This window comes from Scytonema hofmannii PCC 7110, assembly GCF_000346485.2.
GTDB classification, from domain to species: domain Bacteria; phylum Cyanobacteriota; class Cyanobacteriia; order Cyanobacteriales; family Nostocaceae; genus Scytonema; species Scytonema hofmannii.
Genome location: NZ_KQ976354.1, coordinates 6,164,150 through 6,221,820 on the forward strand (window position 1 = coordinate 6,164,150; position 57,671 = coordinate 6,221,820).

A 57,671-nucleotide genomic window follows, 5' to 3' on the forward strand; every position below is an offset into this window, starting at 1 on the left:
GTTGTTAGCTCGGTTTCCAGCTGGTTCTCAATCTCAGCCTGCAATTGAGGCTCGCTCTCCAGAGAATCCCTTGTATTGCTTAGAACTTCTCTCCAAAAGCCAGAGGCTGTGAAGGGATCGATACTCAGGCAACTAAAAAGAACAATGACAGCCTGAGAGATATCTTGTTCATTTTCTTTCCAAACTTGAGGTGAAGCTATTTTTGCCAAAAAGGAGGACTGAACATACAAGAGGGTGTAGCAAATTTGCTAGCTCACTTCCATTCCTGCCATATGTCTGGTAAAAAAACATAAATATTCCTGTTTCTAATGTAGCTTAGTTTTATACGTGATAGGCAGTAATAACAATACTTCTATCAGAACTGTAGATAGATTCAACCCTTGGATAAGTGTCGTGTGACCACCATACTTTTACCCTGCTAGCTTGGGCGGGCGCGCTTCCTACTTCGTAGTATCCAGCGTTAATCATCCTTTTTTCAAATTCACCAGATGGTAATATTTTAGTAGTAAACGCTGATAATCCTTGTATCCTGTGCTTATCAAGCGTCATAGCTACCTTGATACGTCGTAAATATTCGATATCCAAGTAGCACTAGTGCAATGCCTGTAGAATCATGAATTTTACCAGGATATTTGTAAGGGTTATCATCAGGTATTGCACCACCAATTCTTATGCTGAAGTATGGACACCAAAAATAAAATCCTGGTAGCAACAAATCCATACTGTAGGCGATCGCTCTTAGTTTTTCTTGTTTTTTGGTGAGTTTTGTTTCTGTAGAAAGGTTAATCATTTTTAAATCTCCAAATTTCGGGTTGTCAGCCATTTTTCTTATAAAGAGCAAGAAAGTCAGTAAGTTCGTCAGGACAAACCATTGAACGTCTCCGAAAATTAATTATGCGTTACCTGAAACCCGTAGAGACGCGATTAATCGCGTCTCTACGTCATTTCTTTTAACAGCAATCTCCTCGTCTTCCCTCTTTCATTCTGCACCGATTCCTAATTTGTTTCCTGAATTTGCAAGCGGATAGTCCGTTCAGCTGGTCCCCCAAGGTGTAATTCCATCACTTCACTCCCAAGAGGTTCCAAACACTCAAGCAGCGATCGCAAATGGGGTGTACTAGCACCCGTATCTACGTAAAGGCGGTCTGCTAAGCTACCAATTCGCTTCCAACTCATATATAACTTACCAATCATTTGTTCGAGTTGAGAAGCTTGATTAACCAAATCCGCCGCGACATTCAAACAACCAACTCTTTGAGCTTCTATAAGTGCTGTTTCAATGTCAATTTCTTCAGAAGTCAGCGCTTGGACTTGGGCAGCTGCTTTTAAATATTTTGCCAGGTTACGGGCTTCTGTCGTAGCTTGCTTGATAGTATCTAAATCGGGATTTTGTGCTATTTCCCTCTGTATCGCTGCTTGGTGGGATTCTGGTAGTTTCTCCATTTCCTTAACCAAAGGCGCAATATAACGGGGAGGAAGAGCATTTTCTGCTGCTTTGGTTTTCACAGGTTCGGGTAACAAATCGGAAGACATGGCTGTCCATTCATCAGTTAGTTGACGAACCTCCCGCCTCGTGATTTTATCCCCATTTTGTGCTGCTTCCGTCACCATCTGTTGAACTTCTGGGGCTGCTTTAGCAGTTTCTACAAACGCCCGTTTGCTAAAGTTATTGATCGCCCCTGGGTCTAGTTTTCCTTCTTCTAAAAGGGTATCAGCACTATTGGCTAGTTGGATTAAAGCATAAGCTTGGCTTTTGCTGATATCTCGTTCTTTCAACCATTTTAAAAAACCAGAACCCCTTCCTTCACCGTCTTTCTTCTCGCGATCGCGGACAGCCCGTAAAATTCGCCCCCGCCAAATGTCCGTTTGCAGGTCAAAACGGTTACACACTTGCAAAGCCACTTCCACCTGCTGAAGAAATTCCATTTCGGGAATTTCCTCATCGTCTGGATTTGGCAATTGAAAGTCAAAATCAGCTGGCTGCTGCAGAAGCGCAGCCAAGTCATTTATGGAGTCGTTATATTGCACGATACATAAGTCATTATTCTATGCGCGGTTTATTATACACATTCTGTGGAGACAGATCGTCTACCGTATTCATATATTATTTTTTATACTGAATATTTCAGTAATATCTTGTGGAACTATTTCAGCAAAGTCTTGTGAGACGGGCAAGGATGCCCTATAGAATTTCCTCATCTATTTCATCTTCCTCAGTCGTATCACCTTCAACGATATTTATAGCTTGCATAACCTGTCGAACCACCTTTGGATGTAGAACTTTTCCGGAATGAAAAGGAATCACAACTCTTATTTCTTCTCGGCGATAAACTCTATGACAACATTACTTCTAATCTGGGTAAAGCCAACATCCAATAGAAGTTTTTCAGCTTCCTTAGCTGTCAGTCAAGGGAAGTCTAGGCAACTTGTACCTCCAAAGTCATTGTTAATATTTGCTTGCTAAGAAGCGCCTGTTTCTCTGAATTTGATAAAGTTTCTATGTATAGTTCAACTGCTTCTTTGATATTTGCTTGTACTTCTTCTAAAGAATCTCCTTGAGATTGACAACCAGGAAGTTCAGGACAATAAGCATAATATCCATATTCATCTTTTTCGATAATAACGCTGACTTGATACGGCATATTAATTATCTCCTTATTTCAAAAGAAAATTCTTATTGATTAGATCGTAAGTCTTACCGGACTTCCATTTTAAACCCCCTTGCTAGTTCTCGCAATGCGGCTTTTTGAACATTTGAATCATCAGAACCAGCGCAATCTTTCAGGATATTCAAGATATCGGGGTCATTTTTAAATCCCCGTGCTAATTCTCGTAATGCGACTTTTTGAACGTTTGAATCATTAGTTTTAGCGCAATCTTTGAGGATAGTTAAGGTATCGGGGTCATTTTTAAACCCTCGTGCTAATTCTTGCAATGCGACTGCTCGCACATCTGAGTCATCATTTTTAGCACTCGCTTTGAGGATGGTTAAAGTATCGGGGTCATCTTTGAATCCCCGTGCTAATTCTCGCAATGCGACTACTCGTATCTTCCAATCATCAGCAGTAGCATTAGTTTTGAGGATAATTAAAGTATCGGGGTCATCTTTATACACCCGTGCTAATTCTTGCACCGCCTCTGCTCGCATATCCAAACTACCATTACTAGTAGCACAAGCTTTAAGCCAGGATAAAGTTTGGGGATCGTCTTTGTAGGTATGCGCTAGTTTTTGGAATGCGATCGCTCGCACGTCGAGATCGCGATCGGTGGTGGCGCGAGTTTTCAGCCAGGATAAAGTTTGGGGATCGTCTTTAAACGTATGGGCTAATTCTCGTAATGCGACTGCTCGTATTCTCCAAGTATCATTAATAGCGACATTCTTGAGAATGCTTAAAGTATCGGGGTCATCTTTGAAGCTCCGTGCTAATTCTTGCACCGCCTCTGCTCGCACATCCAACTCTTTATCATCAGTAGCAGCAGTTTTGAGGATAGTTAAAGTATCGGGATCGTGTTTGAATTCACGTGCTAATTCTCGCAATGCTGTTGCTCGTACCTTCCAATTATCAGCACTGACATTAGCTTTGAGGATAGTTAATGTATTGAGGTCATCTTTGAATCCACGTGCTAATTCTTGTAATGCTACTGTTCGTACCCTCCAATCATCAGCATTAACAGCAATTTTCAGGATAATTAATGTTTCGGAATCGTGTTTGAACCCTCGTGCTAATTCTCGCAATGCTGCAGCTTGCACTTCCAAATCATTAGCCCTAGCGCAATCTTTAAGCCAGGGTAAGGTTTGGGGATCGTCTTTATAACTATGTGCGATCGCTTGAATTGCTGTTGCTCGGACATCCGAATCATCATTATTAATAGCACTTGCTTTGAACCAAGGTAAGGTCTCTGGATCGTCCTTGAAACCCTGTGCGATCGCTTGTACTGCGGCGGCGCGTACCCGCCAGTCAGCAGTTGTGGCGCAAGTTTTGAGCCAAAGTAAAGTATTGCGATCGCTCCAAGTGGTAGCAACAGCTGCAACTGCTTTGGTACGAATTTGATAAACTAGCTCAGCTTCATCGTCTGCTGACTCGTAATAGTACCAGAGGTCATATTGAGTTAAACGTTTTACCTCATTCAATAATTGATTAGCCGTAGATGCAATAGCCGAACGGTTTCTGACTTCCCCAAGACAATCCGCTGCTAAAAAAATGTTAGTATATTTTTCTTCTTCACCATCTTTATGCATCAGGTAATCAATAATCTCGCCAGCAAACTGTGGCTCAATCATTCCTACAATCAGCCAAGGAAAATGCTTAATTTTAATGGATGGGCTAGATGAAGTCTTTGACCAACAAAACCGTAGAGGTATTGTAGAACGCATTAACCAGTTTGTTGAGCTGTTTCCTACTAACAAATTTGTCGTCACCAGTCGTATTGCTGGTTATCACGGCGTACAGCTTAGCGATCGCTTCACTGAGTTTACTATAGAAGACATGGACAGCGAACAGGTAGAGAGTTTTCTGTATCGCTGGTGTCCCACGATTGAAAAAGTCCAGCAACCAGAAGCAGGTGAGGAACAATGGCAAAGAAAAGGAATAGAGCAAGCGCAGGATATTTTGAAGGCGATTGAAGACAATGAAGGAGTGAAGCGGTTAACAGCAAACCCCTTACTATTAACAATATTGGCACTGATTCACCGTAACGGCGAACATTTGCCAGAGCGTCGGGTGAAGTTGTACGAGTTAGCAGTACAAACCTTGATAGAAGATTGGCAACTTAGTAAAAAATTACCTGATGCTCCAAAGGTGATGCTCAAGGAAACCGAAGTTGTACAACTTTTAGCACCTTTAGCATACTGGATGCATGAAGAGAAACCTTCGGGTTTAGTGACACAAGCAGAAGTCGAGGAAAAGCTCGCAATTGAGCTAGCCAATCTCAATGATACTAACCCCAAATCGAATTCTGTTCGTCAAGAAGTCACACAGTTTTTGCGAAAAGTGAGAGAAACAACAGGTTTATTTGTGGAACGTACACCTGGAGTTTATGGTTTTATGCACTTAACATTTGAAGAATATTTTGCTGCTCGTTATATAGCAGACAAAGATCGAAGCGATATTCTACAACTTATTGAAAAACACCGCTATGAATCTCGTTGGGATGAGCCTCTTTTATTAACTTTAGGGTATTACGGAAATTTTTCCCCTACTCAGTTATCTAAGCTACTGGAAATGCTATTTTCTTATTTGAAAAAGTATGAACCCGTACTGCAAAATGGGGAAATCAAAATTAAAAAGTCGTCATCTAATCATGCCAAAATTATTTGGCTAAAGGCTGACTCTACAGGTAACTTGCAGCAAGCAGAACTTAAGTTGAAAGATTTATTATTTGCAGGACAGGCGATCGCGGAAGTGGATGCAAAAGCGAGTTTTCGTAAAGATATCATTCATAAGTTAGTTCTTACCTATGTTGGTATAGATGCTGATTTTGAAGATGAGGTGATTCAGCAACTTCTCAAACTGCTTTGTAAAATAGAACTATTTCATCAAAAAACTGAAGTCATAAATATTTTAAAACAAATAGCTGATGATGTAACACTTTCATCAGAAATTCAAATCAAGGCAAAAACTGCCATTTTTTATATTGCTTGTTGTGACTTAACACGATTAATAGACTATGCTGTGGAAATTGTAAATCAATTAGATCCTGAACTATTTTGCTATATTATGTATCTTATGAGAGAGTTGGGTGAAGATGTAACATCTGCTCTTGAAATTAGCAAAAAGCGGCATAATTTTGATGTAAAGTATCAAAAAATGGTAATATTCTTAATAGGAATATCTTATGTTCGGAAAGAAAAATATGAAAAGGCTACCGAAATACTTGAAAACTTAGAAGAATTGGATAATAGCTTCAGACCGTATGTGTACTGGGCATTAACTACATTTTATGAAGAGAAAGAAGAGTATGGAAAGGCAAATAACTACTACTATCAGTCTAACTTAGCGAATTACCTTCAAAAAAACTCTTTGTTAAATTTTTGGACAGATTGGGGTTGGTGTCAGAGATTAGACAAAAAATATGACCAGTCACTACTTTATTACCAACAGGCATTGGCGATTGCAGAGGAACATCCAGATTATAAACATAAGGCAACTATTTTTTACAATATAGGAAGAGTTTATCAAGATTGGGGCAAATACGAACAGTCAATAAATTACCATCAACAAAGTCAAGAACTTTACCAGCAACTGGGACGAGAGAAGGATGTAGCTACGCAATGGTCTTGGATGGCTGATTGCAACAGAGAATGGGGTAAGTATGAGCAAGCAATTGAATGTGCCAACCAATGCTTAGTCCTGCGTCAGCAGTTAGATGACCAAATGGGTGTTGCTAATGCTTACTATCAGTTAGGTCGAATTTATCAAGCGTGGGGCAAATACGAACAGGCAATCAATTACCATCAACAAAGCCAAGAAGCATACCAGCAATTGGGACGAGAAAAGAATGTTGCCAACCAATGGGACTGGATGGCTGATTGTAACAGAGAATGGGGCAAGTATGAGCAAGCCATTGAATGCACCAACCAAAACTCATCCCTGCGTCAGCAGTTAGATGACCAAATGGGTATTGCTAGCGCTTATCATCAGTTAGGTCGAATTTATCAAGCTTGGGGCAAATACGCACAGGCCATCAATTACTATCAACAAAGTCAGGAAGTTTACCAGCAATTGGAAAGAGAAAAGAATGTAGCCGGTCTATGGAGCTGGATGGCTGATTGCAATAGAGAATCGGGGAAGTATGAGCAAGCAATTGAATGTGCTAATAACCAATGCTTCGTTCTACGTCAGCAGCTAGATGACCAAATAGGTATAGCTAATGCTGACTATCAGTTAGGTCGCATTTATCAAGCTTGGGGCAAATACCAACAGGCAATCAATTATTATCAACAAAGCCAGGAGCTTTACCAGCAATTGGAACAAGAAAAGGATGTAGCTAACTTATGGTACTGGCAGGCTAATTGCAACAGAGAATGGGGTAAGTATGAGCCAGCCGTTGAATATGCTAACCAAGACTTAGCCCTGCGCCAGCAGTTAGATGACCAAATAGGTATTGCTAGTGCTTACCATCAGTTAGGGCGAATTTATCAAGCTTGGGACAAATCCGAACAGGCAATCAATTACTATCAACAAAGTCAGGAAGTTTACCAGCAATTAGGTCAAGAAAAGAATGTAGCTAACCAATGGTACTGGATGGCTGATTGCAACAGAGAATGGGGCAAGTACGAGCAAGCAATTGAATGTGCCAACCAAGATTTAGCCCTGCGTCAGCAGTTAGATGACCAAATGGGTATTTCTGATACTTACTATCAGTTAGGCCGAATTTATCAAGCTTTGGGAAAATACGAACAAGCAATCAGTTACCATCAACAAAGCCAAAAACTTGACCAGCAATTAGGACGAGAAAAGGATGTAGCCAACCTATGGTACTGGATGGCTGATTGTAACGGAGAATGGGGCAAGTATGAGCAAGCCATTGAATGTGCTAACCAAAACTTAGCCCTGCGTCAGCAGTTAGATAACCAAATAGGTATTGCTAATGCTTACCATCAGTTAGGACGAATTTATCAAGCTTGGGGCAAATACGAACAGGCCATCAATCACTATCAACAAAGTCAGGAACTTTACCAACAATTGGGACGAGAAAAAAGTGTAGCTAACCAATGGTACTGCATGGCTGATTGCAATAGAGAATGGGGTAAGTATGAGCAAGCAATTGAATGTGCCAACCAAGATTTAGCCCTGCGTCAGCAGTTAGATGACCAAATGGGTATTGCTGATGCCGACTATCAGTTAGGGCGAATTTATCAAGCATGGGGCAAATACGAGCAAGCAATCAATTACCATCAACAAAGCCAAAAACTTGACCAGCAATTGGGACGAGAAAAGAGTGTAGCCAACCTATGGTACTGGATGGCTGATTGCAACAGAGAATGGGGTAAGTATGAGCAAGCCGTTGAATGTGCTAACCAAGACTTAGCTTTACGTCAGCAGTTAGATAACCAAATAGGTATTGCTGCTGCTGACTGTCAGTTAGGTCGAATTTATCAAGCATGGGGCAAATACGAACAGGCCATCAATCACTATCAACAAAGCCGAGAACTTTACCAGCAATTGGGACGAGAAAAGAATGTAGCCAACCAATGGTACTGGATGGCTGATTGCAACAGACAATGGGGCAAGTATGAGCCAGCTATTGAATGTGCCAACCAAAACTTAGCCCTGCGTCAGCAGTTAGATGACCAAATGGGCGTTGCTAATGCTTACCATCAGTTAGGTCACATTTATCAAGGATGGGGCAAATACGAACAGGCAATAAATTACCATCAACAAAGCCGAGAAATTTACCAGCAACTAGGACGAGAAAAGATTGTAGCTGACCAATGGTACTGGATGGCTATTTGCAACAGACAATGGGGCAAGTATGAGCAAGCTGTTGAATATGCCAACCAAGACTTAGCCCTGCGTCAGCAGTTAGATGATCGAGTGAATATTGCTGATGCTTACAATCAGCTTGGCTATATTTATCGAGAATGGGGTAAATATGAACAGGCAATCAAGTATTTTCAGGATAGCTGTAAACTTTACCAACATTTAAATATAAGCGAAAGTGAAGCAAGGATTCTCAGGAAACTTACTTATGCTCAAATCCTCCTTGCTAAAACTTATCAAGACGAAGCCTTCGCTCTCAACTTATTAACACAAGCCGAACAGAATCTTCTTCAAGCAATTCAACTCAATATAACAGGCGATTATAAGGAAAATCTAGCTTATGACTACACAACCCTCGGTTTCCTCTACTCGGAACGCCTGCGCTTCTTACCTAGTAATGACTCATCAAGACAGGAACAAATAACCCAGTTCGAGCAACACTACCTTACTGGCTTAACTTATCTTAACGAACTAGGACAATCAGTTGATAGAGCCGATGAAGCTCTCGATATGGCTCGTGCTTACTTAGAAGTGGAAGCCTTAGAAAATCTCGATCGCGCCCAAGAAATCGCCCAAGAATGCCTGCAAATTTTTGATGAATACAACCGTTACAAACAAAAAGCCGCAGCACTGAAGCTATTAGGCGAAATTTACCTAAAACGAACCCAACAAAACTACCCAAATACACAAGCGATCGCTATCCAATTTTTCTCTGAAAGTCTGCAAATCTACCAAGAGTTAGATTTACACGAAAAAGCAGTAGAAATAGAGCAGTTAATATCTTCATAAACCCGCGTAGGCGGGTTTTGCCTGTATAGACGCGAATTCCATTCGCCCTCGTCATTCACCCTCGTCATTCGCCCTGTCATTCGCCCTGTCATTCGCCCTCGTCATTCGCCCTCACCCATATCCCGGAAACAAGGTTGACCGCGATTCGCAAATATGTTCAGCACGCGCTAGCCTAAAAGAAACTCAATAAATTTATACAGTAAGCAAATATTTATAGCTTGACAAAAAAAATGAACCAGGTAGACTATCTCCGCATTAGTTTAATAGATCGCTGTAATTTTCGCTGCCAGTACTGTATGCCAGAGGGGTCAGAACTTGACTATATCCTCAAACAGCAGTTACTGACAGATAAGGAACTCCTGACTCTGATCGAAGAAGTCTTTATCCCCGTAGGATTTAATCGGTTTCGCTTAACTGGAGGGGAACCATTGCTCCGTCCTCGCGTTGTGGACTTGGTTGGTGCGATCGCCTCCCTCCCCCAAACCCAAGACCTTTCGATGACCACAAATGGCTTTTTGCTCGCTCCCATAGCACAAAGTCTTTACAATGCTGGGTTGCGGCGAATTAACATCAGCTTGGATTCCCTCGACCAAGCCACCTTTGACTCTATTATCGGGAATCGCGGAAGGGGAAAATGGCAGCAGGTTTGGGATGGTATTCAAGCTGCTTATCATGTGGGATTCGATCCCCTGAAATTAAACGTTGTAGCGATCCCCGGCGTGAACGATCGCGAAATTTTAGATCTTGCTGCACTCACCATCGACAAAAATTGGCACGTCAGATTTATTGAATTTATGCCTATTGGAAATTCAGAATTATTTGGGGATCGCGGCTGGATACCTTCTGAAGAGATACGGCAACGCATTCGTGACCGATGGGGCTTGATAAATTCTCAAATTCGTGGTAATGGACCGGCTGATGTCTTTCAAATTCCAGGTGCAAAAGGGACGCTGGGATTTATCAGCCAAATGTCAGAATGTTTTTGCGATCACTGTAATCGAATGCGCCTTTCCGCCGATGGTTGGTTGCGTCCTTGCTTATTAAATGAAATCGGTCAACTTGACTTAAAAACGTCTCTCCGTGAAGGAGTCAGTACAGCCGAGTTACAAAATCGAGTTAGAGACTTACTTGCCTTAAAGCCAGAAATCAACTTCAAACAGCGTTATGCAGGAACTCAAACTGGCAACTACACACGCACTATGTCACAAATTGGCGGATAGTCACTGGTCACTGGTCACTGGTCACTGGTCACTGGTCACTGGTCACCGGTCACCGGTCACCACTCACTGGTCACCGGTCACTGGTCACTGGTCACTGGTCAATTAAGCTTGACGTGAGTAGTATTCCACCACAAGTAGTTCGTTAACTTGTAGCGCCACCCATTCACGCTCGATGACACTGTTGACTTTACCAACCAACTTATTTTTGTCAAATTCCAAATGGCTGGGAAGGTTTGCTAAACCAGGGTATTGCAGGTTAGTAGTAACCAACTCTTTAGATTTTTCCCGGTCTCTGACTGCAACAACTTCTCCCGGACGGCACTGGTAACTGGCAATATTAACCACACGACCATTGATTGTCACATGACCGTGGTTAACCAGCTGACGCGCTGCGGGAATAGTAGGAGCCATTCCCAAGCGGAAAACGGTGTTATCCAACCGCATCTCCAGCAATTGCAGCAAAACTTGTCCGGTAGAACCGGTCACGCGTCTTGCTTTACGCACGTAACGCAGCAATTGCTTTTCCGTCAAACCATAGTTCATGCGGAGCTTTTGCTTTTCTTCCAACCGCACAGCATATTCAGAACGCTTTTTGCGGTTTTGACCGTGCTGTCCTGGTGGATAAGCACGTCTAGCACTTTTACGAGTTAATCCTGGCAAATCGCCTAAACGGCGTACAACTCTAAGACGAGGTCCTCTATATCGGGACATGAGTATCCTTGTTTCAATCCTGCTTAATATTACCCAAAGATATGATTATAGCCTCAAAAAGGAAAAACTTTAAAGGATAAAGGATAAAATTTTAAGAAAATTTTCTATCCAACACAAGTTAGATACCCAATCCACGCATCCAAAATCCACGCATCCAAAATCCACGCATCCAAAATCCACGCATCCAAAATCCCTATTCTCAGATTCTTGAGATACCATAGCGGTGGGTGTTTGGAGAACGGAAATGCAAAGGAGAAAAAAACAAGCAATGAGACTAACAGTTCCAGCGCTAGCCATAGTTGGATGGCTGGCAATGACATCACAAGGTATGGCTTTATCCATAGGCTCTAACTCTACCCTAACGAATGCGCGTGATTTTCGGGGTTGTGCTGCACGACTGCTGAGCGCGGGTATAGCAGCAGAAACGGTTTCACAAGCCTGTGCAGAGGCGCTAAGTCCTCGAGACTTGGGTAATTGCGTGTATAAGATTCAGCGAGAAACGCAAATTGAAGCAGCTACCGCACTGCCAACCTGCAGGCAGGCAAGGCGTCCTGAAGATTTAGCTAACTGTGTAGTCGGTATCGGTCGATACTCTCGTGATGCGGTTGACCCAACAGTTTTAAGTTACTGCGGTCGCAGTTTGTTGCCAGTGCGTTTTGCACAGTGTGTAGTAGGTTTGCGTACAGAAATCGATTTTTCTGCCATTCAAGCTTATGACAGTTGTATTGATGCCAGCGATCGCACAACCGGTTATTTACCTTCGTTTATCCCTTCAACCTCACAACCTGCGGAATTCCGACCAAATTATGAGTCTACTCCACTTCCGCCTGAGGCTACCCCAACTCCATCTCAGCCGCCCACCGTTCCACCTGCAACGGCTCCCGGTTCTTTAACTCCGGGCAATCAGTAAGATATTATCAGTTATCAGTTATCCAGTTTTCACTGCCGACTGATAACTGTCTTACCCTTCGGTTTGGCAATTCTTTCTTGGGAAAAACACCAAGACTGGACTGCCTGACTGTTAGCCGATAACTGATTAGTCGTCTTTTTTTCCAAACACCATTTGTAAAATCATGGGAACACCGCCGTCTTGGTGATATTTGTCTGCCCATGCGCGAATCACTTCATCCAACTCGTCCATTGCTTGTTTGTATTTCTCTGGAGGAATATCCAGTTCTTCCAAAACCCGCATTGTATTTGGTCGTCGTTCTGCCCAATCTCTCATCATCCGGAAGAATCGCGCTGTATCTTCCACCATGATGTAAGTACGCTCTTGCTCGTCGGCGGGAGCGTAAAAGGGACGGGTGAGAGCATAGAAGGGCATTCCCCATGGAGAATCAATACGGGTTACCGTACCGGAGTAGAGCAAACGGCGCTTAATATGCTCTGCTAGGGCTTCGCTCAATTCCATGCGGTGTTCTTCTGGCAAATCTTCCTGCGATCGCTTGTGCAGGAATTCGATTAATTCCAGAAACTCGAATGAAGTGATCAACTGAGCATCAGGAAGGTTGGACGGCAGTTTTTGCTCGATTTGCTTCTTCTCTTCTGATGTCAAGCTAGTTCCAGGAATGCGCGATCTCCCCGGACGCCAGGGGTACTTTTCCATCCAGACGTAGGGTAACTGAATGAGATAGCGCGGTTCTTGAGAACCCAGCATCTTTAGGAGTTTACCCTCAGTCAGAGCTTGTCTGACTTCCTCAACAATGATTTTTACCCGCTTTGGCTCTAAGTGGTGTAAATGCCCTGTCATTCGCAGGTTTTGTCCCTGCTCTAGATAAGTCATGTAAATCGCACACTTAGCTGCCGTAGCGGCTGCGTCTAGAAATGCCCCATGCCTGTGCCCGCTTGTCCTCATGGCACTAAAGGCTAGATATAGCATGATCTGATCCATTGCACTGGGGCCAAGACGTTTGATCAGATCTACGTCGTTACTCATATTACAGACAGTTGAATAGCACGTTTACGAGTTTTCAGTCAACAAAAAAGTATCAGTAGCATACACCCGACTGAAGGCGTTGGCGTTACCTCAGTTCATCTATTATGCGTTAAGTGTGTGTATTTTTGGTAGTCATGGTTTGGGATTTTATTCCGTAGTTCCAAGTATTGAATCAGAGCAAGGGCTTTGATTGCATTGTCGTACTCCCACAGTATTGCAAGCATCAGCGTATACGAGGAGCCACTACCTACATTTCCATAGATTGCAGTGTTCATCAGGAAACTTGATCCAATTGCTTTGGTGTATTCCTGTACAACCTGGCAGAAACCACTCTCAGGAGTGAAAAGTAGATAAAGCCAAAGCTTGATAGATATCACAGCCTTCAGCATAGCTGCCTTCTGCCCTCTGCCTTTTTACACTAATTCAGCACAAAAGCTAAGATTTCAAGGAAGTTTCCCCCCTCGATCGCGGTTGGTTGCATCGACCAAAACTAGTTGTCGGGCTAATGGGTATTACTTTTTCTGAAGGAAAATTTATGACGGGAAATCACGAATACTTAGGTAGTGCTGGGGTAACTTGAGGTGATTCAGAGTAAGTCACTTCCCTTTCGCATTAGGATATTGTTAAGAATTTGCTCTACATATTTTTAGCTGCCATCTTTAAAAAGGGAGTGAGGAGTGGGGTGTGGGGGGTAGGGTGTGGGAGATACTCCTCTTTCACTATCGCACAACACGACGCTCCAGAACCAACCTTTTTGCTCAAAACTTCTGTTGATGTCTTGGCAATGCAGGAAACGTCCTTTCCAGAAGAGCGCAGAACTCCAATTAAGGCTATATTCCAAAGTTCAAAGTTCCTTCCTTAAGATCTACAATTTTCGTTAATTCTACCAATAGCTACTAGTTGGATATGTTAGAGAAGATACAAAATAACATTTTATAAGCATCATTAAAATGAGTTCAAAAGACTATTATCATCTTTATGCTATTTTCACAAACTATTTTATTTAGTATTGCATAAATGTTACTTACAACTCTATATTACCTCGTTCCTAAATTTGGAATTACAAAAATTATAAATCACGTGAAACTTTTTCACAGCAAGCTTTACAAGTCTTATTTACCAGGCAAAAATTAGCGAAAAAAAGGAGGGGTGTGGGGTTTGACCCTGCGTTCATTTGCTAACAATATTCCTCAGCATAAGACATTCTGTGATTTCAAGTAAGACTCGATTATGTCTTTTGCTTTCTTAAATTAATTTAGTGATTTGGAAGGTTTGATAAGATTTCTGACTTTTTCAAGGCAGAGAGTGGCAGTTCCGCAAGTCACGAGTAACACTCCCAAAACTTGCTCAATTCCCAAAGTTTCCTGAATGATGAATCCAGCCAAAATCACGGTTAAGGCTGGTACAATAGCACTAAGAATGGCCGAGCGTGACGCGCCAATTTTACGAACGCCAAAGTTATTTAACAAGTAGCTGCAAAGCGTTAACACGCCCAAGAGAAAAGCAATCAAGACCAGTTCAAGGAGGATAGTAGGGTTGATTTGAAGCCCCCAGTCGGCGGGTATTGGTAGCAATAAACCAACGAGCGACAGCACCATCATTGTGACGAAGTTGATGAGCGTGAATGTCACTGGATGTACTTTCGTAGCACAGATGCGCGAAAAGATGATGTAGAGAGCAAAAGTCATTCCAGATGCGATCGCAGCAATGCTTCCCAATGAAGTATTGCCCATACCAGTACTGACAGCGCCCGCCAATACCAACAATTCCCCTAAACCAATAGAAGCGAAAGCCCCCGTATTGAGCAAACTCAAGCGCTCCCGGAAAAGTACCCAAGACAATAACCCACTTAAAACGGGATACACAAAGAAAAGTGCGATCGCCATTCCAGTAGGGACTTGACCTATTGCAAGGTAGATAAATAACTGTGATAAAAACAAAAAGCATCCACTGACAAGCGACAAAATTAAAGCCCGCTTTGCAGTAGGATGATTTGAATTTTTGCCAAATGAGTCAAACAAGAATTGCATATCATGCCAAACTCTTGGATGCAAAATGGGAGCCAAAAGCATCATCAGTGGTACAACCACAAGCATCCGCAACATTAAAAGCAAGAGAGAATTTCCCAAACTTGGATATAAGAGACTTTGCACCTCAAAAACACCAAAAATTTGGGAACCAGGGTTAAAAATGACCTTGATGGCAACGTTGTATAGCGACGACGTCACCGTTGACAGTACAATTAGGACTATACCAACCGCAGATAGAGATGAAATGCCAATTTGCCGAAATAAAGATTCTTTTGGTATTGTCGGTTGTTCTGGTGCTAGTTCTGTCACAGGTGGAGGTGATGCAGGCACCACTGGCTCTGGTTCTGGAGATATTACCGTTTCGCTTGTGGGGTTTTCATTAAAGATTGCAGACGTTGGAAATACGGTTTCCTGTGGTGGATTCACATCTAACTGCAACTTTGTAGGAACTTCAACATAAGCTTGCGGTTTTGGAAGAATTGGCTCATCCTCAGAAGCAGGAGTTTCTTGAAGTACAGGCGAAGTATCGTCAGTTGTTGTTTGTAATTCTTGACGAAGGCGATCCACCAACTCTGCTAAGATCGTTTCTCCCTGCTTCTGTTGGCCGTGCATCCGAGATAATTGTTGCGAAAGACTGCTTTGATAGTTTTTCAGATCTTGTTGAAGTGAATTGAATGTGGTAATCAGTGCATTATCCAAAGAGTTAAGAAGTTTGAAAGTATTTGGATTGCTTTGCTCCGTTGTGCTGGGAGTTGGTGTTACAGTGGTTTCTTGGCTGGTCGCTGTTTGCGAGGCATTCTGCACCGCTTGATTTGTCAGTGTTTCCAAAGAAGATTGCAGTTGCAGAGATATGTGGCTAGCCAAAACCTGCGATAATTGACGAATCAATGCTTGCTGCTGGGTGATTTGCTGCTCAATCAGCAAATGTCCTTTTTCTTCTTGCAACTCATGGATATCTTTGGTCAATTGCTCTTTATCTGCTTGCAGTCGCTTCACATCCTCCTGTAGCGACTTGAGAACACCACGTTGGATGATTTGCAACTCCTCAGTAATTGCTCGTATAGCAGATTCTGCAGAGGCATATAGATCGCCTTTTCCTCGCAAGTTATCTGGTCTCCTTTCAAATCGCCCCATTATCTTTTATCCTTTAATTCGTATATCAAGCAACTTCGGGGCTATACTCCTACTATTTGCCATGTTCTGTCAACGGAGATTAACCCAATCCTGCTTCAGTTTGTTACCTTTTGGTAACTTAATATTACTACCACTCCTCACTCAGGTTCAGTTGGTCATATCCCCGATTTCTTGTAGGATACTGTTGGCGAATGGGGGGTCAGACCCCCTATGTGGAATCAGAATCTAGAATCAGAATGGGAGCAACTGCTATAAAGTGCGGGCGTGCCCTCTTGACAAAAACATCTTTTATCTGACTGATGCGATGGTGGTATGGGGGATGTGCGCTCAACCCCATGCGGTAAACAGGCGATCGGACATCACCCAATCCGGTAAACAGGCGATCGGACATCACCCAATCCGGTAAACAGGCGATCGGACATCACCCAATCCGGTAAACAGGCGATCGGATATCACCCAATCCGGTAAACAGGCGATGCCATTTGAAAAGCAATAGCCATGAATGAAATGGTTTCAAATCGGGAAACCCTTGTTTAGCAAGAGATACAAGTTTTAGTGCCGACCGGAGCGAGCGCACGGTGTGGCTCTGCATACTGGGGAGTGTATTCGGGAATTCTGGCTCCTGTCCTCTGCCCTGTACCGGGTTCGTTGGGTTTAAGACCCCCAACTCATGTGAAGGTAGGTGGCTACCGTTGAGGAGGGGGTATTACTTTTCATATCAAGTTCGGCTAATTGCCCATAATAAAAATTTCTCCCTTGTCCCCGTGTCTCCGTGTCTCCGCGTCAGTCCCAACTATGGGTATGCAACCGGACATGATATCATTGGGCAGCCCACAAAACGTCGGCATTACCAACTAGGCAATTGAAATTAGACCAAACAGGTATGAATGTCTGAATGTTTTCATTGCTGAATTAAATGAGAAAAAATTGGGTTTGGCGTGATTTTTTCAATAGTTTGATTTATGTAATCAGCTAATTTTTTGGTGCTGATGGAATTTCTGGTCAGTGATAAATTAAGCCAGTTCAGCACGCAGGGCCGCAAATGAACTTTTGCGAGTCAAAGCTTTAGTTGGACGAATTGACCAAGCAAAAAAACGAGCTAAATTAATTGCACAAGCAGTGGCGATATGCTGTAGATGTGTTTTCACTAGTCCATAATATCGAGTCCGACGCAAATCAAATCGAACAATGCCTTGAGAGATCGTACCCTCAACACCAGCGCGACGTGCGTAGCGGCGCTGAAACTCTGGAGTTTGTTGTTGTTGGCGACGCTCCGCAACGTGCATCAAATTCCGCACGCGGTCGCAACTTAATTTTTCGCGGCGCAGTTTTAGCATTGGTACAATCACTTCTCATTGGGCATTTCTCACAAGTCTTACGGTCAAAGACAACTTCAATTAAGGGATTGTGATTGCAATCACGAGTTGGACGCCAAATGCGACTGCTTGAACCCATTGGACATTGAACAACTTGTTTGTCCCAATCAATGATAAAGGCACTCACATCAAAACCCGTGTTTAATTTGGCTTGCCACGACCTATTCATAGCCACAGGACCAACAACAGAAATTTGATAATTTTCATGGCTTTCTACTAATTGGTAAGCATCCACATAAGCCGCGTCCACATAATGCTCTTGTGGGAGCAAATCTTTGGCAGCCAGTTGCTCATGAACTACCGAAGTTACTTCCCCATCTGGAGTGGTAGCAGTTGTCGTCACTACATTAGTGATGAAATTTGGGGTCTCCTCATCACAAGTTTCTGTGAAATGAACTTTATATCCTGTCCAATTGATATCTCGCTTGCTACTATTACGTGCGTCTATATCATAGGGGGATTCTATACAAATCGAATTCGGTGGCAATCCGATTTTGTCAGGATTTCGCCAGACTAATCCACTGGTATTAAATGTATACTGCTGAATCCATATCTGTCTTAAGATTTCTACACTTTCGAGTTGCTGCAATTCTCTTTTTTCGCTTGAGCCAAACCAAGTTTTTTGCAGTAAATAATGCCCATCAAATCCTATTTTTAGCGCTAACTCCTCCCGCTCACTTTGACTTTTTGGTAATCGATAATTATCAAATCTCCAGCTATAATGCTCAAACCATCTCTCACTAATAATCAGAGTTAACCATTCTGGCTCTACCGCCGCAATTTCGTTGAGCGCGGCTCTCAATGCTTCTCCCACTAACTCTAACCTATTAACTTGACGTATTGTTGCTAACACTTGAGTTGAGTCTGTTCGTTGCTTACCACGCTGCTTGATGAGTTTTTTTTCTTGAAACCTCACCAACATTAAATCCAACAGTTTGTTCGATAATCCATGCTCACATAATCGGCGGCGAAACTCGCTCAAAACGCTACAATCAAATCCCGAATCTGTTAACTCTAACCCCAACACATATTTCCAATCTATCCGACTTCTGACTGCATCTGCGGCTTGACGATCTGTTAATCCCTCTGTAAATTGCATCACCGTCACCAAGGCTAACTTTCCTGGTGATATTGCTGATTGACCACACACCGCCGGAAATAGCTCTTGAAACTCTCTATCAGAGTAGATACTTCCGATCTCATCATACATATGCATATACATATTACCCTTGGGGAACGATGCACGTGCTACTTGCACTGTTTGTTGTGGTATCTCCCATTGATTTTTTGGATGCAGTACCATACTCAGACCTCACCACTGACTTCTGTTGTCATCTTTTCATTCTGACTTTTCAAAGGACACGAATGGAAGTCAAAACCCCCTGATTCTCTCATCAAAGTCCATAACCCCATATTTCTTCACCAATGTAGTTTCCACAGCAGCCCACCCTTTGTGGGCTGCCTTTTTCAAAGGGCATCGCCTGTTTACCAGGTTAGGTGATGTTCGATCGCCTGTTTACCGGGTGAGGTGATGTTCGATCGCCTGTTTACCGGGTGAGGTGATGTTCGATCGCCTGTTTACCGCATGGGGTTGAGCGCACATCCCCCATACCACCATCGCATCAGTCAGATAAAAGATGTTTTTGTCAAGAGGGCACGCCCGCACTTTATAGCAGTTGCTCCCATTCTGATTCTAGATTCTGATTCCACATAGGGGGTCTGACCCCCCATTCGCCAACAGTATCCTTGTAGAAGTCGGGGATCTAGGTTACCCAATTGATAATGCCGAATAAAATAGCACAAATGCCTGCACTTAGGGGAACTGTGATGAGCCATGCTGCAGCAATCCCTTGGAGTGTTTTAAACTGAACGGACTTTGCATCTTTTACCAATCCAATGCCAACAACGCCACCGACGAGAGCATGAGAAGTAGACACAGGTAACCCGATTCGTGAAGCAAGTAAAATGGTGGTAGCAGTTGCTAGTTCAGCACAGAATCCGCTACTGGGTTGTAGGGCAATAATACTTTCTCCTATGGTGGCAATCACTTTTTTACCCCAAACAGCTAAACCAGCTACAATACCAACACCACCAATAACTAAAATCCATAGGGGAATATCAATACCGTTTAGGGGTACTGTACCAGTACGATTGATATAGACAATTGTCGCCAAAGGTGCTATGGCATTGCCAACATCATTGGAGCCATGAGCAAACGCTACAAAACAAGCACTTAATAGTTGAAATCTAGCGAATAATTCTTCAACGGGATTTTGAAATTGGGGATGATAACTTTCCTTCTCTCCTCTCGTGTCTTCCAACTGTCGCCAACTGTAGAACGTGAGACCAACGGCTGCTAAAGCACCACTGGCTAAGGAAATATCATGTGCGGGTATTTTGAACCCAACTTGTGTTATCAAAAAATTTGCTATTGGTTGAGTGACTGATGGTAAAACAATAACACCAAAAACTCCTAGCAAAATTGCACTCAACCAAGGAATCCATTCGTTTAAGGGTATCAGTGGGTTTGGTCGATCTAGAATCCAATACTTAATTTGACTGTAGAATAAAGCGGCGATCGCACCACTAATAATTGGGGTAACAATCCAGCCGATAGTAATTCGTCCAATGGATAACCAATCAATAGCATTGACTCCTAACGCAACCCAACTAAATCCGGCGATCGCACCTACAACTGCATGGGAAGAAGAGACAGGTAAACCCCGTGATGTGGCTATTTGCAACCACAAACCACAAGATATAAGAACTGTTAACATTCCAGTCACTAGTGTCTGAGGTGCATTGACAAATAAAGCAGGATTGGCAATTTTTGTTGCCAGAGTTTGTGATACTTCATGTCCAAAAAGAACTGCACCCGTAAATTCTAATATCCCTGCAATTATCAGGGCTTGTTTCAATGTCACGGCTTTGGAGCCTACTGATGTTCCCATTGAGTTAGCAACATCATTTGCTCCTAAATTCCATGCTAGGTAGAAGGCGAGAATTGTTACTAGAATAAGCATTTTTGTTAGTGGTTAGTTGTTAGTTGTTGGTTGTTAGTTGTTAGTTGTTAGTTGTTAATATTAGCTACTAACCACTAACCACTAACTACTATCTACTAACCACTAACTATTAACTATCAATATTTTGTAAGTTTCCGGAGTCGGTGCGATCGCTCTTTCTACGGCTGCTGACAAATCTTGTAATGGGATGCGATCGCTAATCAAAGCTTGTACGTCAATGCGCTTATTAAACACGATATCAGCTGCTAAACTTTGTAGTCGATATGATGAACTGTAGCTACCCATCAAATCTATTTCTCTTCTATAAAGAAGATTGGGATTGATGGAAATTTCTACTTCATCGGGAAATTCAGCGAAAAAGAGAATTTTGCCACCTTTGCGGGTACAGTCGAGGGATTGGAAGAACGCTTTTTCACTGGGGACAGCAAGCAGAGTGACATCAACTCCCAAACCATTGGTTAGGGCATGAATCTTTTCTGGTAAATTAGGATCGCGAGCATCAAATGCTGCTTCTGCTCCCACATTCAAAGCTTTTTCCATTCTCGAAGGCAGTAAGTCGGTAGCGATCGCTCTTGCTCCAAAATACTTCACCAACATGATAAACATCAACCCAATTGGTCCAGCACCAGTAATTAAAACTGTTTGACCTGGGGCAATTTGAGCTTTTTTCACTGCTTTAAGACAGCAGTTAGTTGGTTCTACAAAACTTGCTTGTTCAAAACTCACATTATCGGGAATGGGAATTAACCCACCGTTTCTGACAATATGACCGGGAACTTTAACGTACTCAGCAAAACCACCTCCACTAGGTGCAAACCCTGCCGTAGTACAGATATTTTTGTAAGTATCGCACATGGAAAAGTTATCATTTAAGCAATAAGCGCAACGCATACAAGGTATGTGATGCATAACTGCTACCCTTTGCCCAATCTGCCAGCCTGTGACCTCAGAACCGATCGCTGCTATAGTTCCCGCAGTTTCATGTCCAAAGATACGTGGTGGTTCGTACAGGGGATAACGAATTTTTTTGATATCAGATTGACACAATCCCACAACTTGCACTTGAACTAAGACTTCATCAGGTTCCAGTGTAGGTACGGGAATCTCTTCGTAAGATAGCTGATTGACGCCTCTAAAGACCTGTGCTTTCACTTTGATTTTTCACCGCTCAACGATATTAGATCTAACACTCTTCGGTGAATTTTGTACTACGAAATACAGTTTCAGTTTTTGTAGTTCCTGCATCTTGCAGTCTTGTATCAGGGACGGGCAAGATGCCCATCCCACAAGAACTATGTTTAATACAAGTGAGACTACACCGTGTATTTATACTTGGTTATAATTAAAATACTGTACGTTCGCTCATTTTTGAAGAGAGAGAGGAAATAATACCTTATGGTTCAAGGAAAAAACCATTATCTGGATCTAATTGTGCTGATACCATGTAATACTTGGAAAAGGCGTTCTTTTTTTAATCGCTTTTTTTCTGAGTTGGTGTTTCCTCATCTGGTGGAGAAACTTTTCTCCTCATCGTAAAATCCCTCATCTTGCAGAAACTCAGTAAGCTCTTGAAGAGCTTGCCGACGCTTAATATCTCGTTGTTCTTTATATTTCATTAAATCTCGAAAAAGAACCCTTCGATGTGTTCCGACTTTAATGTAAGGAATATCTTCTTGTTCGAGTAACTTAATTAAATAGGGACGTGAAACATTGAGAAAATCTGCTGCTTGTTGTGTCGTCATTTCACAATTTTCTGGAATTATAGATATAGTTTCACCTTTCACAAAAGATTGAACGATGTAATGCAATACCTGACGCAGTGACTCGGGAATATCAATTTGTTCTCCGTTGGCTCCTACTATTTTGGCAATGTTACCTTCTGTTCGCAAGATTTGCTCTAATTGCTTGAGAGTTTGAGCTTCTTGCTCTTGCGCGACTGCGGACTCTAGCGATGCAGTAGTCCCTAATATGATGGTCATACTCAGTATCTAAAAATTTTTCCTAAGTTACAATTATTATTGTATTACATAAACGCAATAATCGAAAAACTAACAACAAAGGACGACAAGGAAATTGCGTTATCATTACAAAAACTAGCCATTTCATGCTTACAGCTAAAGGGAGTTTCCGCCGTGTTTGCTCTCGTTTCACCTGAAAAAATCCAGCTACCACCAGGAGCTGTTATACGGTTATCTGCTACGTGGGAAGAGTATCAAATATTATCTCAACAACGAGGTGACAGTTCTATCCCACGTATGAAATACCAAAACCAGGAAGTTCTTCTCATGTCTCCCCTTCCCAAGCATGGACGTGATGCTCACTTAATCGCCCATATCATTACAACTTTGTTGGATTACACTGGTCGCGAATATGATGCGTTTACCCCAGTGACGATAGAACTTTCAGAAGAAAGCGGTATTGAGCCTGATTACTGCTTCTACATTGATAATTGGGAAACTGCATCAGGCAAAGAGCGAATTAACTGGAGTATCGATCCTCCTTTTGATTTGGTACTGGAGATTGACGTAACTAGCTATTCCGATGTCAATGATTACCTTCCCTACAAAGTTCCCGAAGTTTGGTTTTTTAAGAAAAAACAGCTTTCTATCTATCAGTTACAAGGTACAGAATATATTCTCCAAACTCAAAGCGTCTATTTTCCAGACATCAATATTCATGATGTCATTGCTAGATGCTTACAAATTGCGTATGAGCGAAATACAAGTGCAGCAATCCGCGACCTTAGGCAACAATTAGAGGTAGGGAATGGGGAGTAGGGAGTAGGGAGTAGCGCAAAATCCATGCATCTAAAATCCAAAATGGTACTCAGTTATCTACCAGAAAGTCAGGAATGGTTAATCAGACATATACAGCCGATGTTTTAGTAGTCGGAGGCGGGACAGGAGGAACCGCAGCTGCTATCCAAGCAGCACGACGGGGGGCAAAAACTATTTTGGTGAGTGAATTTCCTTGGTTGGGGGGAATGCTCACTTCAGCAGGAGTATCAGCACCGGATGGGAATGAGTTGGAAGCTTTCCAAACAGGGTTGTGGGGTGCTTTTATACAAGAATTACAACGCCGTCAGCCACTTGGGTTAGACAACAGTTGGGTTAGCTTCTTTAGTTACGACCCCCGCATTGGAGCAGAAATTTTTGCAGATTGGGTACAAGAGTTGCCAAACTTGCTTTGGATCGCAGGACAAACACCGTTGGAGGTCATTCAACAAAATAACTGCGTTGGCGGTGTCCGGTTTGTAGATTTTACTGTCAATGCTAAAGTGACTCTTGATGCCACAGAGTTGGGGGATTTGTTAGCTTTAGCTGAAGTCCCTTACCGTTGGGGTTGGGAGTTGAGGTCTGAATGGGGAGAAAATAGCGCTCCAGCATTATTTGATTATCTCACAGAAAAATATCCAGTGCAAGCCCCCACTTGGGTAGTGGTGATGCAAGATTTTGGTGAATCTGTTGCTCCTGAAATCCCAAGTGCGCCAAATGACAACCCCTCACAATTTACTGGTGCTTGGGATGACTACGGTGCAGAACAATTTTTGAATTACGGGCGCTTACCTGGGGGTCTGTTTATGATTAACTGGCCGATTCATGGTAATGATTACGGTCATGGCGTCGAGCGAGTCATAGCATCATTAGAGATGCGACGCGAGTTTCTCCAAGAATGTCTTTGGCACAGCCAAAATTTTGCCCGTTTTATCCAAAATCAACTCGGTCCTCGCTACGGTTTAGCCAATGACATTTTTCCTCAATCCTCAATCCAAAATCCAAAATCCAAAATCCAAAATCCCACCAGCGCCTTCGCCCTTCACCCCTATTACCGGGAAAGCCGCCGCCTCGTGGGACTCACTACCATACGAGAACAGGATATTTTGCCAATTGCTGGAGGTAGAGTTGCGCCGTTACATGAGGATACCATTGCTATTGGGAACTATGCTAATGACCATCATTATCCCGGTGTAAAATTTGAACTCCTTCCTAAATCTATTCGCTGGGGAGGACGTTGGACGGGAACTCCTTTTACAATTCCTTACCGTTGTCTTGTTCCTATAAAAACAGATGGTTTATTAGTGTGTGAGAAAAATATTTCGGTTTCTCATATTGCTAATGGCTCGACTCGATTGCAACCTGTAGTTATGGGTATTGGTCAAGCTGCTGGTATGGCAGCGGCTTTGTGTATTGAGTTAAATTTAAGTCCTCGCGATCTGCCTGTAAGAATCTTGCAAGAGGCTTTATTGCGCGATCGCCACCATGCAGCTGGCATCATTCCAATATTTAACTTACCACCTGATTCTCCGGATTGGTTACATTTGCAACTGTATTATTTAGATAATCCAGAAACATATCCGAAGAGCGGCAATTGCCCCCACTTATCGCCTCCTCAGGACTTTTACTGTGATGGCGATTCTGTTAATTTAAGAAACATTGATTGTTTCACAGGGCTTTTTCATCGCCAAGCTCAGCAGGATTATAAATTTATTATTATTTTGCCAAGGAATTACCAGGGGCAAACTTGGCAGATTGTGACGTTGCGATCGCACATTGACGAGCAGTTGCAAACATATCTTCATGGGCAACTACTCAAAATTTGGGGTCGTTTTAACCGTGCGGGAAATTGGTTACTAGTTGAACATATCGATTGCTAACAAGGTTTTTTTGCGGTAAAAAACAATACTCTTAAATAAATTATCCGGATGCACAAAAGAAAACTCAGTATCAGTGAAATGGATAGTTCAAAAATAAACATTCATTATGCGTGCAGCTGTTTCACTTTTAATCGTAGGTTTCCTGTGTAGCTCCTTTGCTATTAACAACCAAGTACCTAACACTTTCTCATCCAAATATGATTCGCCACAATTGATTTTGGCGAGAGCGACAAGAAGAAGCTCAACCTCACAACCTGGAGGCTCTAGACGTTCACCTTACAGAGGTAGTGGACGTAGAGAATTAATGGAATTTATCAGTACTACGCAATCTGATGTCTAACAACTGCAAGTTTATGCCAGTTCTTGGGGCGGCAGAGACCTTGTAGCAAGGGAATAAGAGTACGGTAATCCAGGGTGTTATGCTTACTATCCGATACGCACCCTCCAAAGCAAAAAAGTCACATTTGGATTGTTAGACATTTAAGTAATATTTTGGGGTTTTACCAATTATTTTGTATACTAAGTGAGCAGTAAATCTTGCATCAATGCCAAGTCCAATTGCTGTCAGTAGAGCAAGTATTTAAAGCTCTTCAAATACACAGAGAACTCCTATTGCAACTTTTTGGTTGCTTGGGAGCAGCCCCACGGCACACCACCCGCTACGAATGAAAGAAACACTCTTTCACCTACTCCCTACTCCCTATTCCCCACTCCCCTGTTATCGCATAGTTTGGTTTTTTCTTACGAACTTACTTAAGTGTGCAAAAAAAGAGGGTGGCTCAATCTACCACCCCATGTCAACAGTAAAGTTATTAGAAACACTTAAGCTGCTTTGCGAGCAATCAAATACTTGCTCATGAAGTGAACTTGTGTCTCAATATTCACAAAACCTGCTTGTTTCAATCGCTCTACCAGGTTATCAGTGATGTAATGCTTGTAGTAAGGTTCATGGAAAGTTTCGTGGAAGTTTTCCATTAACGGTTCCAGTTCTGGGGAATCACTTATTTGAATTGAGTCACAAATTATAAAAACACCACCTGGTTTTGTGACCCTAAAGCATTCTTCAATAACCCGTTGACGAGCTGTTGCAGGTAATTCATGAAAGAGAAAAACAGAGGTGACAGCATGGAAGTAGTTATCTACGTAAGGTAACTCTTCCGCATTTGCCTGTAAGAGTTGGGGTAATTCCCCAGGTATTTCAGACAAAAGCTCATTTGCCTTCCGCAGATATGCTGGTGACAAATCTGTACCAAACAGAGATGCTTGAGATAAAGTGGCTCGAATCATCCTTAAAGTGCGACCAGTTCCGCAAGCTACGTCCAAAACACGTACTTGACGAGGGGCTAAGTCTTTGAAAACTTCTAACCCTTTTTTCAAGGGAGCAAGAATGCGCCGTCGCATGGTATCTGCTGAACCTTGAAACAGAATTTCCACCTGCAAATCATACAGATTGGCTGATAAATCACTCAAGTAGCCATTGGTTTGGTGATGGAAGTTTTGGACGTAGTAGCTGGGATAACCGTTGATATCTACTTCAGGGGTAAAATCTTGGTATTTCCTTTGGTTCGCCCTATCCCAAATTTGTGGTAAATCAAGCCATATCAGAGGATAGTACCGGAAAAAGTCTTCCCAAGGGTTATCGAACAACAAGCTTTTAGGGTACACACCCCGTCCTGCATCTTCCCAATCAACTTCTAGCAAATTATTTAGCCTTTTTTGAAATTTCAGTAAAACCTCACTGGGAATGGACTGAGATATGCCTTCTTGAGGGAAGATGAACTTCTTTAGGCGGATACTTACGATTTTATGGGTTAGACCAAAATAATTCTTGCCTTGCTGAAAAGTTTGATAGGTCAGTTTGGTTAAAGTGTCGGACATGAGAATTTCCTTTAATTAAGTTTTTAGAATATATCTTTACATATTTTAAGTATTTGTAACTTATATCTCATAAATCTAAAGAAGGGTTTACAGCTTAAAAAGACCACTTTTGGATCTGTTAAATTATTAAGTTTTATTAAAAATTCTATTTCGTAACTTTAGATACAGAATGCGTGCTATCTTAAAAGTATGGAACTATGTCAGGCAATATTGACATTTATAAATAAAAAACCATTAAGGAGGATTTAGGTATGTCTACACAAGAAAAAGCACGTGCTCTTATGATGCGTCATTATCAGTTGATTAAGAATCGTCAACAATCCATGCTGGGTCGTGCAGGCGAAGAGTTAGGTCTTCCTGGAGAAGTTTCCCACTATTGGAACCCAACTCAAGGCAAAATTGACCCCTCTGCTCGCATGACTTACGATTCCAGTAATGCGTCAATGAGTTAGGGAATGGGGAATGGGGAATAGGGAATAGGCAAGAAACAATGCCCAATCCCCAATCTCCAATAAAAAACCACCACTAGCGGGTGGCTTTGTGTTGATTGGATCCCCGACTTCTTTAAGAAGTCAGGGATCTAAGTATCTTGCAGGAGTCCCTAAAAATTAAACATCGTAATAGAGAGAAAATTCGTAGGGATGAGGACGTAAGCGCATTGGGTTCACTTCATTGTCCAACTTGTAGGAAATCCAAGTTTGGATCAAGTCTTCAGTGAATACACCGGGTTCGGTTAAGAACGTGTGGTCGTTTTCTAGTGCTTCCAACGCGAGTTCAAGAGAACCTGGAGTTGAAGGAACTTTCGCCAATTCTTCAGGAGAAAGTTCGTAAATATTCTTATCCAAAGGTTGACCGGGGTCAATTTTGTTCTTGATACCATCTATCCCAGCGCATAACATAGCAGCGAATGCCAGATAGGGGTTAGAAGTCGCATCAGGACAACGGAACTCCAAGCGCTTGGCTTTGGGGTTAGTACCAGACAATGGAATCCGAATCGAAGCGGAACGGTTACCTTGAGAATAAGCCAAGTTTACTGGTGCTTCGTAACCGGGTACTAAGCGCTTGTAAGAGTTGGTAGTGGGGTTAGTGATTGCAAGCAATGCAGGTGCGTGTTTGAGAATACCGCCAATGTAGTGCAGCGCCATATCACTCAAGCCAGCATACTTGTCTCCAGCAAACAACGGTTGACCATCCTTCCAAATAGATTGGTGGGTGTGCATGCCAGAGCCGTTGTCTTGGAAGACTGGCTTGGGCATGAAGGTAACGGTTTTACCATACTTCTTAGCAACGTTCTTGATGACGTACTTATAAGTCAACAACCAATCAGCTGCTTCAATCAACTTTCCAAAACGGAAACCCAGTTCACACTGACCGCCAGTAGCAACTTCGTGGTGGTGCTTTTCAATTGGCACTCCGCACTTTGCCATGGTGAGCAGCATTTCTGTCCGCATATCTTGTGAGGTATCCGTAGGCGCAACTGGGAAGTAACCCTCTTTGTAGCGGGGTTTGTAACCCAGGTTGGGACCTTCTTCTCTACCAGAATTCCAACGACCTTCAACCGAGTCTACATAGTAGTAGCCTGAGTGTTGGTTTTGGTCAAAGCGGACATCATCAAAAATGAAAAATTCAGCTTCAGGACCAAAGAACGCTGTATCGCCAAGACCAGTTTTCACCAGATAGTCAACTGCTTTCTGGGCAATCACGCGAGGACAACGGCTGTACCATTCATCCGTGCGAGGTTCCTTAATGCTACAGATAATACTGAGCGTTGGTTCTTGCATGAAAGGGTCGATCCAGGCAGTGTTTGGATCGAGTACCATCGCCATGTCCGATTCGTTGATGGCTTTCCAACCCCGGATACTAGAACCGTCGAAAGGTACGCCGTCCGTAAAGGAAGTCTCATCGATTTGGTTTTGGTAAAGCGTCAAGTGCTGCCAAATCCCTGGCATATCGATGAATTTCAGATCGATCATCTGAATGTTGTTATCCTGAATCATCTTCAGGACTTCTTGTGGGGTTGTCATGGTTACTCCTTAGGCTGCCGATTTATCAATAGTAAAACCAGAGTGTTCAATGTTTGCTGAAGAAAGCTCGCTAACTGCAAATCCATCAGACCCCTGGAATATCCTAGAAACAGGACATTAGTAGATTTTGTATTGTTTACTACAAAATGTCATTGAGAAGCATGACATTTAATTTTTATTTAAATAATGGTCACTGGTCACTGGTCACTGGTCACTGGTCACTGGTCACTGGTCACTGGTCACTCCCTCTTAAAAAAGTTCACCCCGCAAGGGACAACTTTGGCATAGAATCCATAAATAGCGCACAGATTGTTTTTGTGCTGTGGCTTCTTTTAATAAGTGGCGCAAAAAGATGCCGATTGCGAACAGCAATCAGATAAATATCAAACCATAATAGGATTGATTGGGAGAAAAAGGAATGCGGGATGCAGTAACTAGCTTAATTAAAAATTATGACGTTGCTGGACGTTATTTTGACCGGAATGCCATAGACAACCTCAAGTCGTATTTTGAAAGTGGAACAGCACGGGTTCAAGCTGCTGCGTCTATCAACTCAAATGCGGCGTCAATTGTCAAGCAGGCTGGTTCTAAATTATTTGAGGAACAACCTGAGTTGATTCGTCCGGGTGGAAATGCTTACACAACTCGTCGTTATGCGGCTTGTCTCCGTGATATGGACTACTACCTGCGCTATGCTACCTATGCTCTGGTTGCAGGTAGTATGGATGTTCTAGATGAGCGCGTGCTGCAAGGGTTGCGGGAAACTTACAATTCTTTGGGAGTTCCCATTGGTCCTACTGTTTTCGGTATCCAAATTATGAAGGATATTGTGAAGGCGCAAGTGGCTGCAACAGGTGTGAGCGATACTACCTTTTTAGATGAGCCGTTTGACTACATAACCAGAGAGTTAAGCGAAAAAGATATCTAAACAGTGACCAGTGACCAGTGACCGGTGACCAAGTGACCAAGTGACCAGTGACCAGTTTCTCTGTTCGCTGTTTTACTGACTGATTGCTGAAGGAAAACAGTAACTTTCACCAACTCAGTGACTGGCGATCGCTTATCAGGTAATTTGTGATAAACGATCGCTAATTACTGATTGCTGTATACAGAAGGATGCCAAAGAAAGCTTGGTTAAGCAAAGACTTGATGTTTTATTGGTAGAACGTGCTCTGTGTTCGTCTCGTGCTTTAGCTCAACGCCTCATTCAAGCAGGGGAAGTTCTGGTTAATGGTGTTCTTGTTGACAAAGCTGGTACAGAGGTTGATGTTTCGGCTCAAATTCAGATAAAAGAGCGATCGCGTTTTGTTTCTAGAGGTGGAGAAAAGTTAGCCAAGGCAATAGAATCGTTTGCCATTCCTGTAGAAGGACGGATTTGTTTGGATGGTGGCATTTCGACAGGGGGTTTTACTGATTGTTTGCTCCAAGCAGGTGCAAAACGAGTTTATGGGGTTGATGTTGGGTACGGACAAGTTGATTGGCGGTTGCGAAATGATTCGCGAGTGATTTTGAAGGAACGCACAAATTTACGATATTTGACACCAGATGAGTTGTATGGTAGAGCAGAAGTGGCCGATCTGGCAGTTGTGGATGTGTCGTTTATTTCGTTAACCAAGATTTTGGCTGCCCTGCAGCAATTACTGCAACCTCCTTGTGAAGTAGTTTTGTTGGTGAAACCCCAATTTGAGGTGGGAAAAGACCGTGTTGGGAAAAAGGGTGTTGTGCGTGACCCTAAAGACCAAGCAAACGCTATATTTCAGGTGTTGCAAACGGCACAAGAGTTGGGATGGCAATACAAAGGTTTAACTTGGTCGCCTATTACAGGTCCTGCGGGGAATATTGAGTACTTGTTGTGGTTGGGAATGGAAAGTGAGGCTCAACCACTCGATTTAAATGCGATCGTGCAGATGACTTGCTTGGCACAAAAAGCAGTGACCGGTGACCAGTGACCAGTGACGAACTGTTGTTTTCACAACACACAAGATCTGCTTAGAAGTAAAGTTAATTCATATTGATAGTAAAAATGAAGTGCCATGTTGAGTCAATTACCGAACCGCATCACCAGTTTTTCTTGGTGGCAACTCATGAATTGGATTGCCGATCCGCTCGCTTTTCAAGAAAGATACAGCCAAAAATATGGTGACATTTTTACTATGCGACTGGGTGGGCTGGGAACCTATGTGCTTGTCGGTAACCCTCAAGCAATTCAAGAGATTTTTAATCAAGATGCCAAACAGTTTGATGCGGGACGTGGAAATGCACTCGCAGAACCTCTCATCGGGAAAAACTCTTTGATGTTAATGGATGGCGATCGCCATCGGCGAGAACGAAAATTATTAATGCCTCCATTTCATGGAGAAAGTTTACTAACTTACGCCAAACAAATTTGCCTCTTGACGGAACAGCTTGCAAGTCAGTGGCTTGTCGGTCAACCTTTTGTGGTGCGGACTGCCATGCAGAAGATTAGCCTAGAGGTGATATTGCAAATCGTCTTTGGCTTGAGCGAAGGGGAACGCTATCAACAACTTAAACCCCTACTTACGGATTGGCTCAATATGACCGATTCTCCGCTCCGCTCTAGTATGCTATTTTTACGGTTCTTACAACAAGATTGGGGAGATTGGACTCCTTGGGGACGAATGAAACTGCGACAACGCCAAGTTTATGACTTACTTATTGCAGAAATTGAGGAGAGAAGAACACAGGGAGATTCGGGGCGTGGCGATATCCTCAGCCTGATGATGGCAGCACGGGACGACCAAGGTCAAGCGATGAGCAACGAAGAATTAAAAGATGAACTACTAACGATTTTATTTGCTGGGCATGAAACTACTGCAACAACACTCACTTGGGCTTTCTATCAAATTCATCAACATCCAGACGTTCTTGAAAAATTGCTACAGGAACTAGACAGCTTGGGAGAAAGCTCAAACCCCATGGAAATTGCTCAGCTTCCCTATTTAACTGCAGTGTGTCAAGAAACACTGCGGATGTATCCTATCCTTCCTGTGCTTTTTCCACGCATCACCAAATCACCTATAACAATTGGGGGATACCAGTTTGATGCTGAGACAACCTTAATGCCAAGTATTTACCTCGTCCATTATCGAGAAGATTTATATCCTAATGCTCGACAATTTAAACCAGAACGTTTTTTTGAGCGCCAGTACTCCAAGAGTGAATATTTTCCTTTTGGTGGCGGAAGTCGGCACTGTTTGGGATATGCTTTAGCTCAACTAGAAATGAAACTTGTTCTCGCAACGATTTTATCGAAGTATCAACTTGCCAATTTGGATAATAAACCAGTAAAACTTCAACGTCGTGGGTTTACCCTTGCGCCTAAAGGTGGGGTTCGGATGGTGATGACTGGAAAACGTTAAATGGGCGGGCGCAAATGCTCAGCCCACTGGAGATGTTTTGATTTGGAAGTCCCTCAATATACTCATGACTCCCGATTGAGCAATCCTAACTCCTGTTGCAATCGATACAAAATTGTATTCTGTTCTACTTCTGAGAGAATTTCTTGAATTACCGTACTTGCTCCTAACTGTCCCCAAGAACAGCCTCTTTCTAAGTACACTTGTGCTGCTTTTCCCACAGCGTATGCTCCGTAACCGGCAATACCTGCTTGGGTTATAGCTGTTCCAGCATAAGCAGTCATATTAATAGGATTCTCTCCTGAAGCAATAGCAGTTGCACTTTTGCCCAAACCCAAAAGCACGCTACTGCCTATTTCACCTAGCAGCATACCACCAGAACTAAATACAATTGTTTTTAAAACTTTCCCTGCTTCATAACCAGTCATCGGCAAACCGTACAGACGTGCTAGCGATCGAATTAAAGCCAAGTCAGCAATAGTTCCACCAAGAATATCTAAAAAAGCAATCGGATTGAGACCGACAGTTAAAGCTTTATATTTGGTATACCGCCAAATCAGATTTTCTGCTTCTTCCTGACGTAATTTGATAGTTTTTTCTGCGATCGTTTCTTCTGCATCCCGTGCTTGAATAAGTGCATTTAAAGCCAGAAGAGAACGCCCTTCACGATTCAGAATTTTCAGAATAGTTTCTTTAAGTTCCTCTATTTGTGGTGATGGAGTTTCCCATTCTTGCGTGACTCGACCATCTTGCCACTCCACGCGAACTTCCATTGGTGCGGGTTCTGCAGCCACCATAACAATTTCATCAGGTTGCAAAGGAGTTCTTTGGAGACTCCCGCTACCCAACTGCTGCAAATTTTTATAAATCGTCTGTTTGTCTGTATCTGGGTACAAATCTATCTTGTTAAACACCAGAATCAAAGGTTTTTGTGTTTGTCGCAATTTGCACAATGCTTGATATTCTGTACGAGTAATATCACCAGAGACAACAAACAAGATCAAATCAGCCTGTTGAGACACTTCTCGTGCCATTTGCGCCCGTGCATCTCCTTCAATTTCATCCAGTCCTGGTGTATCAATTAATTCTACCTGGACTTTACCTCCAGGATTCCAATGTACGGAACGGGGGTACTGTGTCACACCATTCAGGGGACCTGTTTGCAAAATCTTTTGTCCTAGCAAAGCATTAAGTACTGCTGACTTACCGCGACTCACCAAACCAAAAGCAGCAATGCGAATTACATTGTTGTCCAATTTATTGAGAGTGGAGGCCAAAATCTCTAACTCTGGTTTTACCAGCCCTGCTAATTGCGAGTTTGATTTTGACTGTCCGGCTTTACGAAGATGCCCATACCAAGAGAGTGCTTGCCTGAGACTAGCACGTGCGCGGTTTAAGTGAGTTTCTTGCTGATTTTTTGACACTGGGATGGATTAATTTGAGACTATATTTAATTTTAGATTTTCGATTGCGAAAGTTAAGCTGGTATATGAGTAAGTAGTACCTAATTAGGTAGGAAAGCAACCGTGCCAGTAAATTGGAGAGAGTATATTGTTAGTACTCCGGATATACTTAGAGGCAAGCCAAGAATCAAAAGTACCAGAATTCCGGTTAGTTCATTTAGATTGCTGCTTCCTAACTTAGATAAAAGTTCAAAGTATATAGGAAACGCTCTTTTACTTTGTCGCCCCTTCAGTTTTGAAACCCACGTAGGTGGGTTTTGCCTGTATAGACGCGAATTCCATTCGCCAAGACTTTACAAACATCCTCTAAGGGACTTCCAAATAAAAGTATCCCAAAATTTCTTGTGGTGCGGGCATCTTGCCCGCCACTAATACAGGACGGGCGGGGACGCCCGTTCCACATTCCGGGGATAATTTATTTCTTGGAAGTCCCTAACTCAATTATTAGAATATTCCTAGCTTTATCCTTCAGCAGAAAGTTCTTCTACTTCAAATCTCCACACTATTCCTCTATCTGTTGGGCGTTGAATACAGATTTTGGAATTGTTTGAGAGCAGCTTTAAGCGATCGAGAAGCTGAGGAATAGCTTCGACAATCTGCGGATAACTGTCCATGTCGTAACAAAGAATTACCAGTGTCATAGTACCGGCAATCATCTCAACATACCACTGACTTAGTGATAATAAAGCCTGCTGTGTAGAGTCGCAGAGTTCGTAGAAGCGGTTGCTAGAAACTTGTTCTAGGTGTCTGTGCAATAATTCATCAAATAATGTAACCTCGGTAGGAGGCATATCTTCTGGAGGAAGAAAGGGTAGATCCATCATGAAATCCTTCCAGTATTTATTGAAGTGAAAAACTGAGAAACTAAGTTTTTTATCACCTGAGAGTTTTTCTCAAATCTAAAACTCATGGAAGAGGAATGATTGAAATTTGGTTAGCCCCTAAATGGCACAATAGCCGTATACTAACTATCAAATCTAAAATTTTTCACTCAATCTGTACGATCGCTCACATTTCGCAAATTCAGTTGGTGCAATAGCACAACATCATGATATATAAAAATTTCAAATCTTAAATAAACATTACATTTAAAAATAATATTGTTATTTCGGGAACACATGATTGATACTTTACGTCTATAACTACAGATAAAGAAACCCCCCACTATTCCCTTAATAAGGAAATAATGGGGATTTGCTAGATTCTGCAAAGAAAAAAAGAAATAGAGAATTGGTAGCTGCACTATTTGCTGGAAAATCTTGAGTTTAAAGCATCATTAAAACAGTTTGGAGGCAAAAACGTAACTGACAACTATGTTTTGCTGCACTTTAGTTGTTTTACGTCAGAATCAATTGGGGTAACATTGAGTGCTTTGTATTCCTTCCTTGGTTTAAGAAGTGTGACTGACTAACAGATAGTAAAGGCACTTCTTGCCGACAGGATTGGCAAAACCAGTAAACTCCTTGATGACGCACGTGTCGTAACAAAGAATTACCGCAGCAAAGACAACTGTGAGTCGTCGTTCTCATATTGATTCTCCTTGTCACAAAAAGCTTGTAAAGTCTGAAGAAAGGATAAAGTGTAAAGGATAAAGGATGAAATCATTGAGTTTTCGTTCTAGGTTTCATCCTTTGGATGAGAGCTTTATCAAGCAATTGATGTTAGCGAAGTTCTAAGAGTTGGAATTCGTCCGTTTCTCTCATTGCGATCGCTGAGGATTTTTTCATAGACCGCTACATAACCGTCTACCATTTGAGTCACGGTGAAGTTTTTTTCCACGTGTTCTCGGCATATCTGACGATTTAATTCTAAAGCTGCTGGAATCATTGTCGCCATTTCTTCATAGCTTTGGCAAACAAAACCTGTTTTGCCATGAGCAATGACTTCTGATACGGAACCCATATCGATCCCAATCACTGGTGTACCAGCCGCCATTGATTCAATCATCACTAAACCAAAGGGTTCTCGCCAAGTGATAGGAAAGAGGGTAATAGATGCATTGCCCAAAAGCTCTACTTTCGCAGCATGGTCTACTTCACCCAGATATTCAATCTGCTTACCATCAATCTGCGGGGCAATCTCTTTCTCGAAAAACTCTTTATCTACGACATCGACCTTTCCTGCCATTTTTAAGCGCCAACCAGTTTTCTTGGCTATGGCGATCGCATGAGAAGGTCCTTTTTCTGGAGAAAAGCGTCCTAAAAAGGCAAGATAGGGCGGCTGTGCTGGTTGAGATACAAATTGGTAGTCACCTAAATCGATCCCGTTGTATACGGTGCTTGCATAATTTAGGTCTAATTGGCGCTGGGCGTTGCTAATACTGATGTATGGTTGCGTTCTGTGAAGGGTATATACTTTGCTGCCGTCACGGGTAAATATGCCATGCAAGGTATGTACTGTGGGGGTTGACACCATGCTTGCCAAAGGCAAAGTCCAAATTCCTACATGGGAATGGATGATGTCGAATTCTGCCGCTTGTTGGTAAACGTGGCTAGCTTCGAGCATCTCGTACATCATACCTTCTTTGATGTCCGGGTCCAAGCGCAATGCACGAGGACAAATTGCGTCTAACTCAGCCAGTGTTTGCGAATCGCCTGAGGCAAATAAAGTCACATCGTGACCCCGACGCACGAGTTCATCGGTCAGACGACTCACCACGAGTTCAATTCCTCCATAAGTTGAAGGTGGAACCCGTTCCCACAAAGGGGCTACTTGAGCGATTTTCATAGATTTCCTTGGTTCAGCTGGTAAAGTGGTCGTTGGACAAGGGTTGAGATACTTTTGCTTTAGGTATTCATTCCTCCTCTTCCTAAGGTTGGAATTAACCGCATACGCCCTATACGGCGTTTTTTGGTTAATTTAGCACCCTCTATGCGCCACCTCCAAATTGATGCTGACCAGCTAAAGTGCAGCTTCGTGTACTGTATTCTTAAAATTTCATAATCCACATCTATCGCAGGACAGATATAATTATATCTTATAGTTAAATGGGGATCAACCTTTCTTATTAAAAAAACCTTGGGGATCGATTGCTAAGAGCTAGTGGTTAGTGGTTAGTGGTTAGTAGCAATAATAACTAGTAAGCACTAACATTTGGTACATCACTGAAAACCGAGGCTGGCGATCGCTTTTTTTGGGAGGTAATATTTTTGTTAGGGCATTTATTGCTGGTGTTCTCAGTACCATGGCAATTGCTTTCATTAAAACGCGATAGCCTATTAAAGAAGATGTTGTCATGGGGATAGTTTTTTCGGCGTTTTTTGCCTTTGGGGGGATTACCCTGATTACTGTCATTCAAAAAGACAATAAAATTGACTTGAACCATTTTCTTTTTGGAAATATTCTCGGTGTGACTGTTGACGAAGTGCGCGATACTTCTACGATTGTGACTTTAGTTTTATATCATGTTCAGATGAACACTTACACGCTTGTTTGTAGTTGCGCTTTAGCGAAGACAGCGCAACTATAAACCAATTAATTTATAAGTTATTAGCTGAACATGATATTACTCGTTATTGTTTTGGTGTACAAAGAATTTTTGTTTTATACCTTTGACATTTTGGTTAGTAGTCAAATAGTCATGCAACCAATCACAACCTCTTGCTAGTAATCGATCTAAATTTTCTATTCGCCACAACTTAGCAGTACCATCATCCGAGGCAGTAGCAAGATACTGCCCATCAGGGCTAAAACTCACGCAACTTACTCGGCGCTGATGTCCTTTAAATTCCGCAAGTTGGTTGCCATGTAAGTCCCATATTCGGGCGGTACCATCTCCTGAAGCAGTAGCAAGGGACTGCCCATTCGGGCTGAAGCAAACGCTGCTGACCCAACCTTGATGTCCCTTAAATTCTGCCAATTGGTTACCCTGCAAATCCCACAGTCTGGCATTGCCATCGCTTGAAGCAGTGGCTAGTCGCTGCCCATCGGGGCTGAAGCTAATACAGCTGACACGACGCTGATGCCCCTGAAATTCTTTCAGTTGCCTGCCCTGTAGATTCCACAGTCTAATGATGCCGTTGTCTGAGGCAGTTGCTAAGTGCTGCCCATTCGGGCTAAAACTTACGCTCCAAAGTATACCTCGATCTTCTAATTCCACTAGTTGCTTGCCCTGCAAATTCCACACTCTAGCGGTGCCATCAAAAGAGGCAGTCGCTAAGTACTGCCCATTTGGGCTAAAACTCACGCTATTGACTCGGTTCTGATGTCCTTTGAATTCCACAAGTTGGTGTCCTTGCAAGTCCCATAATTTGGCAGTACCGTCAAATGAGCTAGTGGCGAGGTATCGTCCATCCGGACTAAAACTGATACCTCTAACCCGATCCTTGTGTCCCTTAAATTCCCCTAGCTTCTTGCCCTGCAAATTCCACAGTTTAGCCGTACTATCGCCCGAACCTGTGGCAAGATACTGTCCATTAACATGAAAACTGATGCTGTTAACATCCCCCTGATGCCTTTGAAATTGCCCGGTAAATAAGACACAGGTAGGGTCATCGGGTGAGAAAAATGTAATGTTATCTTTTAGTTCTTCTATAATTTTACCGCCTCGTACTGAGGAAAAATCAATGTAATACTTCCTGTCTTCAGGATTTGCTACGACTAGGGTTTTTCCAGGGTCAGTTGCCTGAAAAAATTTTCGTACATCTACCGTCATGCCAGTTCACAATGTAAGTTATCTTATCAAGTCATATCAAAAGGATACGCTTAACCAAGCAGGTTTTACGGAAATTATTCGACTATCTCATCCCCACATCTCCCGATTCCCTATAGTTCTGAGAAGTTGGGTAAGCTAACAATAGCAGTCTAATCCTCAAAACAGATCATGGCAAATAGTCCGATAATTCTAGCTTTAGACTTCGATGGTGTCATTTGCGACGGACTGATTGAGTACTTTGAGGTATCTTGGCATACCTATTGTCAAGTTTGGTTACCCAATGACCAGACGCCCCCTGATAATTTAGCTATCCTTTTCTATCGACTGAGACCCGTGATTGAAACGGGTTGGGAAATGCCTGTACTAGTCAAAGCGCTCGTTCAAGGAATCGCCGAAGAAAACATTCTTCAGGATTGGAATGCGATCGCACAACAAATTTTACAAGCAGATAATTTCAAACCAGCAGAAATTGGTAGTAAACTAGACAAATATCGAGATAAGTGGATTGCTGACGATTTAAACGGTTGGTTAAGTCGGCACAGATTTTATCCAGGTATCGTTGAAAAACTCGAAGCGACGACCTCAAGTTCAACTAAGTTATATGTCGTTACTACGAAAGAAGGTCGCTTCGCACAACAACTTCTAGCACAGCAAGGGATTGAACTACCAAAAGAGGTGATTTTTGGTAAAGAAATGAAGCGTCCTAAGTATGAGATTTTGCGAGAATTAATTCAAGCGGAAAAGATTGCGCCAGAAAGTTTGTGGTTTGTAGAAGATCGATTGAAAACTTTACAATTAGTGAAACAGCAACCGGATTTGGAGGAAGTTAAACTCTTTTTTGCAGACTGGGGCTACAATACCGGAGTAGAAAAGGTGTCTGCTAAAAACGATTCTCGAATTCATTTACTGTCACTCTCTCAGTTTGCTCAAGATTTTTCTGATTGGTTAGTGGTTAATGGTTAGTCGTTAGTGGTACTTTTTTACTACTAACGATTAATTGTGTACGGGCGCAATGCCTTGCGCCCCTACTGACTACTGTACAGGCGCGGCGGCCTTGCGCCCCTACTAATCACTAACCACTAACCAATATGCTAGATCTCACCAAACTCACAGTACAAATGCAAGGTTTGAGTCAGCACTTGACTCAAGAAGCGGCTGCTAATCGCTATCGTTTAGAACTGGCTCAAAAACATCTTCACGATGCACTCGCCTCCCAGTTCGAGTTAGTACAGAAACAAGAAAAGTGGCGCGATCGCATTTTGTTTGCCAATGCAACCCCAGTAGAACCACTGAATACCTGCGTTGAGATTCAAACTCCTCCTAAAATTCATACGGTTATTGCCACTGATGGTTCCCAAATAGCTCCCAGCCATCATGAAATAGCGTATTGCTATCTCCTCAATATTGGTAGAGTTGTTTTGCACTACGGACAAAACCGTCACCCACTTTTAGATAGCTTACCTGAGATATTCTATCGACCGGAGGATTTATACGCTTCCCGTCAATGGGGTATTCGTACTGAAGAGTGGATGAGTTTCCGGCGGACAGCTAGCGAAACAACTGTATTAGCAGAACTGGCTTGCAGTACTATGGGGGGACACCGATACAAGGAAACAGAAGAAGTCCCAACACTGGCGATGGTGGATGGGTCGTTAATTTACTGGTTTTTGGAACAGTTGCCTTTGGATGCACGCAATCAAATCTTACCTCCCATCTTGGAAGCTTGGCAAAAATTGCGTGATGCTAAAATTCCCTTGATGGGTTATCTCAGCGCCGGACGCAACGTTGAAGGGATAAACTTTTTACGTCTTTTAGCTTGTCCCCACCCAGTACCCGACTGTGCAAGTTTTTGCCCCAATCAACTGGAGAAAGTTCCATGTAAAATCTTTGAACCCCTACGAGACACTGCTCTTTGGTCAACTCAACTTAAACCCGGACAGCGAGGTCCTTTATGGCGCAGCAATGCTCGTATTCTTGACTTGTATGAAGACCAACAGATTTACTTTTGTTATGTCCATGTAGGTACTGAAATTGCTCGGATAGAAGTACCATCATGGGTGGCTAAAGACACAAATATGTTCGATCGCGCCTTAGGGCTAATGCTCGGACAAGTACAGAAAGGGTATGGTTATCCTGTGGCTATAGCTGAAGCGCACAATCAAGCTGTGGTGAAAGGTGGGGATAAAACAAGATTCTTTTCCCTGCTTGAACGACAAATGATCAGGGCGGGGTTAAAAAATGTAGGAACTTCTTACAAGGAAGCAAGAAAGCGGGGGAGCATAGCATAAATAGCAACAGCATCAGGAGGACAAGAGTGCATGGCACACGAAAAACGCTATTATACCCGTGATGAGTATCTAGCCATCGACCAAACAACGGGCTACAAGAGTGAGTATCTAGATGGAGAAATCGTGCCGATGATGGGAATTACAACTGAACACAATCAGATTACGGGTAATATTTATGCCTACCTAAAATTTGGTCTTAAAGGAAAAAATTATCGCGTGTATTTCAGTAATGTGCGTCTATGGATACCGCGTTACAATCAATACACGTATCCAGATGTTATGGTTATTGATGGAGAACCATTTTATGAGGGTACGGATAACACAACAATAACCAATCCCTTATTAATTGTTCAAGTTTCATCAAGGTCAACAACCAATCATACTGACTCAGATAGATTTCGCTTTTATCGGTCAATTCCTGAATTTCGGGAATATGTCTCAATTGACCAAAATAGTTGTTATGCAGAACAATATGCTAAAAACTCAAAAGGAAATTGGATACTGACTGAGTACGACACTGTTAATTCTTTATTAACGTTTGATTCTATTGACTTTCAACTTTCTTTTATTGATATTTACGAGCTGGTAAATCTTCCTAATATGACTTTAAGTGAAGGTGCAAGGATTGATTATGGCTTTTAACAGTGACCAGTGACCAGTGACCAGTGACCAGTGAATAGACACCCTGATTGTTTTATAAAGTTTTTGTAAAACTTTGTATTATTATTTAACAGTTTAAATGATAATTTTTGAGTCTGTTTGGGGAAACCTATGCTTAGCGAGGATGGAATAACATTTATTGCATAGGGTTAGTTATGTTTAAGAGCTTTTGGTTCCTAGAGCAATGTACTACCCAAGCAAGATAAATAAAGTCCGCTTTATGCGGGCTTTTTAATTACTATGACTGGATTTATAAAATGAAAAAAACTAGTATGAGTGATGAGAGAGAAACAGAGAAGAACTACTCGCAATTCTTCTCCCACTCTAATGATTTACTATGCATTGCTAGTTTTAATGGCTATTTCAAGTGTTTAAATCCAGTATGGACAAAGATTTTTGGTTGGTCAGAACAGGAATTCAAAAACAAACCATTTATTGATTTTGCTCATCCAGAAGACCGTAATGTTTGTATTGCTGCTTATGCAAAACTTGTCTCAGGTGAGGAAGTTTTTGGTTTAGAAAGTCGTTTTCTTGGTCAGGATGGGTCTTACAAATGGTTGTCATGGAATGCGAGTGTATCTGGTGATGAACAATTGGTTTATGCAGTTGCTCGGGATATCACTGCTCGGAAAGAAAGCGAAATATCACAAAAACAGTATATCAAGGAGTTAGAAGCTTTAAAGTTTGCTTTAAATATTCACTCGCTAGTGGCTATCACTGATAAACAAGGTAAAATTACTTATGCTAATGAAAAGTTTTGTGAGATTTCACAATATTCACAAACAGAATTAATAGGACAAGACCATCGTATTGTCAATTCTGGCTATCACTCTAAAGACTTTTTTGAAAATTTGTGGAGAACGATTTCTCAGGGAAATATTTGGAAAGGAGAAATTAAAAATAAAGCTAAAGATGGAACTTATTACTGGGTAGACACTCTGATTGTTCCATTTTTAGATAAAATGGCAAAACCCTATCAGTATGTGGCAATTCGTACAGATATTACACAGCGTAAACTGTCAGAACTGGCTTTGTTAGAGCGATCGCGTTTATCATTGCTAAGTGCGGAAATCAGCTTAGCCCTATCACAAAGCGGTTCCGTTCCTGAAATCCTTCAAAGCTGTACAAAAACTTTGTCTCAGTATTTAGACATTGCTTTTGTTTGTATATGGACTTTTGAGAACCAAACACACCAAATCCAATTACAAGCTGGTATTCACTGTACGGATAGGACTTGCCAAACTTTAACTAACAATCAAGATTTTCCCAATCATGCAGTTTTAGCAAACAGCATCATTGGTTTAATGACCAAAAATAATCAAGCTCTTTTTAATGAAGAAGTTACGATTAAAAACGAAGAAGAGTTTCTAGAACCTTTTTTCTCAAATTTTCTTTTAGCTGCCTATCCTTTAATTATCGAGCAGCAATCTATCGGAATTATAGCTTTGTTTAGCAAAGAGCTATTTACCAATTCAACTCATAATTTATTAAATTGGATTGCTAACAATATTGCAGTAGCAATCGATCGCATATGGGCGAGAGAAGAACTTCTCAGCCGTCGGGAAGCTTTATTACTAGGTCTTGCCAGTCAAATTCGTAATTCTTTAGAACTTGATACAATTCTGGCAACAGCTGTCTGTGAAATCCGCTGCTTATTGCAAATTGACCGTTGCTATTTTCTCCGATATTTGCCAAACTTGCCTCAGCCAACATTAACTATTACCCATGAAGCACGAAACCCCAATTTACCAAGTATGTTGGGTGATATTCCAATGGAAAAAGTCACTTTTTTAGTCAACATATTGCTAGAGCGGGAATTACTTTGTATTGATGCTACCAATAGCACGTGCTTGTTAGATAGCGTTCCGCAAGAGTTTTTCTCTAAATTTGGCATAACGGCTCAACTGTTACTACCAGTCAAGAATAATTCGAGTGAATTTGGAGCCATTGTTTGCAGTCATAGCTGTGAGAAACATACTTGGAGTCATAGCGAAATTAGTCTGCTACAAGCTGTGACAGATCAATTAGCAATTGCGATCGATCATGCCCAACTTTACACAGAAAGTCGCGCCGCTACTTTAGCAGCGCAAACTCATGCAGAAAAACTTTCAGAAACTTTGCACAAGTTACAGGAAACTCAATCTCAACTCATTCAACATGAAAAAATGTCTAGCTTGGGACAACTTGTAGCAGGGGTTGCTCATGAAATTAATAATCCAGTTAACTTTATTCACGGCAATATTACCCATGCAAGCGAGTATATACAAGATTTGCTAGAGGTATTAAAGCTTTATAACCAACATTATCCTTATCCCGATCCGGAGATTCGGTCTTTTTGTGAAGAAATCGAAATAGATTTTATTGCTGATGACTTGGGCAAACTGCTATCTTCTATGAAAATGGGAACTAATCGTATCCGCGAGATTGTTCTGAGTTTGAGAAATTTTTCCCGCCTTGATGAAGCCGAAAAAAAGCCAGTCGATATTCACGAAGGGTTAGAGAATACACTGTTGATTTTACAACATCGATTGAAATCTAGTAAGTGTAATATCTCTGTTGTTAAAGAATACGGTCATTTGCCTTTAGTTGATTGCTACCCAGGTCAATTGAATCAGGTTTTTATGAATATTTTGACTAATGCGATCGATGCTTTGGACGAAGGAATAGAGCATGGGGTATCGGGCATTGGGAGTGATTTCTATACCCATTGCCCTACAATTCACATTAGCACCGCAGTTGGGAGTAACAATTTTGCCCTCATTCAGATTGCGGATAACGGGTTTGGGATGACAGAAGATGTCAGAAAACGATTGTTTGACCCATTTTTTACAACCAAACCTGTGGGAAAGGGAACAGGACTTGGGTTATCAATCAGTTACCAAATTATTGTAGAAAAGCATGGCGGAAGTTTGAAATGCAGATCAGAATCTGGTAAAGGTACAGAGTTTTTGATTCAGATTCCTATTTGCTCGAATTAGAATGACAGAAGAAATGTTTTTAAATAAGAAGCTATGCAAAATTTAAGCACATCGCAAACAACAGGGCTAGGTTTTGAGCTTTTTCATGTTCAAACGAATACATCTTTTGAGTTGCTCCCAAATCTTGCTGTGATTCGTATTGGCAAACAAAATGAGCAAATTGCACCAGATATTAATGTCACATTCTTACCAGATGCCGATGTTGTTTCTCGGTTACACTTAGAAATTCAAGTAGAAGAAAACACTTATTATATTACTGATGTCGGTAGTTCTAACGGCACTTTTCTGAATGGGGCGAAGTTAGAACCAAGAAAGCGTTACCCCCTTCAAGTTGGAGACAAAATCAACCTCGGTCAAGAAGAAAAAGTAACATTTATATTTCAGTATAAACAAAATCTGGTTGTTCCCTCTAATGCCCCAATCAGTAAACCTACAGTGCTTCAACCCGAAATAGTATATAACAATACCCAACCAACTCAAGTGGATCGTAACAGCAAGCTTGTAGGCGCGGGTCTGATGCTCATCAGTATTTTGTTATTTACAGCTAACACGCAAATTGGTATTTTTATGCGTATCCCATCCGTTTTGCTGTTAATAGCAGGGGCTGTGCTTGTGTTATGGCGTCGTGATTACCGCACCATAGGATGGGTTTTGATAGGGCTGGGAGTTGCATTCATGATTTTCACAGGGAATTTATTTGCATCGTTCAATCTTTTGGCTATCCTTTTTGCCTCTGCTTTGTTTGCAGCAGGGTATCAGTTATTTAAGACTGGTAAAGTTTTGAATTATAGTTTGCAATCTCTCAAGGGATTAGTAAAGCGATAATGAGGAAGTATGAAGGATGAAGAATAAAAAGACTTGTCCTTCATACTTGCCGGTCAAAAAATATCATTATCAGTGATTAACCTCTAACCAGATTTCAAGGTCTGCTAGATTTGTAAAATCGAATAGTGCTTCTCCCAACGCTTCTAATTGCTGTATGGGTAGATTTTCAATTTGTGAAGTTATTGTATCTGACAGTTGTCCCACTCGTCGATTTAACTGACGAATAATAAGCGATCGCGTTGCCTGTAGACTTGCCCGTCTTTCCCAACTCGTAACAATTTCCATAATTCCCTCTTTGTCCAGCATAGCTCGCTACACATCTCTAGGTCGAGTTGCCCACTTCTGCTCCAAGGTAAACTGGTCACGGTTTCTCTATCGCATTAACCCAGCATCAATTTCTCGCACCTCCTCTAGCCGCAATGGCATAGAGTTTTTTGGATTTGCTGCCAGAATCAGGATTGTTTTTACAATCGCGTGGTTCATTGATTGACCTCTAGCCAAGTTTCAAGGTCAGTTAGATTTGTAAAATCGAGTAGTGCTTCTCCCAAAGCTTCTAGTTGCTGTATGGATAGATTGTCAATTTGCGAAGTTATTGTTTCTGGCAGTTGTCCCACTCGTCGATTTAACAGACGAATAATAAGCGATCGCGTTGCCTGTAGACTTGCCCGTCTTTCCCAACTCGTAACAATTTCCATAATTCCCTCTTTGTCTGGTTCTTTCAGTTTACCAATTTCTTCTTGAAACCTTTGCTCTTCTTGAAGATTCAAGTTCAAATATGTATCGACAAATCCAGAAATTAATCGTGTTCTTGCTGGATCTAATCGCAATGTCGCTAATAACCGCAAACACTCAGCTTTAACTCTTGGTCGTTCTTGCGGTTTAATTTGCATTTTTGCCATTAAAGCTGCTGCTACTGGATTAGATTGTTGTAGAAAGTCTCGCCAATTTAAACGATTCAGTTGAATTGAAGCAAAGTTAAACTCCAATACCTTTAAATCAGTAAACTCTACTGTATGTGTATGCGCTTCCTCACGCTTAGGTTCATCAAAAGAAAATATGACGATAGGATATATCTTCTGTAAATACTTTTGATACAACCGGGCAAAATAGAAGAACATACGACGCGCACATTCTTTTTCAGTATACGATTGAGCCTCGACATGAATCAGAAAGCCTACTTCTTTACCTGCTTGCTTGACTTCTACCAACAAATCAATAATTTTTTCTTCTCCAGAAGTTAAATCTGCAAAATACTCTTGGGGAAGAAAACGAATAGAGTCGCGATCGATTGTGCTGGCAATTTGAGGAAAAAATAATTCGAGAAATTCAATAAAAAATGTTGAGATAAGTTCTTTAAATAATCTGTCGTGGTCAATCATGTCAGAAAGTTAAATATTCTATTTTGGTATAATAAAAACGCAAATTCTATATAAGAATATCATTAAACTAAGTACCACAAATAAAATAAAGACGCACCGTAGCGCGTCTTAACATCTACAGAATCAAATCTTTAAATCTGATACTCCCACATGGAAACTTTGCCACAAAATTGATTTGCTGGTACGGCTGCCAACATTTTCTTAGGATAGGGGAGATTCAGGTTATTCATGAGTTCAATAAACTGGTTGCGGCTGCGTCCGACAAACCGGGGATTCCAGGATTTTTCTTCTCCAATGGTAGATACTGTTCGTCCTTGATAGTCATGACCGGGATACACCAAAGTATCTTCTGGTAAGGCAAATAGCTTTTGAGTCACAACATCATACAGCAATCCAGCATCACCGTTTTGGAAGTCGGTACGACCACAACCTCGGATAAACAAAGCATCTCCACTTAACAAATGAGTTCCATTTACGAGATATGCCATATGAGTATCTGTATGTCCGGGAGTTGCGATCGCTTGAATTCTTACTCTTCCTAATTCCATTATTGCCCCATCTATAGTGTAGTCATCAGCACCTATAGTTGCAGCTTTTTCAGGGACAATACTTAAACACCCCGTCAATTCTCTTAATTTATCTGCTCCGGTGATGTGGTCTGCATGAATATGGGTCTCCAGACAGTAGCGTAAAGTCAGTCCTAGTTCTCGCAAGACTTGAAGGTCACGTTCGACTTGTTCCAACACAGAGTCTACCAAGATAGCTTCTTTAGTTTCTGGGTCAGCAATGAGATAAGTATAAGTACTTGACTCTTTGTCGAACAATTGGCGGAATAGCATAACAGGTTTAGGCAACTTGCTTACTTCAATAGCAGCATAGGGTCTGGAATCGAGAGATTTCAGTAACTCCTGAGCTAAAGAAACTGCTTGAACTCGAATTTCACCGAACAGCCGTTGTTTCCCAAAGGTTACCCTTGCGTGGCGTTCCTAACGTATACAAAAGTTCAGAAACCTTACCATCAGCATCAATTAGAGCACCGTTAGCAGCAGTATCGATAGCGATAGACAGGGTGTTGGAACGGAACAGCCTTTGTTCTTGGAGACTGGAAAGCAAAGGATGCTGCAATCTGCGATAGTTACAGTTCGACCCCGTACAGTTCACAATTCTGCTTACCTGTAAAACAATATCTGCGCGTGTTTCTCGTTCGCGAATTGTGACATTCACTCCCTTCTCAAACTCCTGGCAAGTTTGAATCCGACCTCCGTAGTGACGTAATTGACCGGACTGAACGGCTGTATCCAAAACTTCTGCAATTTCCTCAGCAATCCGATGGCGGTGAACTTCCCAGTAAGCTTTCACGTGACGGAGAAATCTTTTCTGTGGTTCAGGTAAAGAAGCAGGAAAATTCCCCAATGCAAGCACAGCCTTTTGTACCTGCAAACGCCTGCCATTATTCAAGTAAACTCTAACGCTGTAAGTGGTTGTGTCAATAGAGATAGCTTCACCGACAATCCTCTCAAACTCCACACCAGCTTGAGCCTTTGCCTGCGCTTCCTGCAAAATCGCTTGGATATAGTTTCCATAAACAGTACGCGGTACAAATGTAGATGCACTGACTTGTTTGTACCCATTTGCATGTAGCCATTTCAAGAAATGATCTGATTCATCTGGAAACGCACTCATTTTACCCGCAGGAACATTCAGCAAATGACCATCGACTCGCGTACCGTATGCGACCCCTTTACCTATTTCATCATTGCGTTCAATTAGTTTGATAGAAATTGGTATTGTTGCACTACGTAAAAGATTTGCTGCCACAAGAGAACCACTTAAACCGCCTCCAATAATAGCTATTGTTTGTGGAAAAACAGTTTGATTTAGAATAGAGTTATACATAGGAAAAACTAAATTTGTTTCGGTATATTCACAAATTTAGTTCATACCTTCTTTAAATGTCCATGTATTTTTACTAATTTGAAGTATGAAGAAAATCTAAACCCCACTTAAACAACCGAAAAACTCGGAATTCCATTTAACTCTTTAATATTTTGAAATTGCACAATCTCAAACCCATGTTAAACAAGTATTTAAGAATTTTTCTTGTCTTCTTTTGCAAGTAACCCGATATGAATAGTGTTGTTTAAAAAAACCGATAATCGGTCATTTTTTACGGAAATTTCTCTCAGTAAATTGTCATGTTTCACTGACAAAGTCAGATAAGGGACTTCCAAATAAAAAAATATCCAACTTTTTCTTGTGGTGCGGGCTTCTAGCCCGCCATTGATATAGAACGGGCGAGGACGCCCGTCCCACAAGATGGATAATTTATTTCTTGGACATCCCTAACCGCTCTTCTTTCTTCGCGTCCTTTGCGTCTTTGCGGTTCAAGAAAATTTTATAATTCAAACAAGAATCCAATTTGGTACATTGCCCTCAGAATAGAATTCTGGGCTATACAAACAAAGTCCGCCTGCGCGGACTATGAAAAATCAAGGTTCTGAAACCCACGTAAGTAGGTTTTGCTTGTATAGTCGTGATTTCCAATCACCCAGGCAAGTATTCTCAGCCTTCTTCCAAAAATATGGCAAATCAAACACTAGGACTCGAAAAAAATCTGTATGATTACCTATTATCAGTCTCCGTGCGAGAACCAAAGATTTTAACACAACTGAGACAAGCAACAGCCCAACATCCAATGAGCCAAATGCAAATTGCTCCAGAACAAGGACAGTTTATGGCTTTATTGATTCAGTTGATGGGAGCAAAAAAAACATTAGATATAGGGGTATTTACTGGATATAGTTCGCTAGTTGTCGCTCTAGCACTACCACCAGATGGTAAAGTTGTGGCTTGTGATGTGAGTGAAGAATATACAGCGATCGCACGTCGTTATTGGCAGCAAGCAGGTGTGGCAGATAAAATTGAGCTACATATTGCCCCAGCTCTAGAGACATTAGATCGGTTGCGATCGCAAGGAGAAACTTTTGATTTTGCCTTCATTGATGCAGACAAAAGCAACTACGATAACTACTACGAGCAAGCGCTACAATTGGTGCGTCCGGGTGGGTTGATTGCCATTGATAATGTCTTGTGGTCGGGAAGAGTAGCAGATCCTCAAGTACAAGATAATAGAACAAATAATATGCGTGCTTTTAATAAGAAATTGTATCAAGATTCAAGAGTCGCAATCAGTTTAGTCCCAATTGCTGATGGTTTAACTTTGGCATTAAAAATTGCTAATGGCTAATGTGTAGTTGGCGTACCTAAACTAAAATTTACAAAGCCGCGTCAAAAACCTGCTGCGCGGTAAGGTTAAGTTGGGGGATGTTGCGGGAGATGATTAGGTCATTGCCAGTGAATTTAGCAATCCCTCTTTTTCGCTAATTCTATTTGTCGTTGCTTTGCCTGCTGACGTGCTTTTTTCTCTTCAGATAGATTATCCAAACAGTGAGGACAGGAAATACCTTCTTCATATTGAGGAGAAGTTTTGTCTGATTCAGAAATGGGATGTCCGCAACTCGCACACAAATCGTAACTTCCTGGTTCTAACCCGTGACGAACAGCGATACGGTCGTCAAAAATATAACATTCGCCTTCCCACAAACTCTCGGACTCTGGGACTTCCTCTAGGTATTTCAGAATTCCGCCCTTTAAGTGATAAACTTCTTGGAACCCCCGAGAAAGCATAAAGGAAGAGGCTTTTTCGCAACGGATTCCACCTGTACAAAACAAAGCCACTTTTTTGTGTTTCTTGGGGTCTAGCTGATGAAACACATATTCTGGAAATTCGCGGAATGACTTTGTGTTTGGATTTTGCGCTTTTTGGAAAGTACCGATGCTTACCTCGTAGTCATTGCGCGTGTCGATAACGGTGACTTCTGGATCGTTTATGAGAGTATTCCAATCTTGAGGATCGACATAAGTTCCCACCTGTTCGTTTGGGTTCACTTCTGGTAACCCAATGGTGACAATTTCATTCTTCAGTCGCACTTTCATACGTTGAAACGGTGGGGACTCTGCGTGTGATTCTTTATGTTCCAAATCTGCTAAGCGAGGATCGGTACGCAAAAAGGATAACACTGAATCGATCGCTTGACGAGAACCTGCGATCGTACCGTTAATGCCTTCTGGTGCTAGCAGAATCGTCCCCTTAATGTCATTTGTTTGACAAAAAGATAACAAAGGCTCTTGTTTCTCAGTAAAGTCTGGCAAACTCACAAATTTATAAAGTGTAGCAACGACTAAAGACATTTTTTGACAAATCCTCTTTCCGCAAACCAGGAATTTAAGCTATGATACTTTTGTTAGTATAAATAACTTACGCTTCCTATATTAAGGGGGTATAGCTCAGTTGGTAGAGCGCCTGCTTTGCAAGCAGGATGTCAGGAGTTCGAGTCTCCTTACCTCCATAATCAGTGACCAGTGACCAGTGACCAGTGACCAGTTCTAATTTTCGCACTCGTCTTCGTATTCTGCCCATGAGTTTGGAGTTTCAGAGACTGCGACTTTTAGTTGCACGCCTGGAGGTACTCTTTTTTTGGTTTCATCATAAATATATTTAGCAATCATCTCGGCAGTTGTTTCATACTCCGGAGGCATTACTTCGTTGAGTACACCGTGGTCAAGTCCTCCTTTTTTCACATCTTGTTTAGCCCAGCGCAAGGTTCTAAAATCAGCCACCATAACTTCATGGGGACAGTATTGCGAGGAGTGCAGTTTTGATGAAGTTGCTTCAATTTTTACTTTGTAAGTATGACCGTGCAATCGACCACACGGTCCATTGTAATCTCTGATGTAATGGGCGCTATCAAATGTAAATTCAGTGACCAATTTCCACTTGGGCATTTTTATATCCTTTAACATATTCGCGGAATTCCCCATCCGCCATGCGGTGGGGATGGATAGCGCGACAACTACGAGGTACACCCTTTATGGGTGTCCGAGTGGTTGTCAACCTCTAAGCTCGGCAATCTATCAATCCAATTTTCAACCAATTGAGTCATAGTTTTCTCCTTGCTTGCGGCATATAACCTTAGCTTATTCAGCCTCCGCTCAGATATCCGTAAGTTCAATCCTTTTTTGGTCACGAATTTTGCGAAAGAAAAAAGGGGAATGCCATTACGGGATATCCTGCACTACCCCTCGATTAATCTAGGGGCTTGGGCATTCCCCTTTTTTCAGAGCTTGGTCTCCGGTCATAGCTATCTACACAACGTCTACATGAATGTCAGAATAAAAGGGTAACGACAAAACGGCAAGGTGGTGGTTCAAATATGTCATTCAAAAGTAAGGAACAAAAAGAGCAGGATAAAGAAAAGAATAAAAATACTCACATTTCAACTGTTGTGCAGCATCTGAAATTGTCCAATCTTGGGTATGCTGTAATATCAGACATATTGTCACACGCAAACAGTTTATACAATACTTTAACCTTCAATCTGAGGCAAGGATTTTTTGTACACAAAATTCTGAATTTTCAATCTCTAACTATTGATTTACAAACTGACTTCAAAGAAAACTATCATTACAAAATGCTGCATTCTCAAGCAGCACAATCCGTGTGTCACAAGGTAACTGAGAATTTCAAATCATTCAAACAGCTTTTAGACAAACATTTTAGAGAGGGGACAAAGAAACCATTATTACCAGGTTATCGTCAAAAAGGTGGTATGTTTGAAGTGACATATCCCAGTCAATCAGTCAATATATCACAAGAGCATGGCATTATATTTGCTACTGTTTCTACTGGCATTATGTTCAAGAAGCAGCACAAAGAAGATGTCATGGGAACAAGTTTAAATGAGAGATTGAGATTCAGAGTTCCCGATGACATTGACCCCTCTAACCTCGTTGAGCTAGTGATTACATCAAAGCATAGAGAGATTTATCTACATTGGGTATGCAGAAAGAAAAATGAAATTGTTGCCACATTAAATAAGTCAAGTGTTTTAGGAATTGACATCGGATTGAACAACTTTGTTACCTGTATTCCGAACACAGGTGAAGAAGGATTTCTCATAAATGGGCGACCATTAAAGGCAATAAATCAGTTTTATAACAAGACTGTATCTAAGCTAAAAAAGGGTAAGGATGAGAATTTCTGGAGTGGTAGTTTAGCTAGGGCAACGCAGTCTAGGAATAACCAAGTCCGCGATTTTATCAAGAAATCTGCACGGACAATAATCAATAAATGTTTAGAATCAGGAATAAGTAAAATTGTATTTGGTTGGAACCAAGGAATTAAGAATGAAATAGATAACGGACGTGTCAATAATCAAAATTTTGTACAGGTTCCATTCACCGCATTACGTGATACACTCAAGTATCTCTGTGAGAGATCTGGTATAGAATTTGTAGTTGTAGAAGAATCATACACCTCAAAAATGTCATTTTTTGACGGTGATGAATTACCCGTTTACGGTCAAGAAACCGAAGAACAGAAGAATCTTAAGCCTTCTGGAAGAAGAACAAAACGCGGGGAATACAAAACAGGAAATAACACAATTATCAACGCGGATGCCAATGGGGCTTCCAATATTTTGAGAAAGGCCAAAATTGATACATCAAAAATTACTTTTCGGGTGTGTCAAATTCTCAAGACAATCAATATTTGGATAGGTCACGCACAGGGCAAGAAAAAAAGGGGGAATGCCATTAATGGATATCCTGCACTACCCCTCAATAAATCAAGGGGCTTGGGCATTCCCCCTTTTTTTAAAGGCTTAATCCTCGGTAAAAAATTCCCATCACGTAAAGGTACGGCAGCAGGCTTGTCTTGTTGTACGACTATAGGACTCACTGAACCGGGTCAGTAAATTAGAAACCCCATCCGCCATGCGGTGGGGTGGTTCATTCACTCCTATCATGCTTAATGATTACTCACCACAAGAAAGGTAGTCAGAATTAACCCAACCTTCCAAACCACTTACTTTAGTGTTAGAACCATTGACAACACGGACGTAAACCCAAGGTTCCGATCCCCACCTCACCCATTTGACAACATTGCCATTGTTGAGACCGGCTTTTGATTTTCCATTGGGTGTAGCTCGCAAAGCTAATTGTCCTTGTGTAATATTTATGACTTTGCAAGAATCTTGTGAAGATGCAGTGTCTTCACCACAGATCAAGTAATTGGAATTTACCCAACCTTCTAAACCGTTCACTTTGCTATTTGGACCTTGAATCACGCGGACGTAAACCCAAGGTTCACCTCCCGTCCTTAATAATTGTACGCTATTGCTATTATTTAGACCTGCTTTTGACTTGCCATTTGGTTGAAGGCGTAAAGCTAGTTGACCTGTTTGAAGATTGGTTACCGTGCAACTAGTTTGTTGAGCAATAATTTTTTTATTTCCCGTACCAGCAAGGGCAGTAGGAACAAAGTTAAAACTAAATAAAGATAAGAATATTAGGGAAAGCTTTAATAGAGAGGTTTGGTTTTTCATCAGTATCAATCTCAACACATCGGGCAAGCACGCGTTGCGAATTACAACTTCATGCCTTCCGATAAAACAACTACCTCTCTAAATTAACTTCCCTGGTATTACCGTGTACTCTGGGAATTTACTGAACTATAATCATGGGAATGGGCAGTACAGGACTCGAACCTGTGACATCCTGCTTGTAAGGCAGGCGCTCTACCAACTGAGCTAACCGCCCGTTGCGTTTTCACTCACAAGAATTAATGTTAGCACATAAATTTTGAAAACGCGATAGTATTTTTGAGAAAAATTTTTCCATAAAATCCTATGCCCTCTGGTCGGACTCACGATCGCATTACTTTATGGGCTTTGCCGCTTGTGACTGGGGTGACTTTCTGGCAAACCAAAAGCGGTAACCTGACACTACTAGTTGCAGGAGGATTTCTGTTTGGGGGGCTGATGTTCGGTCCCGACTTAGATATTTACTCGCGCCACTACCAGCGCTGGGGATTTTTGCGTTTTATTTGGTTACCTTATCAAAAAAGCCTGCGTCATCGGTCATTCTTATCCCACGGTCCGATTATTGGTACAACACTGCGAGTTATCTATCTCAGCACCTTGGTTGCTATCTTAGGGTTTTTAGTTATGGTCGTTGGCGAAAAGCTGTGGAACGTGCAGTTAGATTGGCAAATATTGCGTAAAAATACGGCAAACACGCTATTCAATTACTCTACAGAACTTCTTGCCCTATTCTTTGGGATGGAAATAGGTGCTATGAGTCATTCTCTAAGCGATTGGGGTGGTTCGGCATACAAGCGCATGAAAAAGCAAGGAGTCAGTGCATTACTACCCCGTGGGAAAATGAAGAAAAGTAAAGTGAAAAGGAGGGTAAGGGGACAAGGGGATAAGAGGGAGTGAGAGAGTGAGGGAGTGAGAGAGTGAGGAAGCACAAGTGATAATTAATACTCAATGACAACTAACAACTAACAACTAACAACTAACCAATTATGAAAAATCCTGAAACATTAGCGGCTTTACAAGAATTAATTGACGTGGTGGCAAAATTGCGATCGCCTGACGGAGGTTGTCCTTGGGATTTGGAACAAACTCCCCAGACACTGACACCATTTGTTATAGAAGAAGCGTATGAGGTGGTAGATGCTATCAATAGTGGCGATCGAAACGCCATTGCTGAAGAACTGGGCGATTTACTTTTACAAGTTGTTTTACAAGCTCAAATTGCCAGCGAATACCAACAATTTTCCCTGAAGGAAATTGCTGAAGGTATTTCACAAAAACTTATCCGTCGTCACCCTCATGTTTTTGGCGATATTTCGGTGCAAAGCATTGATGAAGTGCGGCAAAACTGGGAAAAAATCAAAGCAGAAGAAAAAGGAAAACCATCTCCTGACAGCCAAAAACTCAGTCACAAACTTCAAGGTTATACACGTAAGCTACCCCCGTTGATGGCAACTATGAAGATTTCCCAGAAAGCAGCTGCGGTTGGGTTTGAGTGGGAAACTCTTGATGGAGTGTGGGACAAGTTTAATGAGGAATTAGCAGAATTCAAAGAAGCTTTAGCCCACGAAACACCAGAAAGACAACAAGCTGAATTAGGCGATCTGCTGTTTTCCGTTGTCCAGCTAGCTCGATGGAATAATCTTGACCCCAGCGAAGCTTTGCAAGGGACAAATAAGAAATTTATTCAGCGCTTAGAACAAATGGAGGGATTTGCCAATCGTCCTCTCTCGGATCACACTCTGGAGGAATTAGAAGCTCTTTGGCAACAGGCTAAAGCGACTGAGGGTTAGGAGGGGTATGTAACAGGTTAGAAAAATCCCGACTTCGCCTGAATCCCCCAACTAGAAGTCCTCTAAAAAACGTTGGCTTTTCATTGGTTTTTCGTTGTTTAGCATTTATAATGCAGTATTAGGTGGTGCAAACAACCAAACTTAGAATCAAGCAAACATATGTACTTATTAAATGTAGGTAGATGAAATCACTTGCTAAAAAAGAGTCAAACACATTCAGCCTACAACCCGGTCCAACTTGGTTATCATTCGAGAAGTTTCGCCAAGAAGGTGCTAAAGCTTTAGAATTAGTTAAAAATGGTATTGTTGGTATTCTTCACACAAAAACTGGACAGTATCGCATTTTGGAAGAACGTGACTTCCAGAAATTGTACGGTCTGGCTCGTGATGTAGATCGTTTGCGAGGTGGACTAAGAATAGTTATTAGTGCTGCGCGTGCTGTACAAAAGCATCCAGATGATGCAGACACAATGAACGTGTTATTGGAAAGTGTGAGCTTATTAGGCAGTTTGCCAGAACTCCCAACTCGTCAAACATTTGAACCTTTACTGCCTGAAACTGATGAGCTAGATGAAGAACAAGAAGATGAGGTCATTTTAGATCCCAAAGAACTCGATCATCTAATTAAGGCTGAATCTCTTGCCCGAGACAAAGAACAGCAATAGTAAGGAGTATATCTTAAAAGTATGTTGGGAAAATTAGCAGAGCTTGAGAGAAAGCTCCGTGAGCTTTCTCACGATCAAACAGCTATTCAAATTATTCAAAGCTTTGCAATAGACCTTGGTAATACAAAGCAACGACAAATAATTTTTGGTTCTGATGGTGCTCTTTTACGTGACCCAATTTTTTACCAAGATGCACTCGAAAAAGGTCTTCTTGATGAGAAAGAAGAACCTTTTAATTTACTGCAAGGCGACATCATTAGTACTGATGCTGCTTATTTTTTTGGTGAACGCCTTGAAGGGATGAAATTTGCCATAGCAAATTCTACCTGCGATCTAGTTCCCCATCGCCGACAAAACGCAATATTATTCCGTATAGAAGCAATTACACAAGCAAGATATCCTGATGCTAAATCAATTATCAGTCAATTATTAAAGTTTAAATCAACACAACGAATGTATCTTCCACGCCTAAACTCTGATTCAGAAGATGTACTAGCTAATTGCATAATATTTGATGGAGTTGTACAAATTAGCCTTGATGACTTACAAATGGCTGCACGTGAGGCTAGTTTAAGTTTAATTGGATGGCGAATTTTCGGCTCTTTACTCCGGACAATTATGGTTCGAGCAGGAGAAAGCGAAGTTAAATTGAGAACAGCATTAAATAGTTAATTTGTATAGAAATCCCAATTTGATTTTTGAAATACACGTAGATGAATGCGTTCCCAGCCAAAGGCTAGGAACGAGTCAGAAGCTACTTAGGGATGGGGTCAGTGACCAGTGACCAGTGACCAGTGACTAGAGCGCCGGTACAGTATTCAAAAAGGAGGCAAAAAACCCGGTTTCTCTCTGTCAGAAAGCTTAATATTTCGTATACTCAACTTGAAGAAAC

General features: G+C 41.8%; 50 protein-coding genes, 2 tRNA genes and 2 pseudogenes (1 of these 54 cut by a window edge). 24 read left to right on the plus strand and 30 right to left on the minus strand.

Going from position 1 to position 57,671, the window contains the following annotated elements:
- From WA1_RS25650 to WA1_RS25675, 6 genes are all read right to left on the minus strand, one after another.
- Window positions 1–209, minus strand: partial view of a hypothetical protein gene (locus WA1_RS25650; RefSeq protein ID WP_158516698.1) — the 5' portion only. Its footprint begins 121 nt before the window's first position; only the first 209 of its 330 coding nucleotides appear in the window; it begins with the start codon at window positions 207–209; its stop codon lies beyond the left edge, outside the window.
- A gap of 329 nt (window positions 210–538) precedes the next feature.
- Window positions 539–790, minus strand: coding sequence for a hypothetical protein (locus WA1_RS25655; protein WP_148662770.1), 252 nt, complete (start codon window positions 788–790; stop codon window positions 539–541).
- A 206-nt stretch (window positions 791–996) separates the two neighbouring features.
- On the minus strand, window positions 997–2,028 hold the full coding sequence (locus tag WA1_RS25660; RefSeq protein WP_066613029.1) for a hypothetical protein: 1,032 nt from the start codon (window positions 2,026–2,028) through the stop codon (window positions 997–999).
- A gap of 154 nt (window positions 2,029–2,182) precedes the next feature.
- A complete protein-coding gene (locus WA1_RS60250) occupies window positions 2,183–2,305 on the minus strand; it encodes a hypothetical protein (protein WP_017739648.1) in 123 nt (40 codons plus the stop codon).
- A 112-nt stretch (window positions 2,306–2,417) separates the two neighbouring features.
- Window positions 2,418–2,642, minus strand: a complete 225-nt coding sequence (locus WA1_RS25670) for a type II toxin-antitoxin system HicB family antitoxin (protein WP_017739647.1) — start codon at window positions 2,640–2,642, stop codon at window positions 2,418–2,420.
- Between the two features lie 53 nt (window positions 2,643–2,695).
- Window positions 2,696–4,375 (minus strand): HEAT repeat domain-containing protein, encoded by a 1,680-nt coding sequence (locus WA1_RS25675; protein WP_081403144.1) that lies wholly within the window; start codon window positions 4,373–4,375, stop codon window positions 2,696–2,698.
- Between WA1_RS25675 and WA1_RS25680 the strand changes: the two genes are divergently transcribed.
- Together WA1_RS25680 and moaA are read left to right on the plus strand one after the other, a co-directional pair.
- On the plus strand, window positions 4,317–9,272 hold the full coding sequence (locus WA1_RS25680) for a tetratricopeptide repeat protein (protein ID WP_017739645.1): 4,956 nt from the start codon (window positions 4,317–4,319) through the stop codon (window positions 9,270–9,272). The genes WA1_RS25675 and WA1_RS25680 overlap by 59 nt on opposite strands.
- 230 nt (window positions 9,273–9,502) lie before the next feature.
- Window positions 9,503–10,492, plus strand: coding sequence for a GTP 3',8-cyclase MoaA (gene moaA, locus WA1_RS25685; protein ID WP_017739644.1), 990 nt, complete (start codon window positions 9,503–9,505; stop codon window positions 10,490–10,492).
- 102 nt (window positions 10,493–10,594) lie between these two features.
- Here the strand turns inward: moaA and rpsD are convergent, their stop codons facing one another.
- The gene (rpsD, locus tag WA1_RS25690; RefSeq protein WP_017739643.1) at window positions 10,595–11,203 is read right to left on the minus strand and encodes a 30S ribosomal protein S4; all 609 of its coding nucleotides are present in this window, start codon (window positions 11,201–11,203) and stop codon (window positions 10,595–10,597) included.
- Window positions 11,204–11,471: 268 nt separating this feature from the next.
- Between rpsD and WA1_RS25695 the strand changes: the two genes are divergently transcribed.
- Complete coding sequence (locus WA1_RS25695; protein WP_272819228.1) at window positions 11,472–12,113, plus strand: hypothetical protein; 642 nt, start codon at window positions 11,472–11,474, stop codon at window positions 12,111–12,113.
- Between the two features lie 126 nt (window positions 12,114–12,239).
- Here WA1_RS25695 and hetR read toward each other — a convergent pair whose 3' ends face one another.
- From hetR to WA1_RS25730, 8 genes and pseudogenes are all read right to left on the minus strand, one after another.
- Entirely contained in the window at window positions 12,240–13,139 is a 900-nt protein-coding gene (gene hetR, locus WA1_RS25700) for a heterocyst differentiation master regulator HetR (RefSeq protein ID WP_026134288.1), read from the minus strand.
- Between the two features lie 1,250 nt (window positions 13,140–14,389).
- Complete coding sequence (locus tag WA1_RS25710) at window positions 14,390–16,303, minus strand: EamA family transporter (protein WP_017739639.1); 1,914 nt, start codon at window positions 16,301–16,303, stop codon at window positions 14,390–14,392.
- Between the two features lie 208 nt (window positions 16,304–16,511).
- A complete protein-coding gene (locus WA1_RS55385; protein ID WP_148662648.1) occupies window positions 16,512–16,694 on the minus strand; it encodes a hypothetical protein in 183 nt (60 codons plus the stop codon).
- A 622-nt stretch (window positions 16,695–17,316) separates the two neighbouring features.
- Window positions 17,317–18,982, minus strand: a pseudogene (locus WA1_RS25715) (IS1182 family transposase).
- A gap of 213 nt (window positions 18,983–19,195) precedes the next feature.
- On the minus strand, window positions 19,196–19,345 hold the full coding sequence (locus WA1_RS57270) for a hypothetical protein (protein ID WP_158516608.1): 150 nt from the start codon (window positions 19,343–19,345) through the stop codon (window positions 19,196–19,198).
- 97 nt (window positions 19,346–19,442) lie between these two features.
- On the minus strand, window positions 19,443–20,702 hold the full coding sequence (locus tag WA1_RS25720) for an inorganic phosphate transporter (protein ID WP_017747015.1): 1,260 nt from the start codon (window positions 20,700–20,702) through the stop codon (window positions 19,443–19,445).
- A 102-nt stretch (window positions 20,703–20,804) separates the two neighbouring features.
- Window positions 20,805–21,854, minus strand: coding sequence for a zinc-dependent dehydrogenase (locus tag WA1_RS25725; protein WP_017747014.1), 1,050 nt, complete (start codon window positions 21,852–21,854; stop codon window positions 20,805–20,807).
- A gap of 350 nt (window positions 21,855–22,204) precedes the next feature.
- Complete coding sequence (locus tag WA1_RS25730) at window positions 22,205–22,681, minus strand: excisionase family DNA-binding protein (protein ID WP_017747013.1); 477 nt, start codon at window positions 22,679–22,681, stop codon at window positions 22,205–22,207.
- Between the two features lie 153 nt (window positions 22,682–22,834).
- Here WA1_RS25730 and WA1_RS25735 point away from each other — a divergent pair, with 153 nt between their 5' ends.
- From WA1_RS25735 to patX, 3 genes are all read left to right on the plus strand, one after another.
- On the plus strand, window positions 22,835–23,479 hold the full coding sequence (locus WA1_RS25735; protein WP_017747012.1) for a Uma2 family endonuclease: 645 nt from the start codon (window positions 22,835–22,837) through the stop codon (window positions 23,477–23,479).
- A gap of 74 nt (window positions 23,480–23,553) precedes the next feature.
- Window positions 23,554–25,356 carry an FAD-dependent oxidoreductase gene (locus tag WA1_RS25740; protein WP_017747011.1) on the plus strand — a complete coding sequence of 601 codons (1,803 nt, stop codon included), beginning with the start codon at window positions 23,554–23,556 and terminating at the stop codon, window positions 25,354–25,356.
- Between the two features lie 106 nt (window positions 25,357–25,462).
- Window positions 25,463–25,696 carry a heterocyst-inhibiting protein PatX gene (gene patX / locus WA1_RS61820; protein ID WP_419183596.1) on the plus strand — a complete coding sequence of 78 codons (234 nt, stop codon included), beginning with the start codon at window positions 25,463–25,465 and terminating at the stop codon, window positions 25,694–25,696.
- Window positions 25,697–26,178: 482 nt separating this feature from the next.
- Here the strand turns inward: patX and WA1_RS25745 are convergent, their stop codons facing one another.
- Window positions 26,179–27,234 (minus strand): class I SAM-dependent methyltransferase, encoded by a 1,056-nt coding sequence (locus tag WA1_RS25745; RefSeq protein WP_017747010.1) that lies wholly within the window; start codon window positions 27,232–27,234, stop codon window positions 26,179–26,181.
- Between the two features lie 251 nt (window positions 27,235–27,485).
- Here WA1_RS25745 and gifA point away from each other — a divergent pair, with 251 nt between their 5' ends.
- Window positions 27,486–27,686, plus strand: a complete 201-nt coding sequence (gene gifA, locus WA1_RS25750) for a glutamine synthetase inactivation factor IF7A (protein ID WP_017747009.1) — start codon at window positions 27,486–27,488, stop codon at window positions 27,684–27,686.
- Between the two features lie 156 nt (window positions 27,687–27,842).
- On the opposite strand, the gene glnA is transcribed toward gifA, so the two are convergent.
- Window positions 27,843–29,258, minus strand: coding sequence for a type I glutamate--ammonia ligase (gene glnA / locus WA1_RS25755; RefSeq protein ID WP_017747008.1), 1,416 nt, complete (start codon window positions 29,256–29,258; stop codon window positions 27,843–27,845).
- A 418-nt stretch (window positions 29,259–29,676) separates the two neighbouring features.
- Between glnA and apcB the strand changes: the two genes are divergently transcribed.
- The 3 genes from apcB (at window position 29,677) to WA1_RS25770 (ending at window position 32,638) form a co-directional block, all read left to right on the plus strand.
- Complete coding sequence (gene apcB / locus WA1_RS25760) at window positions 29,677–30,186, plus strand: allophycocyanin subunit beta (protein ID WP_017747007.1); 510 nt, start codon at window positions 29,677–29,679, stop codon at window positions 30,184–30,186.
- 202 nt (window positions 30,187–30,388) lie between these two features.
- Entirely contained in the window at window positions 30,389–31,207 is an 819-nt protein-coding gene (locus WA1_RS25765) for a TlyA family RNA methyltransferase (protein ID WP_017747006.1), read from the plus strand.
- An 84-nt stretch (window positions 31,208–31,291) separates the two neighbouring features.
- Window positions 31,292–32,638: a cytochrome P450 gene (locus WA1_RS25770; RefSeq protein WP_017747005.1), complete on the plus strand. Its 1,347-nt coding sequence runs from the start codon at window positions 31,292–31,294 to the stop codon at window positions 32,636–32,638.
- Between the two features lie 62 nt (window positions 32,639–32,700).
- Here WA1_RS25770 and WA1_RS25775 read toward each other — a convergent pair whose 3' ends face one another.
- Window positions 32,701–34,059 (minus strand): GTP-binding protein, encoded by a 1,359-nt coding sequence (locus tag WA1_RS25775; protein WP_017747004.1) that lies wholly within the window; start codon window positions 34,057–34,059, stop codon window positions 32,701–32,703.
- Window positions 34,060–34,161: 102 nt separating this feature from the next.
- Here WA1_RS25775 and WA1_RS58785 point away from each other — a divergent pair, with 102 nt between their 5' ends.
- Entirely contained in the window at window positions 34,162–34,470 is a 309-nt protein-coding gene (locus WA1_RS58785) for a DUF433 domain-containing protein (RefSeq protein ID WP_081402944.1), read from the plus strand.
- Between the two features lie 89 nt (window positions 34,471–34,559).
- Here the strand turns inward: WA1_RS58785 and WA1_RS25780 are convergent, their stop codons facing one another.
- From WA1_RS25780 to WA1_RS25785, 3 genes are all read right to left on the minus strand, one after another.
- The gene (locus WA1_RS25780; protein WP_026135066.1) at window positions 34,560–34,922 is read right to left on the minus strand and encodes a hypothetical protein; all 363 of its coding nucleotides are present in this window, start codon (window positions 34,920–34,922) and stop codon (window positions 34,560–34,562) included.
- Window positions 34,923–35,435: 513 nt separating this feature from the next.
- Window positions 35,436–35,627, minus strand: a complete 192-nt coding sequence (locus tag WA1_RS53255; protein ID WP_081402945.1) for a hypothetical protein — start codon at window positions 35,625–35,627, stop codon at window positions 35,436–35,438.
- Between the two features lie 118 nt (window positions 35,628–35,745).
- Complete coding sequence (locus WA1_RS25785) at window positions 35,746–36,825, minus strand: glycosyltransferase family 4 protein (protein ID WP_017747002.1); 1,080 nt, start codon at window positions 36,823–36,825, stop codon at window positions 35,746–35,748.
- A 384-nt stretch (window positions 36,826–37,209) separates the two neighbouring features.
- Between WA1_RS25785 and WA1_RS25790 the strand changes: the two are divergent.
- Window positions 37,210–37,498, plus strand: a pseudogene (locus WA1_RS25790) (metal ABC transporter permease); the annotation flags it as partial.
- A gap of 105 nt (window positions 37,499–37,603) precedes the next feature.
- On the opposite strand, the gene WA1_RS25795 reads toward WA1_RS25790, so the two are convergent.
- A complete protein-coding gene (locus tag WA1_RS25795; protein WP_017746999.1) occupies window positions 37,604–38,752 on the minus strand; it encodes a WD40 repeat domain-containing protein in 1,149 nt (382 codons plus the stop codon).
- A gap of 168 nt (window positions 38,753–38,920) precedes the next feature.
- Between WA1_RS25795 and WA1_RS25800 the strand changes: the two genes are divergently transcribed.
- The 5 genes from WA1_RS25800 to WA1_RS25820 all read left to right on the plus strand — a co-directional run bounded on the left by WA1_RS25800 (window position 38,921) and on the right by WA1_RS25820 (window position 45,503).
- Window positions 38,921–39,715: an HAD family hydrolase gene (locus WA1_RS25800; RefSeq protein WP_017746998.1), complete on the plus strand. Its 795-nt coding sequence runs from the start codon at window positions 38,921–38,923 to the stop codon at window positions 39,713–39,715.
- Window positions 39,716–39,840: 125 nt separating this feature from the next.
- On the plus strand, window positions 39,841–41,040 hold the full coding sequence (locus WA1_RS25805; protein WP_017746997.1) for a DNA double-strand break repair nuclease NurA: 1,200 nt from the start codon (window positions 39,841–39,843) through the stop codon (window positions 41,038–41,040).
- A gap of 30 nt (window positions 41,041–41,070) precedes the next feature.
- Window positions 41,071–41,682 (plus strand): Uma2 family endonuclease, encoded by a 612-nt coding sequence (locus WA1_RS25810; RefSeq protein ID WP_017746996.1) that lies wholly within the window; start codon window positions 41,071–41,073, stop codon window positions 41,680–41,682.
- 275 nt (window positions 41,683–41,957) lie between these two features.
- Window positions 41,958–44,678 (plus strand): PAS domain S-box protein, encoded by a 2,721-nt coding sequence (locus tag WA1_RS25815; protein ID WP_148662771.1) that lies wholly within the window; start codon window positions 41,958–41,960, stop codon window positions 44,676–44,678.
- Window positions 44,679–44,711: 33 nt separating this feature from the next.
- Window positions 44,712–45,503 carry an FHA domain-containing protein gene (locus WA1_RS25820; RefSeq protein WP_017746994.1) on the plus strand — a complete coding sequence of 264 codons (792 nt, stop codon included), beginning with the start codon at window positions 44,712–44,714 and terminating at the stop codon, window positions 45,501–45,503.
- Window positions 45,504–45,572: 69 nt separating this feature from the next.
- Here WA1_RS25820 and WA1_RS25825 read toward each other — a convergent pair whose 3' ends face one another.
- The 4 genes from WA1_RS25825 to WA1_RS25840 all read right to left on the minus strand — a co-directional run bounded on the left by WA1_RS25825 (window position 45,573) and on the right by WA1_RS25840 (window position 48,778).
- A complete protein-coding gene (locus tag WA1_RS25825; protein ID WP_017746993.1) occupies window positions 45,573–45,809 on the minus strand; it encodes a DUF4351 domain-containing protein in 237 nt (78 codons plus the stop codon).
- A gap of 173 nt (window positions 45,810–45,982) precedes the next feature.
- The gene (locus tag WA1_RS25830; protein WP_017746991.1) at window positions 45,983–46,882 is read right to left on the minus strand and encodes a DUF4351 domain-containing protein; all 900 of its coding nucleotides are present in this window, start codon (window positions 46,880–46,882) and stop codon (window positions 45,983–45,985) included.
- A gap of 131 nt (window positions 46,883–47,013) precedes the next feature.
- Window positions 47,014–47,721, minus strand: a complete 708-nt coding sequence (locus WA1_RS25835) for an MBL fold metallo-hydrolase (RefSeq protein WP_017746990.1) — start codon at window positions 47,719–47,721, stop codon at window positions 47,014–47,016.
- A 100-nt stretch (window positions 47,722–47,821) separates the two neighbouring features.
- On the minus strand, window positions 47,822–48,778 hold the full coding sequence (locus WA1_RS25840) for an FAD/NAD(P)-binding protein (RefSeq protein WP_017746989.1): 957 nt from the start codon (window positions 48,776–48,778) through the stop codon (window positions 47,822–47,824).
- 685 nt (window positions 48,779–49,463) lie between these two features.
- Between WA1_RS25840 and WA1_RS25845 the strand changes: the two genes are divergently transcribed.
- Window positions 49,464–50,129, plus strand: coding sequence for a class I SAM-dependent methyltransferase (locus WA1_RS25845; RefSeq protein WP_017746988.1), 666 nt, complete (start codon window positions 49,464–49,466; stop codon window positions 50,127–50,129).
- Window positions 50,130–50,242: 113 nt separating this feature from the next.
- Here WA1_RS25845 and trhO read toward each other — a convergent pair whose 3' ends face one another.
- Entirely contained in the window at window positions 50,243–51,133 is an 891-nt protein-coding gene (gene trhO, locus WA1_RS25850; RefSeq protein ID WP_017746987.1) for an oxygen-dependent tRNA uridine(34) hydroxylase TrhO, read from the minus strand.
- 85 nt (window positions 51,134–51,218) lie between these two features.
- Between trhO and WA1_RS25855 the strand changes: the two genes are divergently transcribed.
- Window positions 51,219–51,291, plus strand: a tRNA-Ala gene (locus WA1_RS25855).
- Between the two features lie 37 nt (window positions 51,292–51,328).
- On the opposite strand, the gene WA1_RS25860 is transcribed toward WA1_RS25855, so the two are convergent.
- Window positions 51,329–51,727, minus strand: a complete 399-nt coding sequence (locus tag WA1_RS25860; protein ID WP_026135063.1) for a 6-pyruvoyl trahydropterin synthase family protein — start codon at window positions 51,725–51,727, stop codon at window positions 51,329–51,331.
- Between the two features lie 428 nt (window positions 51,728–52,155).
- Here WA1_RS25860 and WA1_RS25865 point away from each other — a divergent pair, with 428 nt between their 5' ends.
- Complete coding sequence (locus tag WA1_RS25865; RefSeq protein WP_017750194.1) at window positions 52,156–53,697, plus strand: RNA-guided endonuclease InsQ/TnpB family protein; 1,542 nt, start codon at window positions 52,156–52,158, stop codon at window positions 53,695–53,697.
- 60 nt (window positions 53,698–53,757) lie between these two features.
- Here the strand turns inward: WA1_RS25865 and WA1_RS25870 are convergent, their stop codons facing one another.
- Window positions 53,758–54,327 carry an SH3 domain-containing protein gene (locus WA1_RS25870; RefSeq protein WP_017746985.1) on the minus strand — a complete coding sequence of 190 codons (570 nt, stop codon included), beginning with the start codon at window positions 54,325–54,327 and terminating at the stop codon, window positions 53,758–53,760.
- A gap of 141 nt (window positions 54,328–54,468) precedes the next feature.
- Window positions 54,469–54,541 (minus strand) — tRNA-Val (locus WA1_RS25875).
- An 89-nt stretch (window positions 54,542–54,630) separates the two neighbouring features.
- On the opposite strand from WA1_RS25875, the gene WA1_RS25880 reads away from it, so the two are divergent.
- The 4 genes from WA1_RS25880 to WA1_RS25895 all read left to right on the plus strand — a co-directional run bounded on the left by WA1_RS25880 (window position 54,631) and on the right by WA1_RS25895 (window position 57,451).
- Window positions 54,631–55,221: a metal-binding protein gene (locus WA1_RS25880; RefSeq protein WP_017746984.1), complete on the plus strand. Its 591-nt coding sequence runs from the start codon at window positions 54,631–54,633 to the stop codon at window positions 55,219–55,221.
- Between the two features lie 89 nt (window positions 55,222–55,310).
- The gene (gene mazG, locus WA1_RS25885) at window positions 55,311–56,114 is read left to right on the plus strand and encodes a nucleoside triphosphate pyrophosphohydrolase (RefSeq protein ID WP_017746983.1); all 804 of its coding nucleotides are present in this window, start codon (window positions 55,311–55,313) and stop codon (window positions 56,112–56,114) included.
- Window positions 56,115–56,296: 182 nt separating this feature from the next.
- On the plus strand, window positions 56,297–56,779 hold the full coding sequence (locus WA1_RS25890; protein ID WP_017746982.1) for a hypothetical protein: 483 nt from the start codon (window positions 56,297–56,299) through the stop codon (window positions 56,777–56,779).
- Window positions 56,780–56,800: 21 nt separating this feature from the next.
- Window positions 56,801–57,451: a hypothetical protein gene (locus WA1_RS25895; protein WP_017746981.1), complete on the plus strand. Its 651-nt coding sequence runs from the start codon at window positions 56,801–56,803 to the stop codon at window positions 57,449–57,451.
- Window positions 57,452–57,671 lie beyond the last annotated feature (220 nt).

Coding starts and splice junctions, on each gene's coding strand:
- WA1_RS25655 (WP_148662770.1), bottom strand. CDS start 790: ATGATTAACCTTTCTACAGAAACAAAACTCACCAAAAAACAAGAAAAA.
- WA1_RS25670 (WP_017739647.1), bottom strand. CDS start 2,642: ATGCCGTATCAAGTCAGCGTTATTATCGAAAAAGATGAATATGGATAT.
- WA1_RS25680 (WP_017739645.1), top strand. CDS start 4,317: ATGGATGGGCTAGATGAAGTCTTTGACCAACAAAACCGTAGAGGTATT.
- WA1_RS25675 (WP_081403144.1), bottom strand. CDS start 4,375: ATGCGTTCTACAATACCTCTACGGTTTTGTTGGTCAAAGACTTCATCT.
- moaA (WP_017739644.1), top strand. CDS start 9,503: ATGAACCAGGTAGACTATCTCCGCATTAGTTTAATAGATCGCTGTAAT.
- rpsD (WP_017739643.1), bottom strand. CDS start 11,203: ATGTCCCGATATAGAGGACCTCGTCTTAGAGTTGTACGCCGTTTAGGC.
- WA1_RS25695 (WP_272819228.1), top strand. CDS start 11,472: ATGAGACTAACAGTTCCAGCGCTAGCCATAGTTGGATGGCTGGCAATG.
- hetR (WP_026134288.1), bottom strand. CDS start 13,139: ATGAGTAACGACGTAGATCTGATCAAACGTCTTGGCCCCAGTGCAATG.
- WA1_RS25710 (WP_017739639.1), bottom strand. CDS start 16,303: ATGGGGCGATTTGAAAGGAGACCAGATAACTTGCGAGGAAAAGGCGAT.
- WA1_RS55385 (WP_148662648.1), bottom strand. CDS start 16,694: ATGTCCGATCGCCTGTTTACCGGATTGGGTGATGTCCGATCGCCTGTT.
- WA1_RS25720 (WP_017747015.1), bottom strand. CDS start 20,702: ATGCTTATTCTAGTAACAATTCTCGCCTTCTACCTAGCATGGAATTTA.
- WA1_RS25730 (WP_017747013.1), bottom strand. CDS start 22,681: ATGACCATCATATTAGGGACTACTGCATCGCTAGAGTCCGCAGTCGCG.
- WA1_RS25740 (WP_017747011.1), top strand. CDS start 23,554: ATGGTTAATCAGACATATACAGCCGATGTTTTAGTAGTCGGAGGCGGG.
- patX (WP_419183596.1), top strand. CDS start 25,463: ATGCGTGCAGCTGTTTCACTTTTAATCGTAGGTTTCCTGTGTAGCTCC.
- WA1_RS25745 (WP_017747010.1), bottom strand. CDS start 27,234: ATGTCCGACACTTTAACCAAACTGACCTATCAAACTTTTCAGCAAGGC.
- gifA (WP_017747009.1), top strand. CDS start 27,486: ATGTCTACACAAGAAAAAGCACGTGCTCTTATGATGCGTCATTATCAG.
- glnA (WP_017747008.1), bottom strand. CDS start 29,258: ATGACAACCCCACAAGAAGTCCTGAAGATGATTCAGGATAACAACATT.
- apcB (WP_017747007.1), top strand. CDS start 29,677: ATGCGGGATGCAGTAACTAGCTTAATTAAAAATTATGACGTTGCTGGA.
- WA1_RS25770 (WP_017747005.1), top strand. CDS start 31,292: ATGTTGAGTCAATTACCGAACCGCATCACCAGTTTTTCTTGGTGGCAA.
- WA1_RS25780 (WP_026135066.1), bottom strand. CDS start 34,922: ATGATGGATCTACCCTTTCTTCCTCCAGAAGATATGCCTCCTACCGAG.
- WA1_RS53255 (WP_081402945.1), bottom strand. CDS start 35,627: ATGAGAACGACGACTCACAGTTGTCTTTGCTGCGGTAATTCTTTGTTA.
- WA1_RS25785 (WP_017747002.1), bottom strand. CDS start 36,825: ATGAAAATCGCTCAAGTAGCCCCTTTGTGGGAACGGGTTCCACCTTCA.
- WA1_RS25795 (WP_017746999.1), bottom strand. CDS start 38,752: ATGACGGTAGATGTACGAAAATTTTTTCAGGCAACTGACCCTGGAAAA.
- WA1_RS25800 (WP_017746998.1), top strand. CDS start 38,921: ATGGCAAATAGTCCGATAATTCTAGCTTTAGACTTCGATGGTGTCATT.
- WA1_RS25805 (WP_017746997.1), top strand. CDS start 39,841: ATGCTAGATCTCACCAAACTCACAGTACAAATGCAAGGTTTGAGTCAG.
- WA1_RS25810 (WP_017746996.1), top strand. CDS start 41,071: ATGGCACACGAAAAACGCTATTATACCCGTGATGAGTATCTAGCCATC.
- WA1_RS25815 (WP_148662771.1), top strand. CDS start 41,958: ATGAAAAAAACTAGTATGAGTGATGAGAGAGAAACAGAGAAGAACTAC.
- WA1_RS25820 (WP_017746994.1), top strand. CDS start 44,712: ATGCAAAATTTAAGCACATCGCAAACAACAGGGCTAGGTTTTGAGCTT.
- WA1_RS25825 (WP_017746993.1), bottom strand. CDS start 45,809: ATGCTGGACAAAGAGGGAATTATGGAAATTGTTACGAGTTGGGAAAGA.
- WA1_RS25830 (WP_017746991.1), bottom strand. CDS start 46,882: ATGATTGACCACGACAGATTATTTAAAGAACTTATCTCAACATTTTTT.
- WA1_RS25835 (WP_017746990.1), bottom strand. CDS start 47,721: ATGCTATTCCGCCAATTGTTCGACAAAGAGTCAAGTACTTATACTTAT.
- WA1_RS25840 (WP_017746989.1), bottom strand. CDS start 48,778: ATGTATAACTCTATTCTAAATCAAACTGTTTTTCCACAAACAATAGCT.
- WA1_RS25845 (WP_017746988.1), top strand. CDS start 49,464: ATGGCAAATCAAACACTAGGACTCGAAAAAAATCTGTATGATTACCTA.
- trhO (WP_017746987.1), bottom strand. CDS start 51,133: ATGTCTTTAGTCGTTGCTACACTTTATAAATTTGTGAGTTTGCCAGAC.
- WA1_RS25860 (WP_026135063.1), bottom strand. CDS start 51,727: ATGCCCAAGTGGAAATTGGTCACTGAATTTACATTTGATAGCGCCCAT.
- WA1_RS25865 (WP_017750194.1), top strand. CDS start 52,156: ATGTCATTCAAAAGTAAGGAACAAAAAGAGCAGGATAAAGAAAAGAAT.
- WA1_RS25870 (WP_017746985.1), bottom strand. CDS start 54,327: ATGAAAAACCAAACCTCTCTATTAAAGCTTTCCCTAATATTCTTATCT.
- WA1_RS25880 (WP_017746984.1), top strand. CDS start 54,631: ATGCCCTCTGGTCGGACTCACGATCGCATTACTTTATGGGCTTTGCCG.
- mazG (WP_017746983.1), top strand. CDS start 55,311: ATGAAAAATCCTGAAACATTAGCGGCTTTACAAGAATTAATTGACGTG.
- WA1_RS25890 (WP_017746982.1), top strand. CDS start 56,297: ATGAAATCACTTGCTAAAAAAGAGTCAAACACATTCAGCCTACAACCC.
- WA1_RS25895 (WP_017746981.1), top strand. CDS start 56,801: ATGTTGGGAAAATTAGCAGAGCTTGAGAGAAAGCTCCGTGAGCTTTCT.